This is a genomic window from Alteromonas sp. BZK5, assembly GCF_014349115.1.
GTDB classification, from domain to species: domain Bacteria; phylum Pseudomonadota; class Gammaproteobacteria; order Enterobacterales; family Alteromonadaceae; genus Alteromonas; species Alteromonas macleodii.
Window position 1 is genome coordinate 1 of record NZ_JACSOE010000019.1, and the last position, 57,671, is coordinate 57,671.

Consider the following 57,671-nt stretch of genomic DNA (forward strand, 5'->3'; position numbering starts at 1 on the left):
CGTAAAAACCTGGTCAACTATTACTATTACGGTGAATTAAATTATTTATAGCTAGTTTAGCATGACTCGAAAGCACAGCAATCATAGATAAATAAAGACAAGCATAGATGAATGAATTTAAAAGAATGTTAACTATACCATTTTGAAAAATGGCGTATTCATCTAAAAATCTTGATAAATTTACAACTATTATTAACGACACCAAACTATATGCCAATATTCCCTTCACTCTTGAGAAAACTTTAAATATTGAAGAATCAATTATCAAAGTAGTAAAATAAATAACTAAAATCGAATTTATAACTGTAGTGACAACATAAATTTTTGAAAAGCTAACAATATCGAAATTCACACCAATGATAAAACCTGTTATGTGAATACATGCACCAGCGCTACCAAGTCTCAATAAAAACTTTGTTTTATCTTTTGCCATAAAGATGGAACCAGATAATGAATTTATGCATTGGAAGCAAGAACAAATGGCAAGCCATTCTAATATCTCACCAGTTACCTTCCATTCTTCACCAATAAACACAGTTACAGTTTCAACGCCAAAATTGGTAAGAAAAATCATTAGTGGAAAAACAAGAAATGCAATGCTAAAAACACTGTTTAAATACATTCTTTCTATATTTTTATTATCATTCTGAGCTTTACTTGCTACTGGAAGAAGCGCTCGTGAGAAAACAAAAGTTATGCTTTGTAGGGGAAACTGCATGATTCTATAAGCAAGGTTGTACGTTCCCAACGAGATTACTCCCAAAAACCTTCCGATAAGAATGTTATCTAAATTTCTTGAAAAAAAGTTAATTATATTAAATAAAAAAAGATTAACACTAAAGCTGAGTACTTCTTTAATAGGTGCAAGTTTAAGAGAGCCGCTTATTGAAATTGAAAATCTTTTTGAAAAAATTAATAAAAAGGTATTCATAACACTATAAGAAATTGCTTGAAATACTAAGGCATAAACCCCATAGCCCAAATATGCTAAAATAATAGCAACAATAAAAGACACAATACTACAGGTCAGTTCAACAAACGCGATAATCTTGAACTTTGATTCCCTTTCTAGCAATGCAACATGTACGCTACTAAATGCGCCTATCGGAAAAATTAGAGCTATCATTCTTAATATATGCGTAAGCTCTTCTGACTCGTAAAATCCAGCAATAAAATCTGCACTTAAGAATATTATAAGGTAAACTAAAATACTCGTATAAATACCGCACCAAAAAATGGCATTGACTACTTCAGCTTTAAGTTCAAGCTTTTGAATAATAGCTTTTGATAGTCCTTGATCTTTCAAAAGCAAACCAAAATTTATAAAAACCATAGAAATCGCCATTAAACCATAATCATCTGGTTTAATGAAGCGAGTCAAAATCACTAAATTTGCTATTTGAACAATAACTTTAAAAATCTGGGAAACCGAAGCCCACTTAACATTTTTTAACAAATTCATTTAATATTCTTTTTGTATTTTAAAGAGCGTTTATGTTCACGTAGAAGGAATAAATTTAAAATTAACATGCAACGTCTAAACTCCATTTTCCTCAAGTATTTTAAAAGCTCACCGAGTACAAACCGTTCTTTTTTTATACCATTTTTTTCGTATAGTAACTGACCAAGAAACATAGCAATATAACGCTCATCATTTTCCATTAGATCACCAGTCTCGTCTACTTTAGAGAGTGAATGTTCCAATTCTCCAACTACAGATATTTTGAATTCAACGTGTTTATGTAGGAGTAATGTCATCCTTCTGAACAAACTAAAATCCACACCATATAGGGAAAATCTGGTATCGAAAATTTCGCCATCAAAAAATCTGAATTTATCTATTAAACATTTAGACATAAGAATGCCAGATCCAATTGTTCTAAAGCTATCATCAAAATCTAAAACCGTAGAACTTTTAACAATTTCATTGTCATATAATGGGTAGCAAATCTCCCCATTTGATTTCGAACGTATTATTGGAACATGCAAATCCAAGGATAAATCAGCAGACAAATATTTTAGAATAAGCGAAGGTTTAACATAACTATCATCATCAAGTATTAAGTAAGAATCTGCCTTTACATTTTCAATAAATTCATTATATATAATACTCAACGGCCTATTATCTATGTCTTGAACAATTTTTATATTTAAAAATTTTTCTATTAAAGCTCGGTCTTCTTCGTCAGGGTTAATTAACGATGGTCCATTGTTAAACAATAGAACAGAAAAATCGTCATTTTTTAAGTTGGAAAGCGACTTTATTGTCGTAGAATTTTTTATAGCTTTGTTATAAAGTACAACGATTATTGCTAGTTTCATGTTTATTTTCTGTCACTTGTACCGTTAAAACCTTAAAAGTCTATATAGGTAGTTAATTTTTACGATGAAAAAGTTAGACAGTAGTGTCTCTCATAATGTCCAAGTTCTCGCCAGTACCCACAGAGGACAGCTTAAGCTATTTAAAAATAGAGTCTATTCTTTAAAAGGCATAATCAGTTCCCAATTCGTATTCTTTAGAATGCCAAAAGTTGCTAGTCAAAGCATAAAGCAAGCTCTCGATAAAAGCCACGAGGTAAAAAGCACTGTTATTCCACATGCTTTTAGTCCTAGAACTGTCCGTAACATATTGAAGCTAAAGAGTGGTTCGTTCCGTTTTTCTTTTGTACGCCATCCTTACAGTCGTTTTGTAAGCGCCTATAACTGGGCAACTCGGGAAAATATAGATCCGGCTAAGTATCCATTAGACATCCTGCAATATAATGTAGTTGCTAGTTACCCAAACATGACATCCTTCGCAAAGGATTTGGCTGATGGAAAAATACCCAATTCAAATAGGCTTCTTCATTTTATACGCCAGTCAGAATGGATCTGTGAAGGTGACATTTCCCTAGTCGACTACGTGGGGAAATTAGAACAACTGGATAGTTCTCTCACTGAGCTTACAAATGCCGGCCTAACATTAGATTTAAGTTACGGTGCAAACTCGAAAACGACTTCCCCACTGCAACCAATAGCTGATCCCGATCTTTTAGCCGAGCAACTCAACCTTAGTAACGATTTAGTGCTTTCTCTTAATAAATACTACGCTCAAGACTTCAAGCTTTACAACTATCAAATAAAAGAATGAATTCGATGAAGTTTTACAACTTTTTGAGAATTCACTCTAAGTTAACTAATTTGGAGTTTTCGCTTATTGTCTCGGCTACTTGCTATCTATGTGCGTCAATCTCCGAACCGTAGAGCTTAGTTTTTGTCGTTTGATTTTCACAGCTGCACTCTATATTACTGATTCGGTCGCTACTATTCTTTGCTAGTCAGATCAGTCCTATTTGTATTCACATAAAGTTCAGTATACAACTGGAACCTTTCAATCCTTTACGTACTCCAACCGACTTTCCTTTGGCAAACCCTCATCTATTTGATTGTGAGTTAACAATCAGCATTAAGTTGTTCAAGATTAACACGAAAATCTTACAGTAATATTAGTCTAGTCGCTACACTTCTACGCAAATGTCGACGGCGTTTGTCCATGAGCGGTACAGCACCTCAACGTAATGAGTTTGTTTACCCTACTTAATTTGAATACGCCCACCTTTCGATAAAATAATGTGGTATGGCTACTTGCTTCGTATAGTGGGTTAATTATTATGTACGTACTTAAATGATATACACAAAGCTTGCGATGTCACATACAACCCCACCACAGATAGCTGTCATCATTCCTCATTTCAATGACGAATGCCGCTTGTATAAATGTTTACAGGCGTTGTCTAACCAAACGCTATCATCCGACCGCTACCAAGTTATTGTTGTCGATAATGGCTCTACTACCGCGCCAGAGGCAACGGTTCAACAGTTTGACAATGTTGTGCTGCTGGTAGAGCACAAGCCAGGTTCATATAGTGCAAGAAATAAGGCAATAAAACAGTTCAATTCGCCTATTTATGCTTTTACCGACTCCGATTGTATTCCTCAGCCCGAATGGCTTGAAAGCGCAGTCAACAAGCTACAAGAAAACGCTAGCATTGACGCGGTGAGCGGGCCAATAACCCTGTTCTCAAATAAGCAAAACCGTCCTAATGCTGTTGAACTTATTGACATGTGCTTCGCATTTCCACAAGAACAATCCATTGCCCTTTATCATTACGCCCCTACGGCAAATCTAATAGTGAGAAAGTCAGCGTTTGAACGTGTTGGTATTTTCAACGATTCGCTAATGTCAGGTGGTGACGCCGAGTGGGGTCTTCGCTTACACGAGCAAAATGGATGCTTGGCTTACGATGCTGCTGTTGTTATCCATCACCCTGCTCGTGATTCTATGTCGGGATATTTCACTAAAATTCGACGTACTACTCACGGCTTGTGGGCGCGCCGCCAAAGCAGTCCGCAAGCTCGTACGGCACTTCGGTCCAAAGGCTTGCTTTTGCTGGCGATACCACCATTACAGCGAATGCGTCAACTTTTTAACTTTAATAAAGAGGTTTCGTTTTCAACAAAGCTCAAAGCTAGCAGTATTTTGTATTTCGGCAAGCTGTATAAACTTCAGCAAATAGCTCTTTGTTCATTGGGATTAGTGGCATCGCCGGAAAGAAGGTAAGTTACCGGCGAGTTAAAGCGCGTGGTTAACGCAGTATATTGCCGGTTATGCACCTCTCCCTAGTAAAAGGCTGGCTAGACGCACTGCTTGGTAAAAAACAAAATCATGACTACTTATCGCTATTCCGCTTAAATTGCCAAATTGTCTTTTATAATCTCTTAACATGACTAAATACTTTATGTAAAAAACTAAGTAGTAGTGACGACTAATTCGCTGACGTTTCGCTAAGTTTTTTATCATTTTTTTGAAATTAACCAGGCTCCGAAGGTAGCTTTCCTGCGTTTTCATGTCTGTTATTTGAGCAAGGCCATGTTTGTCATTCCAATACGCTACATCTTCATAAACGTACTTACACTTTTTATTACAGATCAATTCTATATGTAACTGCGTGTCTTGGAACTTTTGAAGCGTTTCGTCAAATCGTATCTCTTCAAAAACGTGTCTTCTAATTAACGATGAGTTGGTATGTAAATACCTAATTGCCTCGGGTGTCCTTATTATACCTTGTTTATCAAGGTATTTTTTATCCATTGTACGGGCCGGCTCGGATAGTTTGACTATTCTGCCGAATACCGCAGAAAGACTGCTGTCGGCACAAAGTTGTTCAAACAATGTTTGCAGTTTATTCTCGTGGTAATAATCATCGTCATCTAAAAAACAGATAAACTCGCCTTTGCTCAAACGCACACCCGTATTTCTCGATATTGCCCCACCTGAAGCTTTGTCATTTCTATAGTATTTTACTTCAATATGTTCTGGGGCATCTTCGATAACAGGGGGCGCCTTAGAGTGGTCATCTACAACAATAAGTTCAATATTTGAGTATGTCTGATGAAATACACTCTGGACTGCTTTATTAAATAGCTCTTGTCTGTCGCGAGTTGGAACGATGACAGAAATAACTGGCTGAATGCTTTTGATCATGATTACTTTTATATCGTCCGTGGTTAAATCATCCCAGTAAACGCTGAGAGACTGATGCTAACAATGATTCGGCCACTTCTCGCCAATTACCCTCTATAAATATATCACGCTTCAATTTCGTTATATATTTTTCCGCGTCTTGCAGTGGTTCTTCTTCTACTTTATCAAGCGCAGAGAGGGGGTAACAGTTTGGTGCGTTTTTATATAAAGCCGCACCGCATGCAACCACCTTTTTGCCACGTTCAATGGCTTGTAGACCGACACTAGAGTTTATAGTGACAACAAACTCGGCACGGTCTATAAGCGCATTCAAATCACATTTTGAAAATAAAGATACCTGTTTACCAACAAAAGAAGAATAGTCGACAGGCTCTGTTTCAAAGGGATGTTGTTTCAATACAATATGGTAGCCCAGCGGTTTTAGCTTAGGAATAACTGTGCTTAAAAAGTCATAACTATCTTTAAAATCACTGTACAAAATGGTTTGTGTGTCAGAGTTTACCTGTAAAGGAATAAAGATAAATTTGCCTATCTTTTCGAAGTCAATATGTTCGAATTGTTGCTCGCTAAAACTCTTCTTTGCTTTTTTTACGGCCAAATTATACGCAATCATTGAAAACAGGTAGTTGCGATAGTCTTCGTCAAATAACCGCTTTAAATAATAATAGAGCTTGTTGAATGGAGTTTCGGTGAGTGTAAATTCTGATGTCGTTACCTTTGCATCCGCTTCAGGATAGGCAAAGTCATACAGCTGGTTAGCAGGTAAATCGACAAAGCTCCCCTCGCTGTTAACGCCACGTTTATTCATTTGAAACGTGTTTTCAAAATACCCGTTTTCACAATAAAAGGCGTCTATGTTGAGTGCTTGGCAAACGGTTTTCTCTACATTCCCCAGCCCATTCCAAACAATCATCTTGTCGACGGGCGATAAGCGTAAATGCTCAAGGGCTCTGCTGTATAACTTATTTTTAGCCGCAATTAGCCTTATTTCTTGCACGTCATTCAAACGATAAAGCCGAGAGAGATACCGAATAATATCAGCGCTTTTATCGAAGGGTTCTTCTAGGTGGGCGATGTTGTTAATCGATGGATATAGCTCGTAAGAACAACCATGTTTGTCTAGTCTTGAACGCAAAAAAGGATCGGGATTTAAAAATACAACATCATAACCTAACGCTTCTAAGTATTTGGCCAAATTAATAAAAAACGTAAGGAATGTACTGGCAAAATTGGGAATACCTATTCGCAACGCGCGCTGGTCATTTACATTGTTTTTTTTCATATCATTTGCTGTCCATTTTGGCGCGGATGAACCCAAGAATATAAGATGGTAGTAAAAGTATAAGCGCCAAGTAATCCCAGAAGGACAGTCCGCCAGCGCCACTATTGGGCTCGGGTTTTCCTCCGCGTAGCGCTCGCGAGTAGCCGCCGTAATACATTCGCTTTGAAATCCATTTAAAGGTTACTCTCTCCGGCATAACTTGATGATGCACAATGGCTTTTCCAACGTAGATAACATTAAGACCTTTGTCTTTCGCATCAGCGCAAAGCCCAGTTTCTTCGCCGCCCAATAGCTTGCCATTCTTTCGACCGAGTTCCTCGTCAAAGTGTGCTAACTCGGCCAGCGCTACTTTATTAATTGCAAAATTTGCTCCAATTACTTTCCCTACATTTATCGTGGATTCACCGAGATCTAGCATCGAATATTGTTCTAAAACCAACCGACTTCGCTGAAGTAACCCCGGCTCCTTATGCCATTTTGGAATTATCTTCCCACCAGCTACAGCTGCTTTATTTTCAAGCATTGCAGTGCGTAATTCATGCGCCCAGTTCGGGGCAGCAATCGCATCTGTGTCAATATAAAGTAACAGCGCAGTTTGACACATTCTAATCGCTTCATTACGTGCAAATGATAAACTCTTTGCCGCAATAACATGGTAATGTAATTCTATAGATTTCGAAGAATGTTTAGTGCAGAACGCTCTAATTTCTTCGTTATTTTGTTGATCCAAAACTAACACATGAGCGCTTATTTCTACTTGCTTCGAAAGCGATAGCAGTGTTTCCATAAATAGCCAGTTAGGCTCAGCGTAGCGCGTAAGAGTTATAGTTAACTCAGGTACAAAGCTCATTCCGAAACTCCCTGATATAAAATGCCTTCGATACGGGTTTGCCAACGGACTAAATTTAAATATTCTTCAACTTCGCCATTGTAAGTCTGGTCTGCCAGTGAACTTAAGCATTTATCTAGCCTAATAAAATCGTTAAATACAGGGATAACCACTGAGACTTTAGGATTTTGATTCACGCTACATCCTTCAAAGACTTTAAGAAACGCCTAACAGTGTTCTGTACTAAATAGTTGTCCTTTGCAAAAGTGCTGGCAGTATCGATTATTTCTGTTCTGTCGTTATCTAATGCTTTCTTGATATTTTCGCTAAGGGAGATAGCGTTATCTGGTTCAGCTAACCAGCCTGTCTTGCCATCAATGACGGCGTCGGGTATGCCACCGCTATTTGTACCTACTACTTTGCAACCCGCCAGCATTGCTTCAACAAACGTTAAGCCTTGTGCCTCTATCCAGCCGTCGTCAGCACGTTTTGATGGGCCAACAAAAATGTCGGCAGCTGCGTAGTAATGATAAATCTCTGAACTATCTACCCAGCCCACAAACGTTACTGCGTTCTCAACGTTTAGCGTTGCAGCCAACGCTTTAAATTGCTGCTCTTGATGCCCTCGACCCACGATGGCTAAATGTACCGAGTAACCTTTATCTAACAGTATCTTTGTCGCTTCAATCAGCTCTTTAACGCCCTTTTCTTCATTAACCCGGCCTACATAAAGCAGCAAATATTCCTTTGATTTAGGGAGTAATTGCGTTCGTACAGCCAACACTTCATCTTGGTCTAGGGGGGGGATTGCTAAAATACCCGTAGGCAAAAGCACTAAATTGCTCACGGTTGCAGGCGAGAGCGCTTCTGCCTTTGCTCTAGTTACCGAGCTATTCACGGTTACTACATCTGAGTGTTTTAACGCAAATGCTTTAAATTTTCTGAGAAGGTGGCTGTCGAGTGCAAGCACGTCACCACCATGAATAGTGCTAACATGCTTAACGTTTGTCAGTTTACTCACCAGCGCGCATACAAAACCCTGTGGAATAAGCCAGTGAGAATTTATCCAAGTAGGTTTCCAAAATAAAGTCTGTACTAGAGTGAAGAAAAACTCGCAGGCCACCAAAACAGGTAACTTAAGCTTATTAACCCAATTTTTCTTTAAATTCCCGAGTGCGCCACCTTGGTAACATACCGTTTGCCCTGATTCAGGCAGCCAATACCGAAAACGGCGAATTTCCACACCATCCATATTATCTTTGCGTTTGGCACCTTCAAAATGCGGAGCCAAAACGCGAACTTGCGCGCCTTGGCTCACTAGTTCGCGTGCAAAATTATGAACAAATGGCGTGGTACTATCGCCAACCCAGCGCGGGTAGTTAGACGTTACGATTAAAATTTTCATTCAACAGTATCGTTTCTCGCACTCTCGCGTTCTTTCTTTTCATCAAGCATCTGCAGTTCCATTCTGCGCACTTTTTCTAACGTTTGTTCAATAAGTTGGCGATTGAAGTTTATCAGGTCGGCAAGTATGGCAATCAAGAAGGTAATAATACCCAGTAGAGTTAGTACACCGCCAAGTATTAATGATTGCAGATGGCCATTACCATCCCCCATCATGTAAAAAATTAAAAACCTAACAATAGGTATTAAACCTATTAGCGTAATTAGTGCACCCAGTAATACAAATACCCGCAACGGCTGATACATAGTGTACATACGCACTATGGTAGTGAGTTGTCGCTCAATAAACTTGGGAATGCTTGTGAAAAGCCTAGACTCGCGAGTTTTAGCGTTAGTCTCAACGGGAACATGCGTTACCGCCATGTGTTTTTTACCCGATTGAATTAGGGCTTCAATGGTATAGCTAAATGGGCTAATAATATTTAGCTGTAGCGCCGCTTCTCTGCTGTAGGCACGAAACCCACTTACTGCATCAGGAACTTGTACACCAGACACCTTTTTAACCACATAACTACCAAGGCGCTGAAGTAATTTTTTTAACGGTGTGAAGTGCTGGATGTCTTGCGTTTTCCTGTCGCCTACAACCACATCAGCCTTTTCATCCAAAATAGGCTTTATAAGTTTTGGAATGTCCCAGCCCGCATATTGGTTATCACCGTCGGTGTTTACGATAATATCAGCACCTAACTTTAAACATTCATCAATACCTTTCCTGAATGTACGTGCTAGCCCGCGGTTATTTTTGTTGCGAATGATATGGTCTACACCAAGGGATTTCGCCACCTCAATTGTTCGGTCTGTCGATCCATCATCAATGATCATGATCTCAACCTTATCAACACCATCTATCTCTCGTGGAATGTCATTATAAGTTTCAGGGAGTGTATGCTCTTCGTTGTAACAAGGAATTTGTACAATCAGCTTCACGGTCGTCCTTCTCCATAATTAATAAATGGGCTTTTTCGCTAGTTTGACAGATTTACTCTTTATTGAGCAAGCGCAAAATAGCAATAACCCAAATGGGGGGGAATTGCAGCAACCTTAACCGTTTGCGGCATTCGTTTTTATTTGTACTTCAATCATGCGAGTCCAACATGTAGACTTAGTTTTTACCTCGATAAGCAGAGTGTTAGGTCTTGAGCAAACGGATTTTAGTAATTAGTCAACGCGTCCCCTACCCTCCGAATAAAGGAGAAAAGATACGGACGTTTCACCAAATTCAGTGTTTGGTGAGGAAGGGCTATGAAGTTGATGTGAGTTGTTCTTTAGAGGGCGCGCAAGATCAGCAGCACTTGAAGGAACTCGGTATAAAGATAAATGGTAACACCCAAGGCTTTTTATACGGGGAACCTAAATGGTGGCGCCTGCTTAAAGGGCTAGTAAGCGCTAAGTCACTATCTGAAGCCAACTTCTTTAATAAGCAACTGCAAGAGTGGCTTGTTAAGCACGTTGCCGAACACCGTTATTGTGCTGTGCTGCTCACCGCTTCAAGCCTTTATCCTTATGCATTAGCGTTACAAAAGAACAACGCCACGCATAGTTCAACGCCACCCGCAATTCTCATCGATTTTATGGATGTTGATTCAGACAAGTGGCAACAGTATGCAAACCAAAGTCAGTGGCCAATGCGCGTGCTATACAAGCGAGAAGCGCACTTGGTAAGGCAGCTAGAAAAAAAGTGTGTCGATATCGCAGACAAGGTATTTTTAATCGCCAAAGCTGAAATTGCGGTGTTCAATAAAACGGTGACACGTTCGCAAAATGTTGTGGAACTGGGTAACGGGATCGACGCACATGTATTCACTCCTAATGCCGGTGAAGATAAGCAACAGGCGGTAGGTAACAACGTACTCTTCACTGGTGTTATGGATTACAAACCAAATATAGACGCGGTTATTTGGTTTACCAAAGAAATATGGCCAACGGTACTCTCTCGCTTTCCCGAAGCAACATTTACGATTGCCGGTATGAACCCCGCAGAAACAGTAAAAAAGCTGGCGGAACATCCAAGTATTGAAGTAACAGGCTTTGTTGATGACATCATGCCTTACTTCCACAAGGCAAGCGCTTTTGTCGCCCCATTCCAAATTGCTCGCGGTGTGCAAAATAAGGTATTACAGGCAATGTCTTGTGGTTTACCCGTTATTACTACCCCAATGGGCGCAGAGGGAATACTTTGTAAAAACGAAGATAATGTGCTTATTGCACGCCATGCTGACGAGTTTGCCGCTGCGCTTATCAATACATTAAGTTCTTCGGCGCTGGCCGAGCAACTGTCTTTAAGCGCTAGAAAAACCATATTAGAACACTACTCGTGGGAAAGTAAGATGGCACCGTTTTTCAACGCCCTTACCGAAAACAGGCACCAACAATGAAATCTGTACTGAAGAAGTGTATTCACCTTATTGCTATCATCGCAGTAAGCCCGCTGATTGTTCTTTACTTCGTGCTGAATATAGTCTCGTCTGACAATTGCTTTGCTGCATTTAGCCAATTTTTAAGCCTGTTCCCAGGCAAGTCAGGTAACTTCCTACGAGGTGCGTTTTATCGAATAACGCTGATGGGTTTTTCTCAAGATTCCTTTATCGGGTTTGCTACTTTACTTAGCCAAAAAAACACCGTGATTAAGCAAGGTGTTTATATTGGCCCTCAGTGCAATATTGGTGCATGCGTAATAGAAAAAGACTGTTTATTGGGCAGTGGCGTGCACATTTTAAGTGGAAAGCAACAACACAATTTTGACGATTTAGATAAACCTATTAGAGAACAAGGCGGCAATTTTCAACCGATCACCCTTGGTGAAGACACATGGGCTGGAAACGGTGCTATTATTATGGCTAACGTGGGAAAAAAATGTGTTGTGGCAGCAGGCGCAGTAGTCACAAAAGACATTCCTGATTTCGCCATTGTTGCGGGAAACCCTGCAACTATCATAAAAATGAGGAAGTAATCATGCGTCTAATTACTTTTGCTTTGCTAGGTTTGTTACCCGTTCACGTACTGGCAGCGAGCACCGTTGACAATATTGATGCACTGGCAAGAGCAATTACACGCCCTAATTCGCATATTATTGTTGAGCCTGGCGTTTACAAGCTTAACTATCGGCTACAAATAAAAGCAGACAACGTGACTATTGCTGGCGCTTCTGGCTCGCCTGAAGACGTTGTTTTTAGAGGCAATGGAATGCGCCCAGCATCGGAAAATGGTGGCGACGAAATTCTCATTGATGTGCACGCTGATGATTTTACCCTTACAGGGGTAACCTTAGAGCAAAGTGCTAACCACCTAATACAGATAAGAGCCGAACTGGGCGCTGATAATTTCACGTTAACGAACAGCATACTTCGCGACAGTTACGAGCAGCTTCTTAAAGTAAGCGCCAGCCCTAAGCTAGACTCGCCTTATTCACACAACGGTAAAATTAGCAATTCCCGCTTTTCATACTCGGCAACGGTAGGCCCAAATTATTACATTGGTGGAATAGATGCGCATCGCACTAAAAACTGGGTAGTGGAAAATAACCTTTTCGAAAATATCGCCAGCCCCTCAGAGCACATTGCCGAACACGCTATTCATTTTTGGCGTAATTCTCACAATACAATAGTGAGAAATAATATGATTATTAACAGCGACCGGGGCATAGGGTTTGGTTTAGGAAACGTTGAAAACGAACATGTTGGGGGAACCATTGAAAACAACGTTATTATTCATAACAACACAACACATGCGTATAAAGATGCAGGAATAGTGCTAGAAAGCGCTAAGGGTACAAAAGTACTTAGTAATACGGTACTGCTTCACTCAGGCTATCCTAATGCCATTGAATATCGGTTTGGTTTCACCCGCAATGTAGAAATAAGAAACAACGTAGTATTAGGTGCTATTAAACAACGAAATGGCGCTTCGGGCACCGTTGCAGAAAATGCGCAACTAACACTTAGCGACGAAAAGCGCTCAATGTGGTCCACGCTTCTTGGAAAATAAAAATAAGCGGGCCGCGATAGTCTTTGTGAGACAGCTTTATCACATAAAGTAGTATACAGGGTAAATATGTAGCGCCAAACACCAAGCCGACCACCAACAACTTCAGTGGCGCCCACGCTATGCCCAACATACCGCCAAGTTTAAATGCGACCTCTGCGGAAAATAAACTAATGGCGAAAAAGGCCATTAGATTAATCATTACGCCGTACAGCATTTTCCATTGGTTGCTAAACAAAACCCCCATTGCACTACCCGTTAGAAAAAAGCCCGCCGCTATACGCACTTCTATGAGTAATAAAATATCAGTATGAGCCGCAAGCGATGTAAGTAGCGCAGATGCAATAAACAACAAAGAGAACACATCGAAATAGAACAGAAAACTCACTTTACCGCATGCAATCAGGCCCTGCTCAGTTACTTGTAAAATAACCCAATAAAAGAACAAAAAAATAAGCGAAGGCAGATACTCGGCTGCCATATCCCACTGCGGCCCAAGTAGCGTTAAAACAACCACATCGGCAAAATATGCGACAAATATGGCTATGGGAGAAGCAATAAGTAGTGCAACGCAGTAGCTAAGCGCAACGTTTTCTAACAAGGCCTGACGTTTCAATTTTTCATTTCTAAACGAGGCAATAAGAGGTTCAATTGCAGGCCCCAATAAAAACCTTCCGGGTAACATAGCCACATCTCGTGCCATGTAATAATGCCCTGTTACCGTTGAAGAAAAAAACTTAGCAACAAGCAACGTATCAAGTTGAGAACGCAAATAACCGGCAATTTGTTTTCCTATGAGCCATTTTGAAAATGCCCACTGTTCGGCCACGTTTGCAAGCGTAAGTACCGGACGTCGCTGCGATAAAACATAGCTGATTGCCATTAATGTAAATGACCCGCCTATATCAGCAACAACAAACGCCCAAACGCTTTCGAAAAGTAATGCAGAGGAAACAAGAAGAACGGTAGCGATTACCCGCTCAGCAAATGTGGCCAAGGTTAATAAGCCATATTTAAGGTGCCTTTTAAGCTTAAGGAAGTAGACAGAACACAGTGCTTTTAGTGGAAGCACCAAGGTAGCCACTTGCAATGGAGTTGTTAGCGAAGGCTGTTCAAAGAAACGGGCAGCAAATGGCGCGAGGCAGGCAAGCAACAAGCAGCAACATATTTTGATGGCTAAATTCAATGTCCACGCGCTTTGAATATCCAAAAACGAAACACGCTTTTTCTGCAATATGTAAGTTTCACTGGCCACATCGCCTAATACATCAACAAAGTAAAGCGTAATAGAAAGAATGGCCGCCAAGGCAAAGACATCAGGAGTCAGAACACGCGCAACAACTAAAGTACTTAGCAAGCCTAATAGCTTGCTAATGACCTGAGCAGCACTTGAAAACGCAGAACTGACCAGCGTTTTCTTAGTTAGCGAAGCGGTCAAACAGCGCCCTTGCTTTTTCTACATGCACATCCCAGGAAAACGTGCTTTTAACGAACTCGCTGGGCGACATAGTCAAACTTGGAAGTTTCTGCATAACCATAGAGAAACCGTCTACAATAGCGCCAGGCGAACTACAATCTATAACGAACCCCGTTTCTCCAACGCGCATGGTTTCTCTTGTTCCACCAGAATTGCCCGCTACCACATACTTTCCACAAGCCTGAGCCTCTAGTAGCACCATGCCGAAGCCTTCTATATCTCCTCCAATGGTCCTGTTAGGTAATATAAATACATCACACTGCTGATACATAGCTGCCATTTTGTCGTCGTCGGCATCGGTAACCACTTGTACATGGTCAGATAAACCCAGCACGCTAATCTGCTCTTTGAGTTCTTGCTCAAGTTCACCTCGTCCTATAACCGTATAATGCAGCGTTGGAAAACGTTTCAACAAATCAGGCATAGCCTGGATAAAATAATCCTGCCCCTTTCTGCGCTGTAAACGCCCGACCGTAATAACCGAAAACTTGCCATCCCAGCCAAATGCTTTTCGGGTCTGTTCGTCTCGCAAAACAGGTTGAAAATGCTCTGCATCAAACCCCGGATGCAAGACAACACATTTGTCGGGCTCAGCGAAATTCAACTTTTGCACCAGCGCTTTGCTGTTTTCACTATTACAAATAAGCGTATGGCTACGCTTGCATACCTGCTTTACCAACAGGCTGTGTTCACGACTGACCGCAGCAACTTCTACGTCTTCTCCATGTACATAACACACAACGGTAACCCCAGTTACTTTAGAGGCAAGCCAAGCGATAACGCCCTCATGAATAACGCGCCCGCAGTGTATCTCTTTAATGTTGTGTTTCTTTATTAACTTAATAATACGAACAACACTTTTAACGTAAAACATAAGGCCTGTGACGCTCTTTATTCCCCACTCGGCACTTTGTAACGGAAGCCGTTCTATCACCATACCATTGGCGGGAGGCTCAATTTGTTCCGTGGTATTGTTCGTTGCTACGACAACCTGCTCGCCAGGCAACCTAGAATATAGCTCCCAAAACCAGCGACCACTTCCGCCCTCTACCGGAGGGAAATTCTCAGTCAACACTAACGTTTTATTCATAATTTTCAGTAACTTGAAACTCAGCAGAATCCAATATTGTCGGCATTGCCAACATCAGCAAACGCCCCCCCTTATATTGGCGCGTCATTTTTAAATACGTTACATACAATTTAGTTTTTACCGTTGAAGTTAGTACTATGCCATTAACTTCATACCATCTAGCCACTTTTATTTTCTGTTCAGATGGCGATGTTAAGTACAAAACGGGAACAGTTTGCGCATAATCATTGATTGTTATTGTCTCGCTAGCCGAACGCATCAACGACCATTCACTTTCTGAATAAAGAAGGGTTAAGCCGCTAACTAACTCGCTGTCAAAACTGTGAAACTCAGCCTGAACTAATATTGCCTGGCAACGACCGCCAAGTATATATTGCCGCCTTATTTGTTTATCGGCATGTTCAATTTTGGGTTGCCAATATAGACGTTCATCATTACACCCTTTAAGACCAGCAATTGCTTTGGTGTTAAAAGTACTGGTAGAGTTTCCAGTTTTATATAGAGCATAAGACCAAGACCATGCGCCGAACACTACTAGCACCAAATAAACTAACGCCACTTTCTTAGTATTCAACAGAATGTTGCCAAGACCCAGCTTGCTAGGCGGTTCAGCCTGTGTCCCCTTATCGCGAAGTAGTTCACCAATACCCAGTAAGCAAAGAATGACAAAAGCAAAGAAGAACCAGCCATAAATTAGGTGGTCCGCACCGGCGGCATATTCCATATCTGTTTTATGTGCAATGTAGATAATGCCAAACACTCTCACAATATTTGCAAGTACTGGTAAGAACACTGAAATTGTGACAAAAACGAACTTTTTTGTAGACGACACAAAGCTTAAGTAAGAAAAAAGCGAACCAATTACTATACTTACTATGAAGAAACTCACACCGGAACACGCTTCAGCAACTAAAAAGCGACCGGCGGGGATCTCAATATACAGGCCGTTTCTATAAAGAGGTATTCCCACCATTTTTAATAAAGCCACCGAACCATCGGCGGTTATTTCTTGAAGAAACGGAATTAATTGCTCACCAACAGGAATAGCAAACAGTAAAAAAACAAGGGGGAACAGAATACTCTTAGCCGCTTTGTGCCCAATTACCGACCAAATTAACACCGGTAAAAGCGTAAACGCTGCAATATGCATGAAAAGTTGAATATCACCAACTCGCCCAATGACATACAAGGTACATAAAGGCACAACTACAAACAAAGGTAGCAGTGTTGGCTTAATATCATTAGATAGTAAAGAGTCTCGCTTTATATATATAAGATAAGCAGTGGTAGGTAAAACAAATAGGCAATGATTGAATATTTCATTCCCCCACCAAATATCAAACGCTGTTACAACACCTTGCCAGCAAAAGACCAGCCACAACACCAGTGTTGATAGTAGTAAGATGACACATTCCCTATCTAACTTCTTATCCATAATTTATACCACTAGACGGCTTCGATGTTGTACGCCGAGCTCATTGTTGTCCAATTGTAATCTTCCAATAACCGAACTATTTTCGATTCCATTTTTTTAAGATTAACAAAATGACGGAATCTAGACTTAAGGTGAGCGCCTTTAACATGTGGATGTTGCTGGTCTATTTCCCAAGGGTGAAAGTAAAAGTTGTATGGCGCCGATTCAGAAGCAAAAAACGTTTCTATACGTTTCTTCGAGTACCAGTAAGGATAAAGACGGAAAAAACCACCTCCCCCTATACCAACATTTTTCCCAGATTTCCTTATTGTAGGAATGGGCAGCTCCCAGAGTCCCTCTATGCGTTGGTATTTAAAACGAGGCCATTCAGGCACGCCGTACAAATCATGTTCAATTGGGTAGGTGCTAGACGAATATAAGAACCCCGCTTCTTTTACTATCTCGAAAGCCCACTCGTTATCCCTATTAATAGAAAAGCTTGGTGCGCGATAACCATTTATTGCAACTCCACCAATATCTTCCAGAATCTGCTTACTTTCGCTGATATCTTTTTGAAATTCTTCGGGCGACATGGTTGTAACCCTTCTGTGGGCAAGGCCGTGACTTGCCAACTCGTGACCTTCGCTAACAATTCGCTTTATCAAAGAAGGGCATTTTTGTGCCACCCACGCCAAGGTAAAAAACGTGGCTTTTACTTCATGTTCTGCGAATAGGTCTAGTAGTCGGTTTGTGTTGTGATCAACCCTTAAAGGCGCTTTATCCCACTCTTTCTGAGTGAAAACATTTTCAAACGCTGACACTTGGAAGTAGTCTTCTACATCCACGGTCATAGCATTGAGACGACCCTTCGCCTTCATAATTATCGTCCTTTGCCGAATAACACAACTTCCACTGTGCGAATTAAAATAAGTATATCGAGTAGCAAGCTCTGATGTTTAACGTAGTACAAGTCAAATTTAAGCTTTTCCATGGAATCTTCTACACTGGCTCCGTAGGGATAATTTAACTGTGCCCACCCGGCCAAACCCGGCTTAACATTGTGTCGTTGATTGTAATAAGGCACTTCTCTGACGAGCTGTTCAACAAATTGGGGCCTTTCGGGACGAGGCCCTATAAATGCCATTTCACCTTTAAAAACATTTAATAGCTGCGGTAACTCATCAACGCGATATTTCCGTATAAAATGCCCGATACGAGTCACCCTGTCATCGTTTTTGCTCGCCCATTTAGCACCGTCCTTTTCCGCATCAGGGCGCATACTTCTAAACTTAATAATTTTAAATAATTTGCCGTTCAGCCCTACGCGCTCTTGTTTGTAGAACACTGAAACGCCGGTTCGTCTTCCATCATCGCAATAAATAACAAATGCGGTGAAAAGCATAATGGGCCATACAAATGAAAATATAATAAGTGCAAGAAAAGCGTTGAGCGTATAATCAAGCCCGTCACGTAAGTAGTTCTGACTTTGGAAGCCGTTGGAATAAATAACCCAACTCGGATACATTAAGTTGACGACTATCTGTCCCGTTTCCCGCTCCATAAAATCTAGAAGTTCGGTAACTTCTATACCTCTGAGTCTGCAATCAAAAAGAACCTCTACAGGTAAAGTACCTCGCCTTTGGTCGCATGCAATTACTATTTCCTCAATCTCGTTGTCTGCTATAAACTGCTGGAAACTTTCATCAACCTTTAAGTGGATTATTTTTTCTTTTTTAATGCCATCTTCACGGTTATCGCCAGGAATTGGGATAAACCCCACTAATTCAAATCCTATTCTATCGACATCTCTACGCATGCGCTTTTCGATGATTGAAGCTCTTTCTCCCGCGCCTAGTACCAATATACGAACTTTGCCCAGACCTAATAACCCCAGTCGATTAGTAAAATATCTGAAGACAACTAAAGTAATAATGATTGAACTAACTGATGCAGGCAGGAAATAAGAGTCCATAACCAAGTCATCGAAAAACGCGCGACTAAGTACCTCGACAAAAAAATAACTTAAGCCCACGCTTACGAAAATTCGGCGGATAATTCCTCGGAAGGTTTCCCTAAGTTTCGCTTCGTATAAGCCCACTGACAGGGAACATAGCAGTATTGATACCGTGAGCATCCCTACATTAATTATCAATTTTTCCACCCCCACGTTAGGCGACATTCCAATTTGTGTGAGGATGAAATGAGAGATATACCCCATATATGCAATGAGCAACGCTTCTGTTATTACGAGTATGTTTGAGCGTTTATTTTGATTGCGCTTGTTTACTGCCACCCCTGGCCCCCTAAAACTACGGCGTTTTCACCATCATAAAGGTATTTATTCCAATAGACTACAATTGTTATTGGCATTATAGTGACATTTACCGTAGGGTAAACGGCAAAAGCCATAAATTAACCATAATGAGTGTAGGATGATCTCTTATGTTCCGCTTTAAAACACTAATAACCTGTAGTGCATCACTTTTGATAATTGGCCTGAATGGTTGCAGCAACACTGGGGTTCTGCCCGAAGCAACTACACGACCTTCCCTCACCACCGATGTTAACAATTATCAATATTTAATTGGCCCTGGGGACAGGTTAAATATTTTTGTTTGGCGCAATCCTGAACTGTCAACTCAAGTCGTAGTCCGTCCCGACGGAAAAGTCACTACGTCATTAGTTGAGGACTTGGATGTTGCCGGAAGAACTCCCACTATGCTTGCAAGAGAGATAGAAGAAGCCTTGTCTACATATGTGAATTCTCCACGAGTGACTGTAAGTGTAAATAATTTCTCGGGGCCGTTAAGTGAACAGGTGCGCGTAATTGGCGAAGCAGCTCAACCTAGAGCAGTCAATTATTCAGAGCATATGACTTTGTTAGACCTTATGATATCCGTCGGTGGTCTCACTAATTTTGCAGACGGTAACGGCGCAAAACTTATCCGCGTTATAAATGGAGAAAAGAGGGTTTTTGAACTAAGTGTTGACGATTTGATTCGCGATGGTGACATAACAAAAAATGTAGATATGCTCCCAGGCGATATCGTGATTATTCCAGAAGCGTGGTTTTAGGGATTAGACGTAGTAGTAATGCAAGAATTACAATCACTTTTAATATTAGCATCAGATTACCTCAAAGGAATTTGGATAAAAAAACGCTACGTTATTATCTGTAGTTGGCTAATTTGCCCCGCAGGTTTCTTATACGTAGCAAACCAATCAGATTACTATTCCTCTAACGCTACAGTTCACGTCGATACTCGTTCAATGCTTCAGCCATTGTTAAGAGGCCTTGCAATTCAAACAAATAAAGAGCAGGAAATAAGATTAATGGCAAAAACATTTTTCACACCAGAAAATGTTGCCAAAATAGTAAGAAACTCTGATTTGGATCTTACCACCAAAACTGATGCGCAATTTGACTCGCTAGTTAATAGACTAAAAAATCAAATTAATTTAAACAGTACTTCTCGAGATAACATTTATCGCGTTTCATACTCGAATAAAGATCCCGTTGTGGCTCAGCGCGTTGTACAAGAGACATTGAATTTATTTGTTGAAGGTGCACTTGGCGATAACCGCAGAAACTCAGACAATGCAGAGCGTTTCATAGACAATGAAATTGCTGAGTATGAAAATCGATTGATGGAATCTGAGCAGCGTCTTGCTGACTTCAAAAGAAACTATTCGGATATTTTACCTGTGCAAGGTTCGTTCTACTCCCGCTTGGAAAACGAAAAGAATAGACTTTCGGCAGTCGAGTTAGAGATAAGACAAACTAAAAAGCAGCTAGAAGCATTTGCTAAGCAATTAGCAAATGCCAAGACTCAATTATCAAATGGAAGTACGGAGAACTCTGGTTTAACTACTCGCTACGATTCGCGAATTAGAAGTTTAGAGCAAAAGCTAGATGAACTTTCACTGAGATTTACTGAGCAACACCCAGATGTTATTGAAACTAAGTTACTTATTGAAGCATTAGAGGCTCGTAGGTCTGAAGAAATTGAAGTATTGATAAAAAACTCAGGAGAGGAACCCGTTCAATTAAATTCACTTAGTAGAGACTTAAGCCTTGAAATGTCTAGACTAGAAAGTCAACTGGCTTCACAGACAGTTCAACGAGATGACATTGCCTCCCGTATCTTAGAGCTTCAATCTAAAATTGATCTCGTTCCTCAGATAGAAGCCGAATCTACTGCATTAAATCGTGATTACGGTATTCTTAAATCAAAGTACAATGCGCTACTCACTCGCAAAGAATCAGCAGAACTTGCAAAGCGAGCTGAACTCAGCGGAGAAGATATTCAGTTTAAGATTTTGCAGCCACCTAACTTGCCAGGCAAACCTGCAGGACCAAAACGCATTCTTCAACATGTACTCGTATTATTTGCTGGCTTTGGCGCGGGGTTGGGTTTGGCATTTCTTGTTAGCCAATTTTCACCAGTACTGTTTCGTTCATCTCAATTAAAAACTATTACTGACTACCCTGTATTAGGTGTAGTTGGGCACCTGGAAATTACTAAGGTCAAAAGACGAAATCGTTTCAGAATTTTTGTCTTTGCTATTTCCACCGGCGTCATTTTACTGATGTTTGCAGCCGTCATTGCAATTGATATAACGAACAAGACGATTCTGCAGGGGTTATTTTAGTGAAGAATACAATTGAGAAAGCGCTACAAAAGCAGGCAGCAAAGAAACAGGCTGAGCGCAATAATACAGCTGACACAAAGCCTAAGAATGACACGCTTAAAAACGCACAAACGCAAAGCAGTCCAAATTCGAAATCGAAACTAGTGTCAAACATACCGGAAGATAAACCCGACCTTACGGGAGGTAATGCTATTCAAAAATCCAGGTTCAAACTTAATTTTACTGAACTGGAAGAAAGAGGATTTGTTTCAACAACTGGCCAACGTAAACAAATTAACGAAGAATACCGAGAGATAAAGCGTAAGCTACTGTCTAACGCTTTTGGGCCTATTTCAAAAACAATTCATAATAGCAACGTTATTATGGTGACTAGTGGTCGTCCATCCGAAGGAAAAACTTTTACCGCGGTAAATCTGGCTCTCAGCATTGCTTCAGAACAAGATAAAACAGTGTTGCTAGTTGATGCTGACGTACTCAAACCCAACGTACTGAGAACCCTGCGTTTAGAGAGACGTAAAGGCCTTATGGAGTACTTGATGGGCGAGGTAGAAGAAGTATCAGAAGTACTCTATCCCACCAATGTAGATACCCTTAAAATCATACCAGCCGGAAAGTTTGACCATAGGACAACTGAGTTATTAGCTAGTCAACGAATGCACGATACCATTGACGAATTTTCCAATCGATATAAAGATCGTGTAATTATTATAGATACCCCCCCACTCATAGGTATCACTGAGTCTGCTGTGTTAGCTAACTTCGCTGGTCAAGCTGTAGTAGTGGTTGAAGAGGGTCGCTCAAAGCTAAATGACATTAAGTTCTCGATTGAAAGATTGAATCCAGAAATGGCTGTAGGTTTCGTTGTAAACAAGTCCGTCGACAGTAATTCACTAAATGGATATTATGGATACTACTATGCCGAACGAAATGATTAGAATAAGCAAGTTTTCTAAGGTAAGTCATATTTTTTTAGCTGTCATCTCTGTATTCGCGACTACATCACATGCCTTTGCCTCAGACGTCCGAATAACCTCTAGTATCACTACTGAGGCTATTTACCGCGAAAGTGATAACAACGATTCTCGCTCAGATGAAACTGTTGGCCAAGTAAACCCCATTGTAGGAATCAGTTATCAAAGTGCTCGTATTGATGCATCAATTAACGGTCGCGTGACTTATCTGGAACGCAATAATAGTGAAGCATTAAATACGCAGCGCAATACCTTTGGCAGCTATAACTACAACACGAAAGCCGAACTTATCGAGGACTTAATTTTTGTTAGTGCAGACGGAGGTTTTACTTACAGAGATGGCAATGCACTTAACTTCTTAACGACTGATTTTATCAATAACTCTGACTCGTTAACTAAGACCAGAACAAATAGTGTATCGGCCACAGTTAAAACCCAACAAAATCGCGAATTTAATGGTAATGCAGTCGCCCGATACTCATTAGTTGAAACAGATCGCTCTGAACAGGGATCTGAAAGAATTGAAAATAGCAATTACTCGTTAAAAGGAAGTGCAGAAAGCACTTTATTAGACAACGGTGTTATCTGGAATGTTTCAGGTAGTTATGAAGAGACAGATCTCGGTGATACTTCACAAAGTAACTTCATGACGCGAAATTATGTTGCAGGGGCTGAATTTAAAGTCGTTAATAATTTCGGAATTTTCTTAACCACTCTTCATGATGCCTACCAATTTGAAGGCGAAGATGGGAGTAAAAACATTCAAGACTTTTACAGTTTAGGAGCGGGACTCACCTACCGCGAAAATAACCAGCGTTTTATCCGTATAGCAATAAACAAACAAATTGATTCGAGTATAAATGCAGAGCTAGCAGATGATGAAGATATAAACGAAGATGACTACTTCCTAAGCGGTGAACTTCGCTGGGCACTTTCAGAAAGGAGTAATATAAGCGCGAATTACACTAGGCGGTCTACCGGTAGAACGGGTCAACTGGCTTTAAGCTACAACACTCGACAGTTAAGAGCGAGGGTGAATTATAGTGACTCTGTAACCAGTTTTTCAAGGCTTATATCATCCCCTGAAAGCTTAGGCGTATTTGTGTGTCAGCAAGGAAGTTCAGACATAGCAGATTGTTATCAACCGGAGAGTTTAGACTATGAATTAGAAGCTGATGAGGAATTTGTCGACTTCCTTTCTCCAAACTATGAGATATCCGATGCTGTAATAAACCGCGAGTCATTGATTGCTCAAATAGGTCTGCAAGGTAGAATTACTAACTTATCGTTCAACTCTCGGTATTCACTTGATTCCTACATAGATACTGGTCGTCAAACGCGGACAACATCATTGGGGACATCGCTGTCACACCGATTAGGGACAAGGACCAACCTCAACCTATCACTTACCTACGCAAAAGTTGAAAATAATCTAACCAGCACTGTTGGTCTTGATGGAGAAAGTGACAATATTAATGGTTCCATTGTTTTCCAACACAGATTTCGCTCACCATTTTCAGCCAATTTCGGATTCTACTACATAGAACGAGACAATAGTTTATTGGCTGAACAATTAGTTGAACTCAAAGAAAGGAGAGTACAACTTTCGTTTTCATACACATTTTTCAACAGAAATGGGTCGAGAAACTCATTAAATTAAAACATTAATTAACAAGCAGATGCACTACGTTAAATTCACTCGAGGTCGCAGTAGTGACTTATTTTAAAAGTGAATAGGCCTGTGCATATCAAACGAGCTGGGTTAAAAATCTTTATTAATCGTTGCTCTCTCTTTACGGAAAATAGTGCTAAATGGGAAATTTAGTAAGATCGACGCTCATTGATTGGTGTCTTTCTTATCATCACTCTTAAGTCGGACATACGTTTTGAACTTCTTTTTCATAAGCTTATCGACGTATTGCGTCATTTTCACTTTTTGTGAAATGGCGTCATCTAAAGCATCAACTAATTCAGCTAACATATCCAAGTAGTATTTGGTGTCGCGAATAACATTGCCTTTAGGTGTCATGATAGTTTGGCTTTCCGGGTGGTCAGCAAAGCCCATATGCTCCGTCACTTCCGCGCCCGTTTTATCAGGCTCGAACATCTCTGCTTTTACTTCTTCAATTACTTCGTTTACCGCGTCCGCGTCAAAGCTCTCTAGTTCTTCTAAAAAGCCATAGAGCATTACCCTATCCATTAGGGTATTAATTTTACGAGGGATACCGCGAGAGAACATGTGAATTCGTTCAAACGCCTCTTCACTGAATAACTGTGAGCCGTTCCATCCCGCGTGGTGCAATCGGTACTCAATGTATTCTTTGCACTCTTCCAATGAAAGCGGAGCGAGATGGCAAGACGCCACAATACGTTGCCTAAATTGCTCCATATTCGGTGCGCGCAGAATAGGCTGCAGTTCTTCTTGCCCCAGCAAAAAGCTTTGAATCAAAGGTTTGCCGTTCAGCTGAAAGTTACTCAGCATTCTTAATTCTTCAATAGTCTCTAACGGAAGGTTTTGCGCTTCATCAACCAATAGTAAGGCGCGGCGACCCGCTTTGTTTAGATCGTATAAGAAAATTTCAAGCGCTTTTAAAATATCGGCTTTTGAGCGACCTTCCGTAGGGATATCAAATTTAGACGCGACCATTTTTACCAGTTCGTCTGGCGACAGCTTTGGCGTAACAATTTGAGCTGCCGCAATGTCGTCTTCAATTTCTTCAAGCAAGCTGTTTGCTACGGTGGTTTTCCCGGTTCCAATTCCGCCGGTAATAACAATGAACCCTTCAGCTTGAGAAAGTCCATACTGTAGATAAGACATGGCGCGTTTGTGCCATTTACTTGCGAAGAAAAATTCTGGATCTGGGGTTAACTGAAACGGTTTCGAGTTAAGTCCATAATAACTTTCGTACATGCAATTTACCGTTTTTCCATTAAAAATGTGCGTTCGAAAACATGAGTGCGAACACGTGAATTCGAAACAGCGCGCTTATTCTCGTATATATGGTAACCAACATCGCGCGATTATCGAAGCAATATATTCACGCCGAGTCTTATGGGCTGGTTGATCTATGTTGTACAGCAAAGGTCAACAAGCACTAGTTAATTCTGCTAATATAAAGCTACGAGAAATTTCTATACATTGAATTACATTGGCACAAAGTATACCAGCCAACGAAGGCAATACCCACCAGGGAAGTACAAAAGCTACGTGGTATCTCTACTTAGTTGAAAATAAGCTTGGCCAACTCTACACAGGAATTACCACTAACCCCAAGCGCCGCATAGCGCAACACCGAGGAGAGTTAAAAGGGGGCGCCAAGGCCTTAAAAGGTAAGGCACCACTGACCTTTAAAGCCATATTCGAAATGACTGACAAGTCACATGCATCAAAGCTTGAATATGAGGTAAAGAGAATGAGCCGCCCTCAAAAAAACGGGATTATTCGTAAAGGGCAACTCAATGAGCTAATGTGTATGAAAACCCAATTTGAAGATTAAGACATTGGGTTGCGTTAGGTTCGTTATCCAGAAAAGAGTATTCCCCTACCCGCCTAAAACACCATTAATGATCATGGCGTTTCCTATGCTAAGTGTAAACCCAAGTGCAGCTACACCAACGTTATGCTGTTGATCGACTTCCTGCCGGAAATTCATGCCAAATAAAATAATTTTTTTGCTCGCTAGTACCAAAATATGTAGTGCGATTGCTAAGCCAACACTAACAATCAGCCAACCTGTTATATTGCTCACGTAGCCTGATGGGTTATAAATAAGTAAATTCTTCGCTGCCGACACAATCATAGCAGTTCCAAGTAAATTACCAGTGTGCTCGATAGCGAGTGCTAACTGCCCCTTCTCTAGCGCCCCTTGAAATGAGTCGTTTTGATTATCTCTAGCATATCTAAACTCTAAAATACGCGTCATAACAAGCAACATGGTCAGAACCACGGTAAAGCCGGTCACAATAGCAATGATTGCGTTCATGTCGCTGCCATCAACCCACACCATAATATTGCGTAAAACAATTGCGCTTGCCACCAAACTAGCCGCATCAACCAGCGCCACACTCACACTCCTTTCGGCAATCATCGCATGCGTATCAACTTTATTAAGTACTAATTTATCGTGAGCGAAGCGTCCGAACTTCACCAATATAATGCCCACAATGCCGAAAGTTACCATTCCAATCGCCGCTTCTTTATAACCCACGCCAATATGACGGCCAACAACCGAGCTCAATACTATGCACAACGACAGCATGCCTCCCGCAATGCTTATCCCAAATGCGAAATTATCTTTAACACCCAGTTCTTCTGTTACCGAGTATTTCCTAAATGCGCCTGTCAGCCACTTCATAATCATTAGCAGTACTAACGCAATTGCGACATCCATAGCGAGATATATCAGCAGTTCTTGCGTTAGAGGTACTAGTTTTACTAAGGCTTCCACGTTATCTTTGCTCCTTGAACACACAAAGTTCTTCTGATTAGTTTTTGATGTAGTTTCGAAAAATCAGTGATGGCTAATTGAATAGCGTTCATCTAATACAAACTTGTACAACGATGACATCGAACTTGTTCAGATTTATTTTAGTTAGGGCTAAATGACCTGTAGATCACACCCTGGGTTAGCAGGCACTTAACCACATTGAATGCAGAGCTGCACGTTAGCGCACTTAGCAGACCTTGTTTTGAGTACTTGCAATGGCAATTGTGAGTATTCAACCGTAAAACACGAGCGATATCTCATAAGACGCGAGCATTATGCCAACAGACAACGAAAATAGCATGACAAACGTAGAACTTGCCGAAAAATTTTGGCAGCAGTTGTTAACAGCGCCAGCAATTAGTGAAAGTGACAGAGCCGTAATTGAGGCTCATTGTGAAACACTAATGCTCTCCTTCACGCGTTCCTCCTTCTTGGCTGAGACATTGATTCAAAACCCTTCATTTGTTTCTCGCATCGTTGAGCCTTATCAACCACCTGAGAAAAGTGAAGCGCTTAAATCTCTTGGCAATACCATGTCATCTGACTATCTCGCAAACCTAGAAAATGAATTGCACACCGTTGCTAGCGAAGATGACTTACTGCAAGTGTTGAGGGAATTTAGAAATAAAGAGATGGCGCGGATTACTTTCCTCGACGTTTTGAACAAGCAACCCATCGAAATATCACTTATGCAGGTTTCAGCATTAGCTGATGTACTTATTAACGGTGCGTACCACTGGCTTTATCAACATTTAGCAGCGCGCTATGGAAAACCGCAAAGCCATAAACAAGACATGCACATGTATATCTTGGGTATGGGGAAATTAGGAGGAAAGGAACTCAACTTTTCTTCTGATATCGATTTAATTTTTACGTACCCAGAAAAAGGCGAAACCCAAGGTGGTCGAAAAAGCGTTGAGCATCAGCAGTTTTTTACCAAACTCGCGCAAAAACTAATCCAAGCATTGAACAAAGTGACTAATGACGGTCAAGTCTACCGCGTTGACATGCGTTTACGCCCCTTCGGCGATTCTGGCCCCCTTGTGATGCATTTCGCGGCACTTGAAGATTATTATCAAGATCAAGGTCGACACTGGGAGCGCTTTGCCATGGTAAAAGCGCGGGTGATTAACGATGATAATTCGCAAGATGTGAAATGGTTAAAGAGCATTTTGCACCCGTTTACCTTCCGTCGTTACTTAGACTTCACCACATTAGATGCCCTTCGTAACATGAAAAAGCTGATCGCCACAGAAATACGCAGACGCAGACTGAGTAACAATATAAAACTCGGCGCAGGTGGCATTCGTGAAGTGGAGTTTTTTGCCCAAAGTTTTCAGCTGATTCACGGAGGACGAGAGCCAGCATTACAAAGTAAGTCATTACTTCGCACGTTAGACGCATTAACTGAACTCGATATAGTCGAACGCGATGTAACGCAACAGCTAAAAAGTGACTATTTATTCCTAAGAAAAGTAGAGCACACGCTTCAACAAGCTCAAGATCGCCAGACCCAAACTCTTCCTGAGTTACCTTGGCAACAAGCTGCGCTTATTGAAGTCATGGGTTTTGATTCTTACAGTGAATTTTTAGTGCATTTAGATACTGTAATGGCGCGTATTCATGCCCATTTCAACGAGTTAGTAGAAGAGTCTCATGATATGCACTCAGAAGAAGACCAGCTTTTCACTGCCTGCCAAGATGCGTGGCGTCTTGCATTGCAAGAGGATGAGTTTACTGAAACCTTTGGCGAATACCTGTCTGCCAGCGATATTAAAGGCATATATTCTATTCTTGTCGCCTTCAAGGATAAGCAACGCAATTATCGCATAGGCCAAAAAGGTGAAGACACGTTAAATAAATTGCTTCCCGAAATTTTGTATGTGCTCATCAACCAACATCCAAACTACATCCCACAAGTACTCGACCGTTTACTTGGTGTTATAGAAGCGATTACAGGCCGAACCACTTACCTTGACTTATTACTTGAAAATCCGGATGTACTAAAACAGTTAGTAAGGCTATGTGAACGGAGCGACTGGATTGCTCAAGAAATTAAGCGCTTCCCGTTACTGTTAGACGAATTACTCACGCCGTTATACCTAGGTCAGCAAAATACCGATATCCATACCAGCAAGCAGGAATATCAGCTGGAACTACGTGAAATCATGCTTCGTATTGAACAAGACGATGTTGAAATGCTTATGGATGGATGGAGGCAGTTCAAACTTTGCCAACAGCTTCGCATAGCCGCCAGCGACATCAGTGAATCACTACCTATAAACAACGTGAGCGATAAGCTTACGGTGCTAGCTGAAGTGATATTGGAGAACGTAGTAGATGCTGCCTGGATGCAAATGCAACAGCGCTATGGCGTTCCAGCACACCTAGAGGGAACTGACAAAGGATTTGCCGTGATCGGCTATGGAAAACTAGGCGGGTATGAATTAGGTTACGGCTCAGACTTAGATTTAGTGTTTTTGCACAATGCCCCTCGCGGCATAAGTACAGACGGTAAGAAGTCTATTGAAGCGCAACAGTTTTACATTAAGTTGGCGCAGCGCATCATGCATCTTCTCAATACGAAGACGTTGTTTGGACAATTATACGAAACCGACTTGCGTCTACGCCCTTCTGGCAATGCGGGATTGTTATGTTGCCATATCGATGGTTTCGAGAAATACCAGACCGAAGAAGCATGGACTTGGGAACATCAAGCGCTGGTTCGTGCAAGAGCCATTTGCGGAGACCCACGCCTTTTGAATGACTTCACGCAGGTAAGAAATTCCATACTAACTCGCTCTAGAAACGCTAAAACGTTGGCTGACGATGTGTGCAAAATGCGTTTAAAAATGCGGGAGCACTTGCTTTCAAAGGACAACGACAAGGTAGACTTAAAGCAGTGTGTAGGTGGTATTACCGATATCGAGTTCATGGCTCAATATCTTGTACTCGCTAATGCAAAGTCACAAGCTGCTATGACAGAATATCCTGACAATCTTCGCATTTTTGACGCCGCAGCCAAGACCAACATTATTGATGTCGCCACTGCGCACAAACTGCAAAAGGCGTATTTAAAGCTGCGAGAGCAATACCACCATTTAACGTTAGCAGATACCAAGTACGCAGATCAGAGCGAAGAACTAGATGCCATACGAGAGCAAGTAACCATTCACTGGAATGCACTATTTGGCACGTGAAGCGGCTAGGCGATGAAGCTTAACCTCTAACCAAACGACAGTTGGTGGTGAGAAATTCTGTTTCTTGAGCAGTCACCACCAGCGAGCGTTGCTCTGCACATAAATATGCTTTTACTTGCCCTTCAAAACTACTGTCTATGGCACTGGCAATTTTAGCAAGCGATCCTGCAACCGTGTTGTCCAATTGAAACTGGTGCTTAATAACAAAGTCTTGCTCCAGGTTCCATATCACCTGCATGCCTTCAGCTTGAGCGTATTGCGAAATAGCTTCGCGCAGTGTGTTCCCTTCCTGGAACGTGCGGTATTTATGTTCGCCGGACCAATTCTTTTCAACCGGACGTGTTTGGCTAGACATTTGTGCAAGCTTGTTGTCTAAATTAGGATCAACGCCCGCAATATCCAATACAAAATCTCCCTGCTCATCTTCTGCTGGGTCAGTAGCAGACATACGAAAGTCTCGATAGAACTCACTTAACCCACGTGATACAGACTTTTCTTCCGCTTGCCCTTGAGGAACAGGCTCTTGGTCCTGTGTTTGAAGCATGTAAATGAGTACGCCAGCAATGATAACAAGCACTGCTGCTATGCCAATTTGCTTTGCCCAAAACGATGAACTTGAATAACTTGTCTGTCCCATACCTTACCAATGTGTAGCCACTTTTAATCGAAAATCAGCTTATGCTATGTGTATGAACTTAAGCATAATTCTTCTATTTTAGTCTACCTTCGAACGGAAAGCCTATTATTCTATTTATCTAATTTTCATCGCTAGGTGTTTATTCATACACAGCTATAGTGATTTATACAGCGATTCAGGGTTACCTTCCGGTCTGGTTTTAAATCGCTTGTGCATCCACAAATAGCTTTCTGGCTGTTCTTTAACCGCAGCGTCTACATGTTGATTCAGTAATGTTAGTGCTTCAGCGTCTTCCATATCGCCTAACTGAGAAAGCGGTGGATAGATTTTAATTTTGTAACCGCGTTTGGTGTATTGCGACGTGATGATCATTGGCTCAGAGTGACTACGTCGAATAAACATCAGCGTTGCTGTAGTTGTCGCGGTATCTTTCACCCCACCAAATGGAACAAAGATACTTTGTTTCGGGCCATAATCCTGGTCGGGCAAATACAAACAAAGTTCTTTATCGTCAAGTGCAGCAAGTAAGGCTTTTGCGTTGCGCTTATCAATCATGTATTTGTTCGAGCGGTTTCGCCCATGATACTGAAGGTAATCAACGAGAGGGTTGTTGTGTTTGCGATAAAACGCGATGCTTGGACGGAAGAAGCCAATACCTCTACAGGCAAATTCCAGATTCATATTGTGAAGTGCCATACCAAAGACACCTTTCCCATTTGCAAGGGCCGCTTCAACATGCTCAGTGCCTTCAATCTCAATGGCTCGTTTTACGCGCCAGCTAGGCCACCACCATCCCATAGCAGTTTCAAATAGTGCCATGCCTGTACGCCGCACATTTTCTTTGTAAAGCGCCTCTACTTCACTGGCGGAAAGTGTAGGGTTCCAGAGCGTCAAGTTACGCTTTGCGACTTTTGCCCGTTTAGGAACAATTAATGCGATAAGTTTACCGGTACCGCCACCGATAGCGCGTATCACGGGTAAAGGCAACCATGTAATCGTATAAAGAACGAAAACACCTAACCATACAGGCCAAAACTTAGGGCCTAAAAATGCTAGTTTAAATTTAGGAGCTTTAATTGCCGCCGCCAATGTCTGTATCCTTTGAAACGAAGTGGGCGGCATTGTAGCAGAAGGTTTTTGGTGGGGCTAATTGAGACAGACAGCCCACAGTGCCCTTGCGATAAATAGAAGCGCTTAAGCAGAGAGAGCCCATACTTGCTTTCTCTGCTTAAGAAACATATTGCTTGTTATCAATACAAACTGAAATCAGGTCACTAATATTCTTTATCGATTTGCTTCAACTTTTTCTCAAACGATTCATATTGTTCTTTTGAGTCATAGTCAAAATGGTATTGATTGTGAAAGCCGAACTGCAGCTTCACATTAACGTCTTCAATGTAAAGCGTATAGCCATCGTGATCTGTAAACGCAGTGATCCCATTAAGCTTATACTGTTCATCTTCTTTCGCGCCATGCTGGCGAATCTTGTCGAAAACCTGAAGTAAGAACTTGCTGTCTAATTCGTTTTTCATTGTAAATCCATTGTTGAGAATTTATCTATTTTTACACAATCAAACGATTTTTGGATTTATCTCGGGCCTATATTTAAAACGACTATGCGAGTTAATAACTACAACCTAAAAGTTGTAGCGAAAACCTAAATTTACAATATGCGCAGAAAAATCATCTTTGCCACCAAAGTAGGTGTATTCCACGCGTACCATCGACTGTAAGCCTAAGTAGTAATCGAAGCCTAGCCCAGCTAATCCTGCGATAATTGTGTCATCGTATCCACACACAGCGGCTTCTGGGCCACAGGTATTGCTATCTATCGACGCGTGCTCGATGTCAACGCTTGCCACGCCTAATTTATAATACAGCTCACCTTTCTGGCTACTCGCTTTACCTAGTAACGCCAAATAAGGGCCTTTAGATGAGATTGATTGTTCGTCGTTATCTGTATCAATAAAGGAGATATAGCCACCTTCTACATACCACTGACGGTGAAATTGATAGCCTAAAGCAGCTGAATAGCTAATATCAGACTCATTATCTATTTCAGTATCTACGTTGCCAAAGCCAATATTTGCCACTGCATATCCGTTGGCTGATGCTAGTCCAGAAAAACCCAAGCTTGTTATAGCTGCACTTCCAATAAGGAACTTAGCGAAAAATGATGAAAGACGGCGCATTTTAATTACTTCTCCATGTTAAAGAACGCTCACTATAAAAGACAATGCCTCTGATTAAAACGAACAAACAGAGTTTAGATGAATACAGTTAACTGATAGCTGCACGAACAAGCGGTTTTATACCAGTCCGCATAGATAATTTCCCACACAGCGAGAGGTAAAATGTTCGTAATCGCGGCGTGTTACCGCAGGTATAGTGGTTCTACATCAAGGTGACACAACAACCAGCGCGTTTTTTGACCATTAAATATCAGCAATGTTAATCCCTTGCATCACACCTTCGTATAAAAAAGACGCAGATAGTTTATATAACCACATGATTATTTGATAATTTTTACAAAATTTGATCTTTTTTAAATTAGGTGTAGTATTAACCTAAACAACTGGTCAGATGAGCGGATGAGTTATTATGAGTATCAGAACTAGCTTAAAGAAAGTATTACCCCCAATTTCAATCACAGAGCAAGAAGCCTTAGATGCAGGCGACGTGTGGATTGAATCTTCTATTTATCAGGGTAAGCCTGACATGCAGGCGCTACGCGATATCCCTCAGGCAAAACTGAGCGCAGAAGAACAAGCATTCATGGACGGTCCAGTAACCGAGTTGCTGAACATGATCGATGATTTTGAATTAGGCAACGGCAAGCACATTCCTCAGGACGTTTTAGACTTCCTAGGTAAGAACCGTTTCTTCTCTATGATCATTCCAAAGAAATTTGGTGGTCTTGAGTTCAGCCCGTATGCAAACTCTACTATCGTTGCCACTATCGCAGCGAAAAGCGGTGCAATTGCAGTAACCGTAATGGTTCCTAACTCATTAGGTCCAGGCGAGCTTCTTATGCACTACGGTACAACCGAGCAGCAAGATTACTGGCTACCTCGTCTAGCAGACGGTCGCGATATTCCGTGCTTTGCGCTTACCAGCCCTGAAGCAGGTTCTGACGCAGGTGCTATTCCTGACGCGGCTATCGTGACTAAAGGCGAATTCAACGGTGAAGAAGTGCTTGGTTTACGTGTAAGCTGGGACAAGCGCTACATTACACTTGCACCAATTGCGACCGTACTAGGTCTTGCGTTTAAAGTATTCGATCCAGACCAACTACTTGGCGACAAATTAGAGCTTGGGATTACCTGTGCCCTTCTACCTAAGTCTCACCCAGGTGTTGAACTTGGTAATCGTCACGACCCAATGGGTGTACGCTTCTACAACGGTACTACTCGTGGTCAAGATGTATTCATACCTATGGACTTCATCATTGGTGGTCAAAAGAACATTGGTCGTGGCTGGCAGATGCTAGTTAGCTGTCTAGGTGCAGGTCGTGGTATTTCACTTCCAGCAATGGGCGTAGCGACTGCACAATCTGCATTTAAAGGCACGGTTGAATATTCTTTCGTACGTGAGCAATTCGGTCTTCCAATTGGTCGTTTTGAAGGTATTCAAGAGAAAATGGCAGACATCGCGGGTAAGACGTTCTTACTTGAGGCTATGCGTGTTCTTACAACTGAAGGTCTAGGCCTAGGCGTGAAGCCATCAGTAGTTACCGCTATTGCTAAATATCACATGACTGAACTAGGTCGTGATGTGATGAACTCTGCTATGGACATCCAGGCAGGTAAAGCGATTCAACGCGGTCCTCAGAATACGTTAGCGGGCGGCTATGCTGCGCTTCCTATCGCGATTACGGTAGAAGGTGCAAACATTCTTACCCGTAACTTAATGATCTTCGGTCAAGGTGCAATGCGTTGCCACCCGTACTTGAAAGACATGGTTGACCTAATCCACAGCAACGAAAGTTCAGCGGATGCAGAGTTCAACAAAGTACTTCGTAAGACTGTTGGCTTCAGCGTTAAAAATGCATTCCGCAGCCTAGGTAAAGGCTACCTTCCTTTCCTACGCGAGAGCGAGTCTGCATTACCTGAAGTTCGCAAGTACGAGAAGCGTGTAAACAGCATTTCTGCAAAGCTAGCTCCACTTGCTGACTTGTCACTTGCAGTACTAGGCGGTGACCTTAAGAAAGCTGAGCTTTTATCAGCACGTCTAGGTGACGTAATGAGCTACCTATACGGTGCAATGGCGGCAATTCGTTTCTACGAGCAGCGCATTGAAGACAGAAAACTTGCGCTACCGTATTTCGAATACGCAATGCAGTGGTCTTTACAACAAGCGGATCAGGCAATTGTTAACTTTATCAACAATTTCCCGAATACGGCGACACGTGGTCTAATGCGTCTTCTTACAAACACCTACACCAACAGTGTTGCGGGTATCAGCGATGACCTAGTGCGTGAGCTTTCTATCGCGTCTATGCAAGACAACAGCGTGAAAGAGCAGCTTACTCACCTTGTTCGCGTTACGCCTGGAGATGGCAACGACATCAACGAGCAAGCGTTCAAAGCGAAGCACGCGGTAGCGCACCTTCTTGGCAAAGTGCAAAAAGCACTTCGCAAAGAGCCTGTAGTGCCGTTCATTTCTTTTGAGCATGCACTTAACAAGCTTCAAGAAAAAGGCGTAGTAACGGCTGATGAAGCTGCTAAGCTTCACGACTATAACGAAAAACGCAAGCTAGCAGTTCGTGTAGACGAATACACGTTCGATATGGAACTTGTTCCAGCGTCTCAAACGCTTAAAGCGATTGATGGCGGTCAAAACGCTGCTTAAACTGTCATAATTGCAGTAACTTGATTAACAAAGCCCCATCCTTGAGATGGGGCTTTTTGTTTAGGGTCACTCACATTCACTTTTCATTGTTCAGTTCATACTCTACCCTTATATTATCGTTATTTTCTTTAACAAGGATTTGTGTTGTGAAAACGATACGCTCTGATTTTTTCCAGTTTGTTTCAACGGGTGTTGTTTTCTTAGCCTTAATTCTGCTATTTAGTTCGAATGTTAAAGCACAGCATGATGATACTAATTTCGTCATCGGAGAATTAAATCACCCTCGAGTGGGCAGCTTTTATAAACCTCTTATTAAGCGAGCGTATCAAGATATTGGTATCGAGGTTACATTCGAACAGGTCGGTGGTGAACGAGGCTTGCGGCTTTTAAATGAAGGAATGACAGACGCTGACATTATTCGCTATGACGTAGCTTCTCAGCCTGACAACAACATTGTAATTGTTCCCCCGGCCCTATCGCATGGCGCGTCGTTTTTATTATGTATACGAGGGGTAGAGTGTAATAAAAGCATTATTCAGCAGCCTGATAAGGCGATAGCTGTAACCACCCGCTTTTTCTTTAACATGCACGCCAAACCTGGCGAGTTGAATGCCAACATCTTTGAATTTGATGACTTTCATCATGTAATCACTTTACTGCTCAACGGGCGATTTGACTACGCTATTTTACCGAGTGACTATTTTGAAGAAGCCATTTTCGATCAATCTGGAATTGAGTATATACCTCTAGTGGAACACGAATTGGTACACGTTATTCATAAGAAACATAGCCACTTAATTGACCGACTTTCTGCAGCAATCGCCAAGCAGCTTCAGCTACTCAAAGCCGCGGAGAGTGAATAAATAGAAAACGCCCGCATCAATTGCGGGCGTTAATTGAACAATAACTAGTATCTTCGCACTAGATATTTGCTCGTTAGTCGAACATATATTTAAGCGACAGTACCGTAGTACGACCATTTAGCGGTCTTCCGCGGACATAATCACCTGTTGAAATCTCTCCAAAAGGTGTTCCTTCTACTTCAGTTACTACAAATTCGTCTGTAGCATTGTTCATGTTTAACGACACTGAAAACTGGTCATTAACCCAATACGTAGCGAATAAGTTTACAAGGTTATAGCCTTCTTGTTTCAGGTCATTATTATCTTGTACGTAGTACTCTGTCGAACCTTGCAGCGAAGCACCAACTGACCAATTGTCAGTGACATACTCAGGTGTAATAGTCCAGATCAAATCAGCTTGACGTCGAGGCGTATTTCCTACGAGCGATTGGTCATTAGCATCTTTACTGATTTCAGCATCTGTCCATGTTAAGTTACCTGACATCACAAAATTGTCAGTTGCATTCCAACGACCTTCTAGCTCAAGACCAGTTGCTTCGTATTCACGCATGAAAGTTAGACCACTTGTTACTTCTGCTTGCGTATCTTCAGTAACAGTATCAAACAAAGTAGCGTTAACCATTAGGTCTTTAGTACCGTACTTGTAACCAATTTCGAACTGCTTGGTTGTGTCGTAACCTGAAGTTGTGCTTGTTAGGCTACCATCCGCGTTCAACGTACCGCCAATTTGAAGTAGGCGGTCAGCAATGGCACGGCCACCTTTAGAGTAACGAGCGAAGAACGTCTGGCTATCGCTCAGTAGGTATGAGCCACCAATTGAGTAAGACGTGTTATTTGCACTGTAATCTACGATTTGTGACGCCGCACCAGCACGGTTTAGGTTGATTACACCACCGCGGATAAAGCCGCTATTAGTTGCAGAAGCATCTTCAATTTGCTCAATCACACCGTTACCGTTTAGGTCGAAATCAGCATTACCACCACAGCAAGAGCTAATAAGCTCGCCAGAAGCTTCTGTGGTATCGTGACGTACCGACGCATCAATTAGAATGTTGTCCGATAACTCAAAGCCAACGTTCATGTAAGGTGCTTTAGTCACATAGTTAAGGTCCCATTCCCAAGAAAGGAAGCTTGCCGATAGTAGACCATCAGACACTAGCTCAACACCGTCTGCATCTGTAATAGTAAGCAACTGAGAGTTGTCACCATCAAGTGTTTGAATAAACGTCTGCCAGCTTGACCAGCTTGTAGCGATGTCTTGATTTGAGTAGTAGTAACCTACTGTTAGGTCGATACCGTTATCAAACTCTTTACGCAAACTGAAATCGTTGATCATGTTGCCAAGGTCGTTAATTCGCGTGTCAAACTGAAGATTTGTAAATGCTTGACCCGTATACACTTCACCTGCGCCTGGGCCGTTGGCTAATACTACGCTTGTGCTGTCACAATTTAGCGCATTGCCATCACCGTCGGTTGCACCAGCGCAAAGTGCTGAAGCAAAGTTTGAAACATCACCTGGGCCTGCAGGGAAACCGTCAGTAAATGGCGCGATGAAGCCACCAGAAATATCTGAAATACGGAATTTGTTTAATAAGAACAAATTCTCAGCCACTTCCAAGTCTACTTCTACACCAAATGAGTTTACTTTTGACTCGATGCCGTCGCGAACGTCACGGTTTTCCGGATTACCGAAGCTGTCAAAAGTAGAAATATTTGTGTTGTAAGCTGAGTTTAATGCCTGTGAGCTGGCATCGTAACCAGGTACCGGGCCATATTCACCATCGCCTTTCACCAATACCGGAGAAGGAAGGTATGTTGATACTTTGTCATCAAGGTTTTTATAGAAGAAACGGATGTGACCGTTATCTAGCATCTTAGTGATATTGAACTTAACCTGACCGCCTTGGTCGCCATTGTATCCCGTTTCTCGCGGGCCCTCTCCACCACGGGCAAAGCCAGCAATGTGGTAGTAAAGGTCGTCGCTAATTTCACCGCCATAGCGAAAATCTAAACGAAACTCTTCGTAATCGACGCCAAATGACGTTCCAATGGCACCGCCACCTACTTCGCCCGTGTTACTGATCAAGTTAATAACACCGCCTGGCGAGTTACTTGCGAATGTTGACGCTGAACCACCGCGTACTGCTTCCACATTCGCTACTGACCAGTCGTAGCGTAAAAAGTTATCGGCATTGCCAAAGTTAATATCACCATATTCTAAAACAGGTAAACCGTCTTCATGGATTTGCAAGAATTTAGAACCACCCGTCGCAAGTGGAATACCGCGAATAGTAATATTTGCGTTACCGCCACCGCCTGAAGACTCGGCACGAATACCGGGTAACGCGCGAAATACCTCAGCGGTAGAACGAGGAGCTAGTTTAAGAATATCGTCTTCGTCGAATGCACTTACAGAAACACTAGCTTCTTGCATCGTTGCACCACCCGGTGCAGCGGTAACCACAATCTGTTCGAATTTTTCTTTCGACTTTGCGTCAGCATCAGCTGTTGATGATTCCTGCGCGATAACCGAGCCCGAAAAAGCGGCGAAAATCGCTAGGGTCAAAGCGTTGAGTGTGTGATTTTTGTTCATTTTTTCTCCGACAATGTGTTGAATTTGTTAAATCCAAGGTAGCCTCTGTCCCTTTAACGTAGGGAGGCGGTAGCACAATTTAAACTTAATCGATTAAGAATTTATAACAAAGGAACAACATTGTAAACATCCTGTGAAAAGTTTTTACTCTTGCGCAGCGCCTTATTTAACTTTTGTATACTTAAGTTTTAGCTATATTTAGCGGTTCACATCGCTGATAAGAAATAAAAAGCAATATCGATTAAGAGCACTACACTTTCAGGTATTTAGAACGAACTGTGAAAAACATAGATAGACTAAAAGCGGGTTGCTTTAGTCGAATTTTAAAATGCCCCCGTCATATGCATTATATTTAGCCTATACTACAATCATTTAGTGCACTTAAGTTTGTACGCTTCCCGCTACTCTGTACGACTAAATTTGCTTTTGAAGTAATGCATTAAATTTGAATCACAATGTAATTAAGGCTTTATCCGGTTGAACACGTATCAAGAATCGATATCACAAACTGAAATAGAACGAGACACAACCGACATGCTAATTGGCAATAGCTTTGTCGGCTTCTTGATGACGATATTTGCCTTTTCTGGCCTGGTATTTTTCTTTGAAAGCGACTCCCCTTCAACATTTGCAAATAAACTACAGATTTGGGGAGTAATGGTGTGCGTCTCACTTCTGAGGCTAATTGATGCATTATATTGGCGCACTAATTTGGCAGGAAAAGCTTATAACCCGCGCCCTGCTTTGATTCGGTTTTCGACCGGTCTCTATGTTACGGGTTGTATTTGGGCGCTTTATTCAGTGCTTTTCTATTCATCCATGACAACTGTCGAACTAGCAGCGACTATGGTTGTACTCGCCGCTATGTCCGGAGGAGCTGGAACCGTCCTGTCTCCGAACATAAAACTCGTCGGATTCTACTCTACTGCTCTTCTTGTACCTATGTCGTTATGTGCGTTAATAGATGCTAGCGGGAAATTTTTTGTTTTAGGTGTGCTTGGCTTGGTTTTCTGGTTTGGTATTTTCGCCAGTGCTTTTCGCTACCATCGCTTTTTCATCAGTACGTTACACCTTAAAGCTAAGAATAATAGTTTGATGGAACAGATGCGTATTGAGCGTAGTGAAACAGTTAAAGTAAACAAACTACTCATAGCTTCAAACGAAAAGCTCGATGCATCTAACGCCAACCTTGAAGCGGAAGTGGAAAGAAGAACGGCGGATTTATATCGGTTGTCTAACAGAGATCCACTGACAAATTTGCTTAATCGCAATGGCTTTCTCAAGCATCTCAACAATTTGATAGACACTACACGTGCCCTTGATAACTCGCTCGCCCTTTTATTTATCGACTTAGACGGATTCAAGCAAGTTAACGACAGTTTAGGACATAAAGTCGGCGATATTGTCCTTGCCGAAATTGCCAACAGACTTCGTAACTATACGGAAGAAAATCACCTAGGAAGATGGGGAGGAGACGAATTCGTCGCCGTAATTCCTTATGCTAATGTTGATACCGCAAAGGCCGTAGCACACGCTATGCGCAGTGGCGTCACTATTCCCATTATTGCGAACGACAATCAGGTAACGTTAGACGCCACTATCGGCATCGCTATGTTCCCCGTTCATGGCGACAGCGCTGTTGATTTAATTCAACAGGCCGACCTGACTATGTATGATCAAAAGCGTAAGCAAAGAGGCTCTATTGGCGTATTTAACGAAACGTTGCACAACGAAATAAAGCGAGAGCAGCGCCTTTGTGAACGCTTAAGATTAGCCATTGAAAATAGTGAGTTTACTGTTTTTTATCAACCTATCATTGACGTCACGACAAACTCCTTGTCGTCAGTAGAAGCGCTTTTACGGTGGAACTGCGACGGAGAAAATATCTCTCCTGCGGTATTTATCCCCCTTGCAGAGCGCAGCGGGCTAATGCCAGAAATAGGTGCGTGGGTATTAAATAGAGCGCTTATCGACCTTTCACATTGGCGGTTCAAACCCGGTCTCGCAATGTCGATAAATGTATCAGTCGCGCAACTGCTCGATGATAGCTTCTTTAAAGTTTTAGACAATGCCCTCAGCACAACTAAAATTTCACCAGAACGCCTCTACCTAGAAATAACTGAAAGCGTATTCGCTATTGATAAAGATCTAGTGACTAAACGAGTGAGCGAACTTGTAGCCCGTGATGTCAAAATATCAATTGATGACTTTGGTACAGGTTATTCATCTTTAAACCGTCTTCAATCTATGCCATTCAATTTTATTAAAATTGACCGCTCTTTTATACAGAATAGCTCTGAAGAGAGTGATACCATAATAAGAGCAACACTTTTAATGGCTAAAGAGTTTGGCTGTAAAACCATTGCAGAGGGCATCGAAACTGAGCAGCAAAGGCAACATTTGTCGCAGCTTGGAACCGACTATTTGCAAGGCTTTTACTTCGCTAGACCAATGAACGCCAACGACCTTATTTCTTGGTATAACGAAAACTACTAATAACCATGGCTCAACTTTATTTTTATTACTCTGCAATGAACGCAGGGAAGTCTACATCACTCCTCCAATCAGCTTATAACTACCGTGAACGCGGTATGCATTCAGTGATTTATACCGCAGCGCTTGATGATCGATACGGCGTTGGGAAAGTCACTTCTCGTATCGGCTTACAAGCAGATGCCAAGCTATACGCAAAAGGCGATGACTTGTTTGCCTCAATAAGCAAAGACTGCGAAGCGTTAAAGCCCGACTGCATTTTTATTGACGAAGCACAGTTCTTAACAAAGGCACAAGTAAAGCAACTAGTGGACGTAGTTGATGAACTTGATGTGCCGGTACTAGCCTACGGCCTGCGTACCGACTTTTTAGGTGAAACCTTTGAAGGCAGTCATTATTTGCTGGCTTGGGCAGATAAACTATCTGAACTAAAAACCGTTTGCCATTGCGGTAAAAAAGCAAGTTTCGTGGTGCGTTTAGACGAAAATGGCAATGCTGTAAAAAATGGTGATCAAGTACAAATTGGCGGCAACGACACCTATGAATCAATGTGTCGCAAGCACTTTAAAGAACTGGTTTGGGACTAAATCCCAACGTCAAGTAACCTAACTAAAATAAGCGGTCTCTGAACCTCATATCTGTTGCGGGCTATAGCATTTATTGTCCGCTTCTCATTCTCTAAAAAATTTGCCACTCCCCCTTCAGCTCTTTGCCAGATTTCAATCGGCGTTATCCAAACTTTCTCGGTACTATTTAGAGGTAGCAAGAAAAAGCATTAAGCATTCTTGCTAGCCACGAGTAGCCGTTTATGCCCTATATTTGAAAACACTTTTCTTAAACAATTAAGAAAACACTTGCGTATGAGTAAAACAACTACTATTGTTAAAACGTTGTAAATAATAAAACCTTTGTTTAACACACTCAGCAAGGTATGACTCATGAAGCACACCAGTACGTTTAAACCTGCGTTAATCGCTATTTCAATTACCGCCGCCCTTAACTGCGGTTCAGTAGTAGCACAAGACACACCAGACGACGAACAAGTAGAAATTATTCAAGTTTCGGGGATTCGAGGCTCTTTGATGCGCGCCCAAGCGGTGAAAATGGACAACGACTCCATTGTTGAGGCCATTTCCGCAGAAGACATTGGTAAGCTTCCAGACTCTTCAATCGCAGAATCACTTGCCCGCTTGCCAGGCCTTTCAGGCGAGCGCGTTGGGGGACGAACGTCTGGTATTTCGGTACGTGGCTTCAAAGAAGACTTTACCGGCACCTCGCTGAACGGACGAGAGCTTATCGGTATTGGCGATAACCGTGGCGTAGAGTACGACTTATACCCTGCTGAAATCATGACAGGTGCCACAATTTACAAAACCTCTGACGCTTCTCTTATTGTCCAAGGTATTGGCGGTACAGTAGACTTGCAAACGGTACGCCCTCTAGCAGCCCAGGAAACCCTTACCGTCACTGGGGTCTACGAACTTGGTGGCAACGATTCAGATAATCCAGAGTTCGACAATAGCGGCAACCGTTTTGCCCTTTCCTTTGTAGAAAAGTTTGCAGATGACACGGTAGGTCTCGCACTTGCCATTGCATCAACGGAGTCCCCCAGAAACGAGAGAAAATACGGTGTTTGGGGATATGGTGAGAATGACGATGGTCAGGTGCTTCCGTTTGGTTTAGACACTCAGGCCATTAGCCGCGTGCTAGAACGCGACACGATTTCAGCCATTCTTCAATGGCGTCCCACCGATAGACTAGACATTGTTTTTGATGCGCTAGATATTGATTATTCCGACTCAGGTGTTATTCGCGGTTTCATCGAACCCTTCGCTGCAGCAAATGTAAGCGGTACAGGCATTAACAACTCGGGCACGCAAGTTAACGCGAATCCAGTACTGCGTACAGATCCCGCGCAAAAAGATGGCGAGCTTCAAACCTTCGGTTTAAATATCAAATACGACATAACCGATGAGTGGTCTCTTACTTTAGATGTGGCAGACAGTGAGTCGAACAAACGTGACTTGCGTGGTGAATCGTACGCTGGTTTAGCGCGTTCTGGTGCGCTCGGCGAAGGGCAATTAGGTTCACGTCAATTCGAAATGAGCACTGATGGTATTTACTTTACCGGCAGTAGCGGCCTTGATGCATTCTCTGATCCCACCATGTTACAGCTTGCGGGTCCTCAAGTTTGGGGGGGCGGTATGGCTAACATTGCCGATCAGTTTACCACCGATGTTTTACAGGCAAATGGTCAACCGTACAGCTATTTCAACGCCCAAGACGGCTTCCTGAACTTTGCTGATTTTGAAGAAGAGTTGACCACAATACGTTTTGAGGCAGTTGGTTATGTAGATTGGGGAATCTTCAACACTTTTACGGCCGGCGTAAACTATAGCGACCGATACAAAGCAAAAGATAACAAAGGTTTCTTCGCAACCGCTTCATCTTATCCATTTTCTGAAGCGATCCCTGAGCAGTATCTGTACAACGGCTTAGCTGACTTAACCTGGGCTGGCATGGGTTACGTTGTAGCCTACGACGGCTTTGCCCCTTACAACGATGGTGAATATACGCTTAATGATGCAGGGCTTCTAGAGCCTGATCGTTTAGGTGATACCTACACCATTGATGAAGAAGTCACTACATTATACGCCCAGCTAGACTTTGAGACTGAAGTTCAAGGTTTCAATGTAAAAGGTAACGTGGGTGCACAATATGTACAAACGGACCAAAGCTCAACGGGTTTCATTGGTATTGTAGGCCCGAACTTTGCCGTGTGTGACGACGATGGCAACGAAGTGGTTGATGCGGACTGTATTATTACCGATGGCGATGATTACTCTCACTTCCTCCCTAGCCTGAACGTAAGTGTCGAACTTAATGAGAATCGCTATTTGCGTTTTGCGGCATCGAAAACCATTAGTCGAGCACGTATCGACCAAATGAAAGCATCGGGCTTTGTTAAGTTTGATCAAAATATTGAACTGATTGCCACAGAAAATTCTGAGGCAGCGGTGAGAGAGTTCGGGTCGCCTTGGTCTAAATTTACAGGTAACCCAACCCTTCGTCCGTTAGAAGCCAACAACTTTGACATTTCATTTGAAAACTACTTCGATGAAGAAGGTTATGTCTCAATTGCGCTTTTCTATAAAGATTTGGTTAATTGGACCCGCGACGGTAACCAGCTTATTGATTTCACGAACGACGTGACCAATGACGGTGCTAACTACTTCATCCCTGGATTCCATGACAGGATCGTAGACGTTGCGGGTAACTACGGCCCGCAAGACACGCCTTACGAAGTGGGCGATTTAGTAACTCCGCCAGACCAGGGCTTCTATTCATTCTTCGAAGATGGCCTAAAAGGTGAAATGAAAGGGGTTGAGCTAACGGCCAATGTTCCTTTGAGAATGCTCACTGACTCTCTGGATGGATTTGGTATTGCCGCTTCTGCGACAATCCTAGATGCGGAGCTTGAAGATGGAACAGCCATTCCAGGCCAATCAGACAATACGTACAGCATTACAGCGTACTATGAGATGAACGGCTTTGAGATTAGGGTTGCGGCAACCGATCGTTCTGAGTTCCTTACGTATCAGCGTGGAGGTTCAAACAAAATTGAGCCTGCAACTCGTAACGCCGTTACCCAAGTCGATGCTCAAATTAGCTACGATTTTGCAGATAGCGGAATTGAGTACTTGGAAGGGCTAAGAGTGTCGTTACAAGGCGTAAACCTGACTGATGAGAAAGAAGAAACCATTGATGATGCGGGCATTGTTACGCTCCGCCGCGAGTTTGGTCCTTCTTATATGCTAAACCTCAACTATTCGTTCTATTAAAAGGGACCATCCCTTTTGAACGCACGAAAATAATGGCACGCACCTTTAGATAGTGGATACGTGCCTTGCATTACTGCCATGTAAAGTGTGGCAGTAATGCGCAACTCTGATACTGTTTAATTTCACCCTTCTTTTATTGCAGAGCCTTTAATGACAACACCACACCGAATTGTTATTGCTGGAGGCGGCACAGCAGGTTGGATGGCTGCCAACCTTTTAGCTCACCGCTGGGCTAATCAAGCTGTGACCATCACACTCATAGAATCAGAAGACATTGGCACTATAGGCGTAGGCGAAGGCTCGACACCTACTCTCAAGCGTTTCTTTCAAACTCTTGATATTCCTGAGTATGATTGGATGGAAGAGTGCCAAGCAACGTATAAAGTTAATATCAAGTTCACGGGCTGGAATGGCAATGATTCACACAGCTATTCTCACCCCTTTATTAGCCAGTTAGATGTTTTTAGTGAACGGGCATTTCACGTTAACGCCTTAACCAGAAGACTGGGCCTCGATGTTGAAACTCGACCTGATAAGTTTCTTATGGCTGGGTATTTGGCAAAGAAAAACCTTGCCCCTCTTCCCTCACATAATTTTCCATTCGATATAGAATACGGCTACCACTTTGACTCTCTAAAACTTGGACGATTTTTACGCGAGCGCGCTAAATCAAAAGGCGTATATCACGTTGTTGGTAATATTGAATCGGTGCATACCTCACCATCTGGCGACATTTCACATCTCGTCTGTCAAGACGGACAAAAACTTGATGGAGACCTGTTCATAGATTGCACGGGTTTTTCGGGGCTCCTTTTACAAAAGACGCTAGGCGTACCGTTTAGGGACTTTAGTGACAACCTATTCAATGACTCGGCCGTTGTGTTGCCTACACCAGCATGCGCTAATTTACCGGTTGAAACTGAATCGGTTGCCATGTCGAACGGTTGGCGTTGGCAGATACCGCTTCGCAACCGCACGGGAAACGGGTATGTGTATAGCCAGGAGTACCAAGAGAAAGACGCTGCAGAATGTGAATTGCGACGCGCATTGGGGATGGAAAATACCGACGTTGAAGCAAAGCATTTATCTATGCGTGTAGGTCATTGTGAAAGGCACTGGGAGAAGAATTGTCTTGCACTAGGCTTGTCGCAAGGGTTTATTGAACCTTTAGAAGCAACCGCACTACACCTAGTTCAAACGAGCATCGAGCTTTTCGCGGACAACTATTCGTTCAACGAAACAAGTGCTCAACAGAGACAGGCGTTTAATCGGGAAGTTTCAGAGCGCTTTGAACGCGTCCGAGATTATATCGTGTGTCATTACAAGCTAAACGGGCGCAACGACAGTGACTATTGGAGAGACAACAGAGCTAACATGAAGCTGTCCGAATCACTGCTTAGTTTACTTGATGTGTGGTACAGAAAAGGGGATATTGTTGAGGAAATAAAGCGCCAAGGTATTGGTCGACATTTCAGCACTACGTCGTGGCACTGTTTGTTGTCTGGCTATGGTGTATACCCGCCACCGGCACTCAATCAGCCCGCTTCTTTGAAGGAAAGCGGCGATCTTTTTGAAGAAAAGAAACTTGCCGCATTTTTCAATCGCTGCTCGTTAAACTTTGATAAGCAATCTACCTTATTTAACGCGGGCTGAACCTCTTGGCTCAGCCTATACCGTCTCGCCGACTTGCAATTCAAATGGCAGCGTACTCTTTGCTGTTGCTTGATTAAGCAATGCTTTAGTTGCTTCTACGCCTTTGCCACTGCTGGATTGGCAAACTGTAGTAAGACGCGGGCGCGCACGCTCGGCTTCCCCAATACCATCAAACCCTGTAATTTTCAGCTCTTCCGGTACCTTAATATTCATATCCAAGGCTAAGTGAAGTAGCTCAAGGGCTATAATGTCACTCATACACAAAACCACATTAGGTCTTGGAGAGCTGGTCAGTACTTCTTTGGCAGCCTGTCTTGCAAAGTGTCTGTCACTTTCTGGAAGGTGCCAAATACGCTCATTGCTTACCGTGATGTTCTTTTCTTCAGCGGCCCTTAAATAACCATCTAGTCGACGGTGAGCAATTGAGCTGTCTACGTCAATCAACGGACTATCGTAAATACGACATGTAGAAGGCGAGTCAATCAGGCGAAGCCCAAAGATTGCCACATTGTCACCTTCATTTAACGCATGAGACGCAACGCGATAGGCCGCCTCTTCGTTATCAATATTAATAGATGGCTTGTCTTCGATATCAAAGTCAACGGTGACCACAGGTTTTGGCGACACTGCCAACTCCGCTACCAAGTTGCTGTTGCGCGGTTGTCCGTAACAGATAAAACCATCAACAAAATCTACAACATCAAGAATGCTGTCAGAGTCGCCCGCGTACAGTAACAAATGCTTGCCATTTTCTTGAAGCGCAGAAGAAACACCTTTAATAAAAGTACTCGCGACGGGGTCACTCACCATATATGAAATGCTGTCGGCTAATACTAAAGCCACAATATTTGATGTGCCCTTTCTGAGGATCTGTGCTGCTTTATTGGGGCCGCTGTAACCAATCTTTTTGCACTGCGCTAAAATCTCTTCGCGCTTCGCTTTTGATAATTGGTCTGGGCGGTTAAATGCATTTGAAATGGTTGCCGTTGAAACGCCCAACTGTTCAGCAACGTCTTTTAGGGTAAGTTTTGTTTTATTCATTATTTTTAGCTCTTTTCACGAAACTAACTACCCAGATTTAAAAACAAAAAAGGGTAGCAAGCGTGCGCTCTGACTACCCTCTGACTATATCATTAACTTAAACGTTTAACGCGTGAAATTTAGCGCTAATTCGATGAGTTGTGTAACAAATTGCTCAATGACTTAATTTTTAGAGATTTTCGCTCTTAGCGCGTGCCAAAGATTTTGTCTCCAGCATCTCCTAATCCCGGTAGGATATAGCCTTTCTCATTCAACCTATCATCGATTGCGGCGGTAAAGATATCAACATCAGGGTGTGCTTCAACAACGGCTTTAATGCCTTCAGGCGCAGCAACAAGAAATAGTCCCATTATTCTTCGACAGCCTTTCTTTTTCAGAAGATCGATTGTTGCAATCAACGTACCGCCTGTTGCCAGCATTGGGTCAACAATCAGTGCGGTACGTTCATCTATGTTTTTTACTACCTTGTCAAAATAGGCAACTGGCTGAAGTGTATCTTCATCACGGTACAGACCAACTACACTAATCTTCGCATTTGGAATAAGTTCCAGTACGCCTTCAAGCATACCTAAGCCAGCACGAAGAATAGGGACAACAGTAATTTTCTTACCTTTAATTTGTCTTACTTCTACCTCATCTCCCGACCAGCTTTTAATCGTCGCTCTTTCCGTAGGCAGTGTTCGCGTTGCTTCATAAGTCAGAAGGTTCCCTACTTCAGAGGCAAGCTCGCGAAAGTCTTTGCTGCTAATTTTAGCGTATCGCATAAGCCCTAGTTTGTGCGCAATAAGCGGGTGGGTAATTTCGTGAACGGCCATGTAAGACTCCTTGTAATCGATTTAGCTATATTTTAACCCAGAAGTATTTTAGTTAAAGCGATTAGTCGTAAAAATATGTTTATTCAATGCTTTAAAACGCCACATCAACGCTAGACAGAGTGGATAAATGCTATAACCTAGTGCGTAGGCTATAGCCACAGTTCGTGGCGCAATTCACGATCATGAATGTATAGCGCTCGCTATGAATTGTCGTAGTTACGCGCTAATGAGATCGATTGAGAAAGTTTCAGGAAGTTCAATTTTCTCATAACAGCCGAATCAAACTTACTATTCAAACCATGTTTATCTATGTCAAAAGGAATTGTTTATGCATTCTTACGCTAAACGTTTTCGCTATTTTGCTGTAATGGCACTGAGTTTCTGTGCCCATAATGCCTTTGCACAATGGGAGCAAATCACTCCTGAAAATGAGGTGGTGGTATCAGTACCTGGCGGCGGTGAAAAAACCGTTTACCCATCATGTTCTCTTCCTGCTTTACCGGGACCAGAGGGGTTAGCATCCAACCCATTCTCGTTTTATTTCGAACAAGGAGAAAGTGATAACCTACTTATCTACTTCAATGGTGGCGGCGCCTGCTGGGACAGTGCCACTTGCTTAGCGTCAATGCAGCTTGAGTTTGACGACAACCCGATGTCGCGAGCCGCTTATAACCCATCAGCCGTAATCGAAAATACGCCATTTATTTCAGGCGGAATATTTGAAGATACACAAGAAAACCCTTTTCAAACGTGGTCAAAAGTTTTCATTCCCTACTGTACTGGCGACCTACACTTAGGCTCAAAAGACACGCAGTACGTTGACGAGCTTGGTATCGTTACAGGTCTACCTGGTGCCGAAGTTACTTTAAAGCACCGTGGTCACGACAACGCGCTAGTTGTTATGCAGTGGATTAAAGAAAAACTGAACAACGATGACTTTTCACCCAACAAAGTGCTACTCAGTGGAAGCAGTGCGGGCGGTTATGGTGCAACGTTCAACTTCCCCTACTTCCAATCACTGTTTGGTCGCACAAAGGTTGCCCTCTTCGCAGATGCGTCGCTTGGTGTTATATCCCGAGGCTTTACGCAAACAGTCCTAAACTATCAAGGGCCATGGGGGATAGAAGATACACTACCACGTAATTTCCAATCACTGATTGGCAATTTTAACCATCTAACGCTCAATAAGCAGGTGATGCTGCGATTAGCTTATCAGTACCCTTGGAACCGTTTTGCGCAATATTCAACAGGAACCGACATTGTTCAAATTCAGTTTTCTAAAATCTCTGATCAGGTCTCTAGAGGTAATTTAGACCCAACGACATGGGGTGTAACAGAATCTGATTTAGGCTACATACTTGGCTGGCAGCTTCAGGCTAATGCGTCACTTCATGCGCTGTCAGCTTTCACATGGAATTATCAATTTTACCTTGGTGAAGGCACCTGCCACATGGTGCTAAACGATTTTTGTGAAGATAATGCCTTCCCAGTATCCTCACCTAGCCCATTTTATAATGAGCAGAGTGCGCGGGGTATTTCCTTTAACGAATGGCTACACACGTTTGCTACGTCACGCCGCTTTAGAGAAAATAGCGCGGCATACTATCACTAGGATACGTAGTGCGAACTTGTAATAAAAAGTAATCAATAACATGGCAAGTCCAACCCGGAAGTGGTTGGATTAGCCATATTTTTACCTGCGGTAACACGCCGCGATTACGAACATTTTAAGTCTCGCTGAGTGGGTAATAATCTATAAGGACTGGTATTAAAACTAGGATTTGTCGTTCCTTGCTGTGCATTTATGCAGCAACAAATTAACACGCCCTACTACCCTACTTGTAAAGTAGCGCCATCAGGCATAGTTACTTCAATTTTCATGTTCCCGCCAACCGCAGCTAAATATGCAGCTGCACGTTGAAGTGAAACGTCCTGAATACGTTTTGATTCCAACTTACTTACACCAGAAGCTGTGACCGATAACGCCATTGCTACGACTTCCTGTTTAACTCTGTGCTGCTTTCTGATGTCACCTAGTGTGATTTCTTTCATTGTCTTTTACCGAGAATTACGGGCATTAAAAAAGCCCAGATGGTGATACCTTCTGGGCTTTTGCAAAACGTTCTACCTGCAGTGCCCAGAAGCCAATACTTGCCCCTGAACACCGACGGTCAGGTGCAATCAGTAATTAAAATTATAAAAATAACCAGTTGAAACGTTTTGCATGATAATTCTCTTTTCACAATGTGCTTGTACAATCGGCCCTTTGCCGCGACTAAGCTAAATGTATTGGCCTCGGTGCTTTTAAAATATATAGCAGCGGCCTTCTTTTACTTATCCTTAACCATACCATGTAGATAAGCAATAGCAATGACTTTCCAAAAAGGAAAGCGTCTAAAGCATGCTATGAGTGCGTAATTAGACAAGAAATGCCTTTAAAAGGCTACGCTATCACCCACCGCCGCTTTCTTAAGTGATGCTAGAAAATTGGGAACCTGGTCGTTTCCTTCTTCAGGAGACCTGCTTGCAAAGCCTTTATCATCGGTGACTTCGTATGGACCCTGTTTAACTTCCATGAAAACTACTGGGCTATGACACACCGTTGCGTGCCAGGTATTAGGAGGAATCTCAATTCCGCTGGTCTCTCCATGAGCCGTTAACGTTACTCTGTTTTCAACGTCGCCATCGTCGCTGAAAAATAGAATGTCTAACTCGCCCTCTACCACCATGAAGAACTCCCACTTATGAGACTGTACATGTCGATGAGGCCGCACGTAGGAGTCAGGCATCATTGCAATAAACAAACGCTGTACCATGTCGGTATAAGATTTATGTACGTTCAAATTAGCCCGTCGGCGAGGACTTTCCTCAGCCGACTGTTTAAGCGTTTCAAACAACGCTTTATCAAAATACTGAATATTGTCCAACGTCGTTTCCTGATTAATGCTTAGGTATTTTATTAAACCCTATCGCTTCTTCCTTCGAGTGCGCAAGCATCAAAAGTAATCATTTATTTTTCTTCATTCTACGGCTTTGCTCTTGGCGCTTCTCTTCTCGTTTTTCTTTCCGATCTTTCTTATCAGGCGTTAACGAGCCTGTTTTGAATTTTGCTTTACGCTTGGCTTTTGCTTCAGCTTTCTTCGCCGCCTCAAGTGCCATTTCTTCTTTTTCGACTTCCAGCATTTCTGGAGTCTCAAGCGTTATTCGCCCCAACTTACCCGACTGCAGTTCTTTAAGCAGGATCTCGCATATTTTATGAAGATTTACGCGACCACCCGCTTGAATTGCTCCACGCGTTTTGGCGGCGGCTTCCAGAAACTCTATTTCAGTATCTGGCAACTCGTCCAGCTTATAGCGCTCCTTCATTACCTCTGGATACGCTTTAATAAGGTAATCTGCCGCAAAAAAACCGACATCGTCGTATTCCATGGCGGTGTTTTTAACAGCACCTGATGAAGCTAACCGGTAAATAGAATGTGGGTTTTCAAGCTTAGGCCACAGTACTCCCGGTGTATCAAACAAGATAATACCGCTGCCTAAATTTATGCGCTGCTGGCTTTTCGTTACAGCTGGCTCGTTGCCTGTTTTAGCAATGATTCGGTCGGCTAAAATATTAATTAGCGTCGATTTACCCACGTTAGGTATACCCGTGATCATAGCTTTAATTGCTTTAGGCTGACCTTCTTTATACGAACAAATGCTTTTAACCAGCTGCATAATTTGCTTGCTGTTGCCCGGGTTATCGCTAGAGGTCGTAATCGTCTTCACGCCGCGCTCTTTCTCTAAGCTCTCCTGCCAGCGCGCAGTAACTTCTGGGTCTGCCAAATCATACTTATTAAGAATTTTAATACAGGGCTTATCGCCGCGTATTTTTGCAATTTCAGGGTTTTCACTTGAATATGGAATACGTGCGTCAAGCACCTCAATAAGAATGTCTACTTGATTAAGCGACTCTTTAATTTCTTTCAGGGCCTTGTGCATATGCCCTGGGAACCATTGTAATGCCATGGTTGTTTCCTATCGTAATCGAGTTGAGAGGAGTGTGCTTAACGGGTTAATTCATAAGCGCAGATATTCACAGCGCTGGCTAAGTTTAACGAGTCAATCTTACCGCTTCCCGCAATGGTATACGCCGTTGCGTTTAGCTTTGATAATGCGTCAACAGGCACGCCACGGGCTTCGTTACCAAACAGATAACACTGATAATCACCAAAGGTGTTAGAGGTGATATTACTACCATTCATATCCAAGAAAGCGAAACGTTCGAACCGCTCGCCTAGGCTTTCAAGCGCTACGTTTAATTCCATGTTCACATGGAAAATAGCCCCCATACTTGAGCGTACAGCTTTCGAGTTATAAGGGTCCACACTGTTCGGGCTTAGTAATAGCGTAAAATCACCAAACCACGCTAGCGTTCTTAGTATGGTGCCTAAGTTGCCGGGGTCTTGAACTTCATACAAATAAATGTACTTTTCGGCACTGGATTTGTTTGCTGAAATGCTGGTTTGTGACCGCTCTGAATATAACGCGGAGTTAGGAAGTGGAACGCGAGCAATAATACCTTGAGGTGACTTAGTATCGCTGAGTTGCTGCATTTGTTGAGACGATACCGTTTCCACCTTCATATTAGAGACTGAAGAATCAAGTTTTTCTTTCAGCCACGCCTCATAATCAGCTGTCACATAAAGGGTTATATCACCTAATGTACTGCTGTCATGCTGAGCAACATTAATTAACTCTAAAACTAAGTGCTCTCCTTCCACCAAATAGAATCCGAACTGCGTTCTAAATTTCTTTTGATGAAGCTTTTTCACGTCACTTAGTTTCATTTGCACTGCCCTTTTTATAACTTTCGGCGCAAGTGTAAGGTATGAAACCCAAAACGCAAAGCGGCAACGCTTAATAGTGAAACAAATAATGAGAGAAAAAGATTGTAGTGGAAAATACGGGATAAAGGAGAGTATCAAAAAGGCGTTTCAAATATACTTGTAAACGCCTTTTTAATTACCGAGATACCAAGACACCTAAAGCGTTCCAACGTTTGCGTGGCTCACCAATTGGAATACATAAGCAGGCCTCTTCTTTTTCACTTGGTAAAATCTGACATACAACATTTGCACTTTTAAACTCGTGAGCAAGTTCTGTTGCAAATATTTCCGTCACACCTTCCACCAGCACAAACTCGTTTTGCTTTTTCAACGCTGTAGCCAACTCTTCTACCGCTTTTAGTGAAAGCGGCCATAAAGTACGCAATACTCTTAACGATGCAACTGAGGTGATATCGCCACCTTGAATTTGTACTTTAAACATTGAATTACTCGTCTAATGTTGTTGCTTCTTGAGTATCATCACTCGTTGACGCTAATGACGTGCCAGCGGCAAATCCACCTGCGCCTGCTAAACCAATACCAACGACACCAACTCCGATTTCACCAAGCGTTGCAGCGCCCGCAAGAGCAATGGGCACAGTTGCTAACCCTGCTGTGCCAACAATGGCAATACCCAAACCAATCATAGCAATGCCAACGCCTAGCTGCTCCCAACCATCAAAGCCGCCGGACACCATTTCAATTTCACTTGTATTTAACTCTTTCATTTACATTTCCTTGTTTTATTAGGCTTCCATTCGAAGCCAAAAACAGGGTAAAAAGTGGAATAACAAATAGAAACTGTTCGATGGACGGGTTTTAACACTTAAGAGCTAAAGCACCGTCCAAACTGGTTTGGTTCGCTTTTTTTCCTACTGTTGGTCAGCTACAACATAAATTTCACCGTCGTAAATACCTTGGACGGTAAGCTTCTGGCTTGCCAGTGCCTGAAGGTAATCAATATGCGCTTGTTCCACTTTCTGTCCAGGAACAATAAGCGGAATACCAGGCGGATACGGTGTAATTAAACCTGCTGCAGTACGACCAACGCTGTTTTGCCATGGAATGGCTTCCCTAGGGCTGAAAAACGCTTTTGACGGAAGGTCGTCTAAATGAATTGGCGGAATGTCTGCCGGTAACGGACTCTTGCTCTTGCGTTTGCTTAGGTTAACGGCGCCATCATCAAGACGTTTTAACGCGTTGTATAGCCTTACAATTTTAGAGCGCATTCCACCTAGCGTAAGCAGTACTAGAATAGTGCTATGAGTGAACTTCTCTATTTCTAAACCGACTTCGTCCATTAAGAAACGATGTATTTCTTGGTTTGAATAATCAAGCGCCGATACGTCAATTAAGATTTTAAGCGGATCATGCCCAATGTTGTCACTTTCAAAGTGAGAAAACATATTCGCAAAGTCACTAGGCGAAAGTATTTTAAGTCGCTTAAACTTGGCCATTTGCGATTTGAGTTCGGCAACATTGCTCAATAGCTCATTAAGGATTTTGTAGCCTTCCATTTCCAGCTGCTGACGACATACATCAAGCGAGGCAATGAGTTGATACTTGGGCGAGGTACTGGTGTGAATTGCAAACACTTCTTTAAAAAAGTCTTTATCGAAATCTGGATCGTTTACATGAATAAAGGATGCTTGCGAGAACGCCGACACCACTTTGTGCGCAGAGTGAGTAATATAGTCTGCCCCAGCGGCGATAGCCGAGTAGTCACGCAATGCAGGATGGAACAAGGAATACGCAAACCATGCTTCGTCAATGAACACTTTAATGCCATGCTCGTGGGCTAAATTTACGACTTGCTTAAGGTCAGTCAATAACCCGTCGTAGGTACAGCCCGTCAGTACGATAAGTTTAGCATCAGTATTTTCTTCAATAAGCTGCTTAATTTGCGCCATTCTAGGCGGTGAGAAAATACCGTATTCAGGGTTAAATACACTGTCTAAATACACTGGCATAGCGCGCGCCTGAATAATGCCGTAGTGCACTGACTTGTGGCAGTTTCTGTCGGCAATTACTTTGTCGCCCTCACGCAACAGCGTCTGCAAAATGATTTTGTTTGATGTCGAAGAGCCGTTCGTGACGAAATAGGAATGGCGAACTTCAAATGTATTCGCAACAGCGGCTTGCGCTTTCCCGATAGCGTGAGTGCCATCTGATAGTGAGCCCAGCGAGTCTACGCTTACCGATAAGTCACTAACAAACACGTTACGACCAAAGAAGCGATAAAAATCACTGATATAGGGTGAATTTCTAAAGCTTGCGCCACCGCTGTGACCTGGCGTATGCCACGAGTCATTAGACTCTACTACATAGTCTTTGTATTCAGTCCAAAACGGCGTTTCGTTTCTATCATCAAAGTCATTGATGATATAACCCAAAATAGACTCTGGGTCTGAAATAATGTCGTTACGATAGAAGAATGATTCAATGCCATTGGCTTGGTTTACAATATCCAACCCTTTTACTGCATCGCCTAAGACATACACGGGGAGTTCAGGGCGAATGCGTTTAATGGCGTCTATAACTCTGGCGTTATTATCAATAACAGCGTTGCGTGCGGACGACTTTTCGCCTGTGGTTTTCTCGTTCGCGTTTTGTGAACTAGCGCTTTCGGCTGCGGGGCTCGTATTTTCATTAAGTACGCCATTTAAAGGTACTACGTCTGTTAGCTCTTTGACCTTCGCCACCACATCCCAGCTAAATACCACAGCCTGAATGTCACCGTCTTCACGAACAAATTGTAGTGCTTTTGCAACGGAGTTCGCTTCAAGCAGGCTTATTTCAACGTCACTTCGGTCAAAGTAAGTGATGGTGTTGCCTATACTTGACGTAATTTGTTCCAATAAATCAACAGCATCTTCTATAACAAGAATTTTTAAATGAGGGCGCATTAACCAACCATGTAATTAATAATGAGCATTTAGCGCTAGGCTAAAACTCATAAAACTAAGAATCAATAAACTAAGAATCTATAAACAAAAACAGTAAAACTAAAAATAGTGTAACTCTGAATTTCACTGGTGTCGTGTAAACTCTTGCTATGTCGTAATAAAAGTGCGTAAACGAATTGGACGAGGGCTAAATCACGCATGCACACACCTTCCCTTCAGAACCAATTCCCACACGCTTATCTCTCAAAATCAACGGAGCACACGAAGAACCTACGAGAATTTCTACACTACGCGAAAAATGTGCTCCCTTCTATTGCATCTGCAAAGAAAAACGCCTGGCCAATACATCATGACCACTGCTTTATGCGAGTAATTTTAGACAATATTGTCGGCTGTGCGTGGTATGAGGTCATTGCGTCTCCGGCCTATAAAAACCTGACCGACGAGCAAGCCAGCGCAGCATTAAACCTTGCCAAACAAATAGCCACTGAGAGTGTCTCGCTTCACGCACTCAACCAACGCTCGAAACAATGGCGCGATAAACAGCTAAAGCTGGAGTTTTAGTATGACGAAACGAACAACCATTAACGACGCAATTTTAATAGAGGATAGCCAAGACCTAGAGCGAATTGTGAAAGACAAACGAGCGCAGTGGCGGGCTAATAACGCGAAAGCGCGACGCAGGCAACGTCGATATAAGAAGAAACTTATTGCAGAACTTCCGCGAATTATTACCG

49 protein-coding genes (1 of these 49 running past the window's edge) are annotated in these 57,671 nt (G+C 42.4%); 20 read left to right on the forward strand and 29 right to left on the reverse strand.

Features of this window, described 5'->3' with window-relative positions; translation table 11 throughout:
• Positions 1–13 precede the first annotated feature (13 nt).
• Positions 14–1,462: a lipopolysaccharide biosynthesis protein gene (locus BIZ39_RS07635; RefSeq protein WP_187446718.1), complete on the reverse strand. Its 1,449-nt coding sequence runs from the start codon at positions 1,460–1,462 to the stop codon at positions 14–16.
• Positions 1,459–2,322, reverse strand: coding sequence for a glycosyltransferase family 2 protein (locus tag BIZ39_RS07640; RefSeq protein ID WP_187446719.1), 864 nt, complete (start codon positions 2,320–2,322; stop codon positions 1,459–1,461). The genes BIZ39_RS07635 and BIZ39_RS07640 overlap by 4 nt, the downstream gene beginning before the upstream one ends.
• A gap of 64 nt (positions 2,323–2,386) precedes the next feature.
• On the opposite strand from BIZ39_RS07640, the gene BIZ39_RS07645 reads away from it, so the two are divergent.
• Together BIZ39_RS07645 and BIZ39_RS07650 are read left to right on the forward strand one after the other, a co-directional pair.
• Complete coding sequence (locus tag BIZ39_RS07645; protein WP_187446720.1) at positions 2,387–3,130, forward strand: sulfotransferase family 2 domain-containing protein; 744 nt, start codon at positions 2,387–2,389, stop codon at positions 3,128–3,130.
• 555 nt (positions 3,131–3,685) lie between these two features.
• On the forward strand, positions 3,686–4,600 hold the full coding sequence (locus BIZ39_RS07650; RefSeq protein WP_187446721.1) for a glycosyltransferase: 915 nt from the start codon (positions 3,686–3,688) through the stop codon (positions 4,598–4,600).
• Positions 4,601–4,645: 45 nt separating this feature from the next.
• Here the strand turns inward: BIZ39_RS07650 and BIZ39_RS07655 are convergent, their stop codons facing one another.
• From BIZ39_RS07655 to BIZ39_RS07680, 6 genes are read right to left on the reverse strand one after another with little or no spacing between them, the layout of a single operon-like run.
• On the reverse strand, positions 4,646–5,524 hold the full coding sequence (locus BIZ39_RS07655) for a glycosyltransferase family 2 protein (protein WP_187446722.1): 879 nt from the start codon (positions 5,522–5,524) through the stop codon (positions 4,646–4,648).
• A 28-nt stretch (positions 5,525–5,552) separates the two neighbouring features.
• Complete coding sequence (locus BIZ39_RS07660) at positions 5,553–6,806, reverse strand: hypothetical protein (protein WP_187446723.1); 1,254 nt, start codon at positions 6,804–6,806, stop codon at positions 5,553–5,555.
• A 1-nt stretch (position 6,807) separates the two neighbouring features.
• A complete protein-coding gene (locus tag BIZ39_RS07665; RefSeq protein WP_187446724.1) occupies positions 6,808–7,656 on the reverse strand; it encodes a glycosyltransferase family 2 protein in 849 nt (282 codons plus the stop codon).
• A complete protein-coding gene (locus BIZ39_RS07670; protein ID WP_187446725.1) occupies positions 7,653–7,832 on the reverse strand; it encodes a glycosyltransferase family 2 protein in 180 nt (59 codons plus the stop codon). The genes BIZ39_RS07665 and BIZ39_RS07670 overlap by 4 nt, the downstream gene beginning before the upstream one ends.
• Complete coding sequence (locus BIZ39_RS07675; RefSeq protein WP_187446726.1) at positions 7,829–9,040, reverse strand: glycosyltransferase; 1,212 nt, start codon at positions 9,038–9,040, stop codon at positions 7,829–7,831. The genes BIZ39_RS07670 and BIZ39_RS07675 overlap by 4 nt, the downstream gene beginning before the upstream one ends.
• Complete coding sequence (locus BIZ39_RS07680; protein WP_187446727.1) at positions 9,037–10,026, reverse strand: glycosyltransferase family 2 protein; 990 nt, start codon at positions 10,024–10,026, stop codon at positions 9,037–9,039. Before BIZ39_RS07680 ends, BIZ39_RS07675 begins: the two co-directional genes overlap by 4 nt.
• A 209-nt stretch (positions 10,027–10,235) precedes the next feature.
• On the opposite strand from BIZ39_RS07680, the gene BIZ39_RS07685 reads away from it, so the two are divergent.
• Genes BIZ39_RS07685 through BIZ39_RS07695 form a run of 3 tightly spaced genes read left to right on the forward strand, consistent with a single transcriptional unit; the run spans position 10,236 to position 13,083 of the window.
• A complete protein-coding gene (locus BIZ39_RS07685; RefSeq protein ID WP_187446728.1) occupies positions 10,236–11,474 on the forward strand; it encodes a TIGR03087 family PEP-CTERM/XrtA system glycosyltransferase in 1,239 nt (412 codons plus the stop codon).
• Positions 11,471–12,049: an acyltransferase gene (locus tag BIZ39_RS07690; RefSeq protein WP_187446729.1), complete on the forward strand. Its 579-nt coding sequence runs from the start codon at positions 11,471–11,473 to the stop codon at positions 12,047–12,049. Before BIZ39_RS07685 ends, BIZ39_RS07690 begins: the two co-directional genes overlap by 4 nt.
• 2 nt (positions 12,050–12,051) lie before the next feature.
• Positions 12,052–13,083: a right-handed parallel beta-helix repeat-containing protein gene (locus tag BIZ39_RS07695; RefSeq protein ID WP_187446730.1), complete on the forward strand. Its 1,032-nt coding sequence runs from the start codon at positions 12,052–12,054 to the stop codon at positions 13,081–13,083.
• On the opposite strand, the gene BIZ39_RS07700 is transcribed toward BIZ39_RS07695, so the two are convergent.
• From BIZ39_RS07700 to BIZ39_RS07720, 5 genes are read right to left on the reverse strand one after another with little or no spacing between them, the layout of a single operon-like run.
• Positions 13,037–14,518, reverse strand: coding sequence for an oligosaccharide flippase family protein (locus BIZ39_RS07700; RefSeq protein WP_187446731.1), 1,482 nt, complete (start codon positions 14,516–14,518; stop codon positions 13,037–13,039). The two genes, BIZ39_RS07695 and BIZ39_RS07700, sit on opposite strands and share 47 nt — an antisense overlap.
• A complete protein-coding gene (locus tag BIZ39_RS07705) occupies positions 14,499–15,647 on the reverse strand; it encodes a glycosyltransferase family 4 protein (protein WP_187446732.1) in 1,149 nt (382 codons plus the stop codon). The genes BIZ39_RS07700 and BIZ39_RS07705 overlap by 20 nt, the downstream gene beginning before the upstream one ends.
• Entirely contained in the window at positions 15,640–17,082 is a 1,443-nt protein-coding gene (gene xrtA / locus BIZ39_RS07710) for an exosortase A (protein WP_187446733.1), read from the reverse strand. Before xrtA ends, BIZ39_RS07705 begins: the two co-directional genes overlap by 8 nt.
• Positions 17,083–17,093: 11 nt before the next feature.
• Complete coding sequence (locus tag BIZ39_RS07715) at positions 17,094–17,939, reverse strand: XrtA system polysaccharide deacetylase (protein WP_187446734.1); 846 nt, start codon at positions 17,937–17,939, stop codon at positions 17,094–17,096.
• Positions 17,940–17,941: 2 nt separating this feature from the next.
• Positions 17,942–19,354 carry a TIGR03013 family XrtA/PEP-CTERM system glycosyltransferase gene (locus BIZ39_RS07720; RefSeq protein WP_187446735.1) on the reverse strand — a complete coding sequence of 471 codons (1,413 nt, stop codon included), beginning with the start codon at positions 19,352–19,354 and terminating at the stop codon, positions 17,942–17,944.
• 149 nt (positions 19,355–19,503) lie between these two features.
• On the opposite strand from BIZ39_RS07720, the gene BIZ39_RS07725 reads away from it, so the two are divergent.
• From BIZ39_RS07725 to BIZ39_RS07740, 4 genes are read left to right on the forward strand one after another with little or no spacing between them, the layout of a single operon-like run.
• Positions 19,504–20,136 carry an XrtA/PEP-CTERM system exopolysaccharide export protein gene (locus BIZ39_RS07725; RefSeq protein ID WP_187446736.1) on the forward strand — a complete coding sequence of 211 codons (633 nt, stop codon included), beginning with the start codon at positions 19,504–19,506 and terminating at the stop codon, positions 20,134–20,136.
• An 18-nt stretch (positions 20,137–20,154) separates the two neighbouring features.
• Positions 20,155–21,714 carry an XrtA system polysaccharide chain length determinant gene (locus BIZ39_RS07730; protein WP_187446737.1) on the forward strand — a complete coding sequence of 520 codons (1,560 nt, stop codon included), beginning with the start codon at positions 20,155–20,157 and terminating at the stop codon, positions 21,712–21,714.
• Positions 21,714–22,649 carry an XrtA-associated tyrosine autokinase gene (locus BIZ39_RS07735; protein WP_187446738.1) on the forward strand — a complete coding sequence of 312 codons (936 nt, stop codon included), beginning with the start codon at positions 21,714–21,716 and terminating at the stop codon, positions 22,647–22,649. The genes BIZ39_RS07730 and BIZ39_RS07735 overlap by 1 nt, the downstream gene beginning before the upstream one ends.
• Positions 22,630–24,345, forward strand: coding sequence for a TIGR03016 family PEP-CTERM system-associated outer membrane protein (locus BIZ39_RS07740; RefSeq protein WP_187446739.1), 1,716 nt, complete (start codon positions 22,630–22,632; stop codon positions 24,343–24,345). The genes BIZ39_RS07735 and BIZ39_RS07740 overlap by 20 nt, the downstream gene beginning before the upstream one ends.
• A gap of 177 nt (positions 24,346–24,522) precedes the next feature.
• Here BIZ39_RS07740 and BIZ39_RS07745 read toward each other — a convergent pair whose 3' ends face one another.
• On the reverse strand, positions 24,523–25,596 hold the full coding sequence (locus BIZ39_RS07745) for an XrtA/PEP-CTERM system-associated ATPase (protein WP_187446740.1): 1,074 nt from the start codon (positions 25,594–25,596) through the stop codon (positions 24,523–24,525).
• A 238-nt stretch (positions 25,597–25,834) separates the two neighbouring features.
• Between BIZ39_RS07745 and BIZ39_RS07750 the strand changes: the two genes are divergently transcribed.
• Positions 25,835–26,182, forward strand: a complete 348-nt coding sequence (locus tag BIZ39_RS07750; RefSeq protein ID WP_187446741.1) for a GIY-YIG nuclease family protein — start codon at positions 25,835–25,837, stop codon at positions 26,180–26,182.
• Between the two features lie 45 nt (positions 26,183–26,227).
• On the opposite strand, the gene BIZ39_RS07755 is transcribed toward BIZ39_RS07750, so the two are convergent.
• The gene (locus BIZ39_RS07755; RefSeq protein WP_014950251.1) at positions 26,228–27,133 is read right to left on the reverse strand and encodes a DUF350 domain-containing protein; all 906 of its coding nucleotides are present in this window, start codon (positions 27,131–27,133) and stop codon (positions 26,228–26,230) included.
• A gap of 314 nt (positions 27,134–27,447) precedes the next feature.
• Here BIZ39_RS07755 and glnE point away from each other — a divergent pair, with 314 nt between their 5' ends.
• Positions 27,448–30,372 carry a bifunctional [glutamate--ammonia ligase]-adenylyl-L-tyrosine phosphorylase/[glutamate--ammonia-ligase] adenylyltransferase gene (gene glnE / locus BIZ39_RS07760; RefSeq protein WP_187446742.1) on the forward strand — a complete coding sequence of 975 codons (2,925 nt, stop codon included), beginning with the start codon at positions 27,448–27,450 and terminating at the stop codon, positions 30,370–30,372.
• A 19-nt stretch (positions 30,373–30,391) separates the two neighbouring features.
• Here glnE and BIZ39_RS07765 read toward each other — a convergent pair whose 3' ends face one another.
• The 4 genes from BIZ39_RS07765 to BIZ39_RS07780 form a co-directional block, all read right to left on the reverse strand.
• Positions 30,392–31,009 carry a TcpQ domain-containing protein gene (locus BIZ39_RS07765; protein WP_187446743.1) on the reverse strand — a complete coding sequence of 206 codons (618 nt, stop codon included), beginning with the start codon at positions 31,007–31,009 and terminating at the stop codon, positions 30,392–30,394.
• A 153-nt stretch (positions 31,010–31,162) separates the two neighbouring features.
• Entirely contained in the window at positions 31,163–32,098 is a 936-nt protein-coding gene (gene lpxL, locus BIZ39_RS07770; protein ID WP_014950254.1) for an LpxL/LpxP family Kdo(2)-lipid IV(A) lauroyl/palmitoleoyl acyltransferase, read from the reverse strand.
• Positions 32,099–32,283: 185 nt separating this feature from the next.
• A complete protein-coding gene (locus tag BIZ39_RS07775; protein WP_014950255.1) occupies positions 32,284–32,541 on the reverse strand; it encodes a DUF3081 domain-containing protein in 258 nt (85 codons plus the stop codon).
• A gap of 105 nt (positions 32,542–32,646) precedes the next feature.
• The gene (locus BIZ39_RS07780) at positions 32,647–33,201 is read right to left on the reverse strand and encodes an outer membrane protein (protein WP_039228466.1); all 555 of its coding nucleotides are present in this window, start codon (positions 33,199–33,201) and stop codon (positions 32,647–32,649) included.
• 409 nt (positions 33,202–33,610) lie between these two features.
• On the opposite strand from BIZ39_RS07780, the gene BIZ39_RS07785 reads away from it, so the two are divergent.
• Positions 33,611–35,860: an acyl-CoA dehydrogenase gene (locus tag BIZ39_RS07785; RefSeq protein WP_014950257.1), complete on the forward strand. Its 2,250-nt coding sequence runs from the start codon at positions 33,611–33,613 to the stop codon at positions 35,858–35,860.
• Between the two features lie 146 nt (positions 35,861–36,006).
• Positions 36,007–36,723, forward strand: a complete 717-nt coding sequence (locus BIZ39_RS07790; protein WP_187446744.1) for a hypothetical protein — start codon at positions 36,007–36,009, stop codon at positions 36,721–36,723.
• 73 nt (positions 36,724–36,796) lie between these two features.
• On the opposite strand, the gene BIZ39_RS07795 is transcribed toward BIZ39_RS07790, so the two are convergent.
• Positions 36,797–39,316: a TonB-dependent receptor gene (locus BIZ39_RS07795; protein ID WP_187446745.1), complete on the reverse strand. Its 2,520-nt coding sequence runs from the start codon at positions 39,314–39,316 to the stop codon at positions 36,797–36,799.
• A 477-nt stretch (positions 39,317–39,793) separates the two neighbouring features.
• On the opposite strand from BIZ39_RS07795, the gene BIZ39_RS07800 reads away from it, so the two are divergent.
• The 4 genes from BIZ39_RS07800 to BIZ39_RS07815 all read left to right on the forward strand — a co-directional run bounded on the left by BIZ39_RS07800 (position 39,794) and on the right by BIZ39_RS07815 (position 47,304).
• The gene (locus BIZ39_RS07800) at positions 39,794–41,812 is read left to right on the forward strand and encodes a putative bifunctional diguanylate cyclase/phosphodiesterase (protein WP_187446746.1); all 2,019 of its coding nucleotides are present in this window, start codon (positions 39,794–39,796) and stop codon (positions 41,810–41,812) included.
• Between the two features lie 5 nt (positions 41,813–41,817).
• On the forward strand, positions 41,818–42,396 hold the full coding sequence (locus BIZ39_RS07805) for a thymidine kinase (RefSeq protein WP_014950261.1): 579 nt from the start codon (positions 41,818–41,820) through the stop codon (positions 42,394–42,396).
• A gap of 351 nt (positions 42,397–42,747) precedes the next feature.
• Positions 42,748–45,651 (forward strand): TonB-dependent receptor, encoded by a 2,904-nt coding sequence (locus BIZ39_RS07810; protein WP_187446747.1) that lies wholly within the window; start codon positions 42,748–42,750, stop codon positions 45,649–45,651.
• A gap of 150 nt (positions 45,652–45,801) precedes the next feature.
• Complete coding sequence (locus BIZ39_RS07815; protein ID WP_187446748.1) at positions 45,802–47,304, forward strand: tryptophan halogenase family protein; 1,503 nt, start codon at positions 45,802–45,804, stop codon at positions 47,302–47,304.
• A 15-nt stretch (positions 47,305–47,319) separates the two neighbouring features.
• On the opposite strand, the gene BIZ39_RS07820 is transcribed toward BIZ39_RS07815, so the two are convergent.
• Together BIZ39_RS07820 and upp are read right to left on the reverse strand one after the other, a co-directional pair.
• Positions 47,320–48,345: a LacI family DNA-binding transcriptional regulator gene (locus tag BIZ39_RS07820; protein WP_049587161.1), complete on the reverse strand. Its 1,026-nt coding sequence runs from the start codon at positions 48,343–48,345 to the stop codon at positions 47,320–47,322.
• 185 nt (positions 48,346–48,530) lie between these two features.
• On the reverse strand, positions 48,531–49,160 hold the full coding sequence (gene upp / locus BIZ39_RS07825) for a uracil phosphoribosyltransferase (protein WP_014950265.1): 630 nt from the start codon (positions 49,158–49,160) through the stop codon (positions 48,531–48,533).
• Between the two features lie 328 nt (positions 49,161–49,488).
• Here upp and BIZ39_RS07830 point away from each other — a divergent pair, with 328 nt between their 5' ends.
• Entirely contained in the window at positions 49,489–50,772 is a 1,284-nt protein-coding gene (locus BIZ39_RS07830; RefSeq protein WP_014979902.1) for a pectin acetylesterase-family hydrolase, read from the forward strand.
• A gap of 218 nt (positions 50,773–50,990) precedes the next feature.
• On the opposite strand, the gene BIZ39_RS07835 is transcribed toward BIZ39_RS07830, so the two are convergent.
• The 7 genes from BIZ39_RS07835 to BIZ39_RS07865 all read right to left on the reverse strand — a co-directional run bounded on the left by BIZ39_RS07835 (position 50,991) and on the right by BIZ39_RS07865 (position 56,934).
• A complete protein-coding gene (locus BIZ39_RS07835) occupies positions 50,991–51,212 on the reverse strand; it encodes an XRE family transcriptional regulator (RefSeq protein ID WP_014950268.1) in 222 nt (73 codons plus the stop codon).
• Between the two features lie 383 nt (positions 51,213–51,595).
• Positions 51,596–52,087, reverse strand: coding sequence for a WbuC family cupin fold metalloprotein (locus BIZ39_RS07840; protein WP_187446749.1), 492 nt, complete (start codon positions 52,085–52,087; stop codon positions 51,596–51,598).
• A gap of 79 nt (positions 52,088–52,166) precedes the next feature.
• Entirely contained in the window at positions 52,167–53,168 is a 1,002-nt protein-coding gene (gene ylqF / locus BIZ39_RS07845; protein ID WP_168534284.1) for a ribosome biogenesis GTPase YlqF, read from the reverse strand.
• A 38-nt stretch (positions 53,169–53,206) separates the two neighbouring features.
• The gene (locus BIZ39_RS07850; RefSeq protein ID WP_168534286.1) at positions 53,207–53,989 is read right to left on the reverse strand and encodes a TrmH family RNA methyltransferase; all 783 of its coding nucleotides are present in this window, start codon (positions 53,987–53,989) and stop codon (positions 53,207–53,209) included.
• 175 nt (positions 53,990–54,164) lie between these two features.
• Entirely contained in the window at positions 54,165–54,470 is a 306-nt protein-coding gene (locus BIZ39_RS07855) for a hypothetical protein (RefSeq protein ID WP_014977116.1), read from the reverse strand.
• A 4-nt stretch (positions 54,471–54,474) separates the two neighbouring features.
• Positions 54,475–54,756 carry a hypothetical protein gene (locus BIZ39_RS07860; protein WP_014950274.1) on the reverse strand — a complete coding sequence of 94 codons (282 nt, stop codon included), beginning with the start codon at positions 54,754–54,756 and terminating at the stop codon, positions 54,475–54,477.
• A 144-nt stretch (positions 54,757–54,900) separates the two neighbouring features.
• Positions 54,901–56,934, reverse strand: coding sequence for an aminotransferase class I/II-fold pyridoxal phosphate-dependent enzyme (locus BIZ39_RS07865; RefSeq protein WP_187446750.1), 2,034 nt, complete (start codon positions 56,932–56,934; stop codon positions 54,901–54,903).
• A gap of 363 nt (positions 56,935–57,297) precedes the next feature.
• Here BIZ39_RS07865 and BIZ39_RS22225 point away from each other — a divergent pair, with 363 nt between their 5' ends.
• Together BIZ39_RS22225 and BIZ39_RS07875 are read left to right on the forward strand one after the other, a co-directional pair.
• Positions 57,298–57,498 (forward strand): hypothetical protein, encoded by a 201-nt coding sequence (locus BIZ39_RS22225; RefSeq protein WP_262385741.1) that lies wholly within the window; start codon positions 57,298–57,300, stop codon positions 57,496–57,498.
• Position 57,499: 1 nt separating this feature from the next.
• Positions 57,500–57,671 carry the 5' portion of a hypothetical protein gene (locus BIZ39_RS07875; protein WP_187446752.1) on the forward strand. 35 nt of this gene lie beyond the right edge of the window, so only the first 172 of its 207 coding nucleotides appear in the window; it begins with the start codon at positions 57,500–57,502; the stop codon falls past the right edge of the window.

Excerpts from the sequence above, each read along its gene's own strand:
- BIZ39_RS07635 (WP_187446718.1), bottom strand. The coding sequence starts at position 1,462 with ATGAATTTGTTAAAAAATGTTAAGTGGGCTTCGGTTTCCCAGATTTTT.
- BIZ39_RS07640 (WP_187446719.1), bottom strand. The coding sequence starts at position 2,322 with ATGAAACTAGCAATAATCGTTGTACTTTATAACAAAGCTATAAAAAAT.
- BIZ39_RS07645 (WP_187446720.1), top strand. The coding sequence starts at position 2,387 with ATGAAAAAGTTAGACAGTAGTGTCTCTCATAATGTCCAAGTTCTCGCC.
- BIZ39_RS07650 (WP_187446721.1), top strand. The coding sequence starts at position 3,686 with ATGTCACATACAACCCCACCACAGATAGCTGTCATCATTCCTCATTTC.
- BIZ39_RS07655 (WP_187446722.1), bottom strand. The coding sequence starts at position 5,524 with ATGATCAAAAGCATTCAGCCAGTTATTTCTGTCATCGTTCCAACTCGC.
- BIZ39_RS07660 (WP_187446723.1), bottom strand. The coding sequence starts at position 6,806 with ATGAAAAAAAACAATGTAAATGACCAGCGCGCGTTGCGAATAGGTATT.
- BIZ39_RS07665 (WP_187446724.1), bottom strand. The coding sequence starts at position 7,656 with ATGAGCTTTGTACCTGAGTTAACTATAACTCTTACGCGCTACGCTGAG.
- BIZ39_RS07675 (WP_187446726.1), bottom strand. The coding sequence starts at position 9,040 with ATGAAAATTTTAATCGTAACGTCTAACTACCCGCGCTGGGTTGGCGAT.
- BIZ39_RS07690 (WP_187446729.1), top strand. The coding sequence starts at position 11,471 with ATGAAATCTGTACTGAAGAAGTGTATTCACCTTATTGCTATCATCGCA.
- BIZ39_RS07695 (WP_187446730.1), top strand. The coding sequence starts at position 12,052 with ATGCGTCTAATTACTTTTGCTTTGCTAGGTTTGTTACCCGTTCACGTA.
- BIZ39_RS07705 (WP_187446732.1), bottom strand. The coding sequence starts at position 15,647 with ATGAATAAAACGTTAGTGTTGACTGAGAATTTCCCTCCGGTAGAGGGC.
- xrtA (WP_187446733.1), bottom strand. The coding sequence starts at position 17,082 with ATGGATAAGAAGTTAGATAGGGAATGTGTCATCTTACTACTATCAACA.
- BIZ39_RS07715 (WP_187446734.1), bottom strand. The coding sequence starts at position 17,939 with ATGAAGGCGAAGGGTCGTCTCAATGCTATGACCGTGGATGTAGAAGAC.
- BIZ39_RS07725 (WP_187446736.1), top strand. The coding sequence starts at position 19,504 with ATGTTCCGCTTTAAAACACTAATAACCTGTAGTGCATCACTTTTGATA.
- BIZ39_RS07730 (WP_187446737.1), top strand. The coding sequence starts at position 20,155 with ATGCAAGAATTACAATCACTTTTAATATTAGCATCAGATTACCTCAAA.
- BIZ39_RS07740 (WP_187446739.1), top strand. The coding sequence starts at position 22,630 with ATGCCGAACGAAATGATTAGAATAAGCAAGTTTTCTAAGGTAAGTCAT.
- BIZ39_RS07745 (WP_187446740.1), bottom strand. The coding sequence starts at position 25,596 with ATGTACGAAAGTTATTATGGACTTAACTCGAAACCGTTTCAGTTAACC.
- glnE (WP_187446742.1), top strand. The coding sequence starts at position 27,448 with ATGCCAACAGACAACGAAAATAGCATGACAAACGTAGAACTTGCCGAA.
- BIZ39_RS07765 (WP_187446743.1), bottom strand. The coding sequence starts at position 31,009 with ATGGGACAGACAAGTTATTCAAGTTCATCGTTTTGGGCAAAGCAAATT.
- BIZ39_RS07775 (WP_014950255.1), bottom strand. The coding sequence starts at position 32,541 with ATGAAAAACGAATTAGACAGCAAGTTCTTACTTCAGGTTTTCGACAAG.
- BIZ39_RS07780 (WP_039228466.1), bottom strand. The coding sequence starts at position 33,201 with ATGCGCCGTCTTTCATCATTTTTCGCTAAGTTCCTTATTGGAAGTGCA.
- BIZ39_RS07785 (WP_014950257.1), top strand. The coding sequence starts at position 33,611 with ATGAGTATCAGAACTAGCTTAAAGAAAGTATTACCCCCAATTTCAATC.
- BIZ39_RS07795 (WP_187446745.1), bottom strand. The coding sequence starts at position 39,316 with ATGAACAAAAATCACACACTCAACGCTTTGACCCTAGCGATTTTCGCC.
- BIZ39_RS07805 (WP_014950261.1), top strand. The coding sequence starts at position 41,818 with ATGGCTCAACTTTATTTTTATTACTCTGCAATGAACGCAGGGAAGTCT.
- BIZ39_RS07810 (WP_187446747.1), top strand. The coding sequence starts at position 42,748 with ATGAAGCACACCAGTACGTTTAAACCTGCGTTAATCGCTATTTCAATT.
- BIZ39_RS07815 (WP_187446748.1), top strand. The coding sequence starts at position 45,802 with ATGACAACACCACACCGAATTGTTATTGCTGGAGGCGGCACAGCAGGT.
- BIZ39_RS07820 (WP_049587161.1), bottom strand. The coding sequence starts at position 48,345 with ATGAATAAAACAAAACTTACCCTAAAAGACGTTGCTGAACAGTTGGGC.
- upp (WP_014950265.1), bottom strand. The coding sequence starts at position 49,160 with ATGGCCGTTCACGAAATTACCCACCCGCTTATTGCGCACAAACTAGGG.
- BIZ39_RS07830 (WP_014979902.1), top strand. The coding sequence starts at position 49,489 with ATGCATTCTTACGCTAAACGTTTTCGCTATTTTGCTGTAATGGCACTG.
- BIZ39_RS07835 (WP_014950268.1), bottom strand. The coding sequence starts at position 51,212 with ATGAAAGAAATCACACTAGGTGACATCAGAAAGCAGCACAGAGTTAAA.
- ylqF (WP_168534284.1), bottom strand. The coding sequence starts at position 53,168 with ATGGCATTACAATGGTTCCCAGGGCATATGCACAAGGCCCTGAAAGAA.
- BIZ39_RS07850 (WP_168534286.1), bottom strand. The coding sequence starts at position 53,989 with ATGAAACTAAGTGACGTGAAAAAGCTTCATCAAAAGAAATTTAGAACG.
- BIZ39_RS07855 (WP_014977116.1), bottom strand. The coding sequence starts at position 54,470 with ATGTTTAAAGTACAAATTCAAGGTGGCGATATCACCTCAGTTGCATCG.
- BIZ39_RS07860 (WP_014950274.1), bottom strand. The coding sequence starts at position 54,756 with ATGAAAGAGTTAAATACAAGTGAAATTGAAATGGTGTCCGGCGGCTTT.
- BIZ39_RS07865 (WP_187446750.1), bottom strand. The coding sequence starts at position 56,934 with ATGCGCCCTCATTTAAAAATTCTTGTTATAGAAGATGCTGTTGATTTA.
- BIZ39_RS22225 (WP_262385741.1), top strand. The coding sequence starts at position 57,298 with ATGCGAGTAATTTTAGACAATATTGTCGGCTGTGCGTGGTATGAGGTC.